The sequence below is a fragment of the Alkalibacillus almallahensis genome (assembly GCF_011761495.1).
Classification (GTDB): domain Bacteria; phylum Bacillota; class Bacilli; order Bacillales; family Alkalibacillaceae; genus Alkalibacillus; species Alkalibacillus almallahensis.
The window spans coordinates 1-57,671 of record NZ_JAASRU010000002.1; the positions used below are offsets into that span (position 1 = coordinate 1).

Sequence of the window (57,671 nt, forward strand, 5' to 3'; positions counted from 1 at the left end):
ATTGCATCATAAATATAAGGATATACAAGGCCAAATGGCATAAGTAAGGAGTGCTCTTAAGAGAGCACCCCAACATTTGACTTAGAACCTTTTTTTATGTTTAATTAAGGATTGATACTAGAAGGAGTGTTTAGATGACAGTACAACAAATCACAGAAGAAGCTCAATTAAATCAAGCTTTAAATCAAAATGAAGCTATTTTATTAAAACATAGTTTAACATGTCCAATTAGTGCTGAGGCCAAAGGTCATGTTGAATCATTTGCTACTAATCATGAGATTCCAGCTTACATTATTCATATTCAAGAAAATCGAGATTTATCTAATCAAGTTGCTGAGGAACTTAATATAAAACATCAATCACCACAAGTATTTTATATTAAACAAGGCAATGTTGAATATCATACCTCTCACTTTGAGATTAAGGAAGACCAACTAGAGAATGTTGTACAAACATAATAAAGAGGCTCTCACAAAATGAGAGCCTCTTTATTATTCTTTGTTACTATTTCGTTTTTGGATGTCTTCTAATTGTTTTAAGCGTTCAGGGTCTTCTTGAAAGTATTCCAATAAATCCCCAATTCGGAAGATACTATTCCAGCTTAAATGATGTTCTATTCCTTCCACTTCCTCGTAAATCTCGCCTTCTTCAACGCCAATTAGTTCAAGGAATTGTTCCAGTAATTCATGGCGATAGACAAGCCGTTTACCGATTTTATTTCCTTTATCCGTCAAAACTAAGCCACGGTATTTCTCATAATGGATATAATCCTTCTCATCTAGTTTTTTAACCATTTTGGTAACAGATGACGGGTGGACAGATAGTCGTTCAGCTATATCGGAAGCCCGAGCATATCCTTTTTGATCGATTAGTAAATAGATTTGTTCAATGTAATCTTCCATACTTGGAGTAGGCATGTTGAACCTCCATGATTATTAATTAACTTCTATTTTAGCAAACAAAAGCCGTTTGCAAAAGGTATATTGTCAGGTGCAATCGGTTTTTTTAGTTAATCTGCAACGGTTTAATACAGCTCACGAACAGAATCAAACCATTCAATTGATAGTTGATCACCATCTTGAATCGGCTCCGAGAATCCTACTGGCTCTTGATTACGGTAGAGTTTGAAGCGTTTCCCTGAGATCTCAGAAACATTCAACTCTATAAAGCGGAATAAATCTTGAAAAATGAATGATTGTTGAACAGGTTCGTCTATCGTGATGATATCATTTGGATGAACCAATGTTTGTCGATCACACGCGACTCCGTTTGTTGTCATATTAAACGATGTAGGTTGTAATTCTACAGGTTTGTTTTCGTAAAAGACAGTTATACCAGTTTTTGGTCCTTGATCTAAATGGGTTAATACATCATCAATCTGAATTGATTCATTGAGGGTATAAGTTAGACGATCATGATGTTGGACCAGATTAGACAGCATCGTTTTTTGGTCGTTTTGAAAGACTGTCACCTGTTCGGGAAATATTTGCACAGTTTCGCCGTTAATATTGATATCGAAAGATTGGTTAATTTTTGATAAGTCTAGCTGTGTATGTTGTTCTAAAATATCATAAACTGTATGACGTGATTGATAAATGACATGATCACCATCATTTAATGGACTCGTTATATGAGCGTTCTCTTCATTCAATTGAATCGTCGGCTGAACTTGAATAGGTTGGTCGTGAATAGACACTGTTAGATGCTCAATTGGACCAGTTAATGTTTCAATGGTGTATTGTGGGGTTTTACCATCTTCTCCAGGGAATACTTCAATCTCATCACCGTGTTGAATGTGATCTTGTAATGAAGCTACTTCTCCGTTAATTTTTATAGTTGGTGCTTCTCCATAAGTTCCTGGAAGAGTGACAGGCTTGTCATTAAATGTTATGAATAAGCCCATGCCAGGTTTGCCGTATAGTTTTTTGATTTCTAGGCCGGCCGCTAATAAGCAATCCCCAATCGTCAGTTGTTTCACATCGAATAAACGTACCATCCGTTGATTGACAGTGACACTAATATAATGGACAGGACTTTGCTTTGCTGCGATTGCTATTCCAATTGGCGTGACAAATTCAGGACTATGAGGAAGCTGTTCTTGTCCTTTAAGATTCTTGATTGCTTCAATATCTCTTACAGCTACTCGATTAGCAGGTAACTGTAATGTTTCAGCAATATGATCCGTCAGAGAAGGGGTTAAGCTACCACCACCGACTAACATGACAGCTTGTGGCGATTCTTTATTTAAACTGATAATTTGTTCGCAAATAGATCGAGATAAATTGCCGATGCTTGAGCTGATTTGTTTGGTAACGTCATCAACTGAAACACTAGTTGTAAATCCTAGAATATCTTCTACTTCCATCATATTTTGATCAATTAATTGGCGTTTGGCTTGTTCAGCTTGGTGAAAGTCCAAAAGATATTCTTGACTGATCGCTTCGGTAATCTCATCACCAGCTTTTGGAACCATTCCATAAGCGAACACGGTACCGTCTTTAGTAATCGCAATATCGCTAGTACCAGCGCCAACATCAACTAAAGCGACATTGAGTTTTCTCATGGATTGAGGAATTAGCACTTGAATCGCTGCGATAGGCTCTAAAGTCAAGGCTTCCATCTCTAAGTCAGCACGCTGTAAAGCTGCTAATAGAGATTCTACAACGACTTTAGGTAGAAAGGTAGCAATAATATCAACTGTTGCTTCTTCGCCTTGTTGGTCGATTAAAGAGCCAATGTTTTGATCATCTAAATAATAATGCGTGACCGAGTAACCGACACAATAATACTGAGCGCTGTAGTTATCAGCTTGTTTTTCAGCAAGTTGATATTGGGCTTGTTGAACAGCTGCCAACTCTAAATGAAATATGTCTTCATTCGACATAATTGGTTGTTCAGCAATACTGACACTAACGCGACTTTGTTCTGTTTTAAGCGCACGTCCAGCTGCAGCCACACAAACATGAGTCAAAGGACCATGTTTAGCTTCAAGCTCTTCTTTGACTGTTTTAATAACGTCTGAAACAGCCATTACATTATGTATTTGTCCATCCACCATGGATCGTTCCTTATGTTCATGCGATACCATATCGACTACATGATAAACATCTTCTTCTTTTTCAAGAATAATACCGACGACACTACGTGTTCCAATATCTAAAGCAAATAATCGACTCATACAGGTCACCTCCTTAAGTCTTTATAAGATCTATTCAAAAAATGTATGAAGTATTGTCTAGTATAAGACGACCTTTAATGACATTTAGGCCGTGGTTCGATATAATGTGACTAGAAAACGACAAAGATTATAAATATAAAACAATGAGATTAATTAAGGATAATGTACCATAAATATCACTTAATATAAACTGAAGCTGGAGGCAAGAACAATGAATAATCAATTAGATTCACTAAGAGAAGAACTTGATCAAGTTAATATACAATTGCTCGAACTCATTAATAAACGTGGTCAACTCGTCAAAGAACTCGGCGATATTAAGAAAGCTCAAGGGATGAAAGCTTATGACCCTGAACGAGAACGTGATATGTTAAACCACATCGTCGAGCAACATCAAGGGCCATTTGAGTATTCAACTATTGAACATTTATTTAAGGAAATCTTTAAAGCGGCAAAAGAATTACAGGAAGATGATTATCATAAGACATTACTCGTATCACGAGAGAAGCAGCCGACAGATACGATTGTAGCCGTTGATGATCTTCACATTGGAAATAGCGAACAACAATTTGTGATGGGGCCTTGTTCAGTTGAATCGTTTGAGCAAGTTGACCAAGTAGCTGAAGTGGTGAAACAGCAAGGTATCCGTATATTAAGAGGAGGTGCTTTTAAGCCTCGTACATCACCTTATGATTTTCAAGGTTTAGGTGAAGAAGGTCTGAAAATCTTACGTGATGTGGGTGATCGCCACGGTTTAAAAGTTGTGAGTGAAATTACGCACCCTAATGATATCGCTTTAGGTGAGAAATATTTAGATATTATTCAAATTGGTGCCCGTAATATGCAGAATTTCGATTTATTAAAAGAAGCTGGGAAAGCTAATGTTCCGATTATCTTAAAGCGTGGTTTAGCAGCAACGATTAATGAATTTTTAAATGCTGCTGAATACATTGTCTCGCAAGGGAACCCTAATATTATCTTGTGTGAACGTGGTATTAGAACTTATGAAACAGCTACACGCAACACACTCGATATTACCGCTGTGCCAGTACTTAAACGTGAAACGCACTTACCAGTGATGGTAGATGTCACGCATTCGACGGGTAGACGTGATTTATTATTACCAGCAGCCAAAGCAGCATTAGCAATTGGTGCTGACGGGATTATGGCAGAGGTACATCCTGATCCAGCTGTCGCATTATCTGATTCACAACAACAGATGGACTTGCCAACATTCGAGCATTTTATCCAGAACCTAAGACAGCCAACCCTGCTAACTCATGACTAAATTGTAAAATCTTTAGCATGCTGTTGCGATAGAGCGAAATTTGTCTTATGCTTAAAATTATTATTGAAATAATTTAAATATTTTCTTGATTTGCGCTTTATATTGCAATTCAAGTGTTGTCGATTATGATAAATCTCACATGCCTATTAGTTATTGAGACTAATAATGTGGGCTTAGAAGGAAAGTAACCTGTAATAAGGAGTCGTTGACTATGGGTGTAACTATTTATGATGTAGCAAAAGAAGCAAATGTCTCAATGGCGACCGTTTCTCGTGTGATTAACGGGAATACCAATGTAAAACCAGCTACGAGACAAAAAGTATTGAATGCAATCGAGGAATTAGGTTTTAGGCCAAATGCGGTTGCGCGAGGTTTAGCTAGCCGAAAAACAACATCAGTAGGTGTCATTATCCCAGACATTTCGAATTTGTTTTTTGCAGAACTAGCAAGAGGTATTGAGGATATTGCCTCAATGTATAAATATCATATTATTTTGAGTAGCTCTGATCAGCAACAAAATAAAGAGCTAGACTTGTTAGATAATATGTTAGAAAAACAAGTAGACGGAGTCATTTTTATGGGCTCTTCAGTAACAAGTGAGCATATTGAAGCGTTTAGCCAAGCTAATGTCCCGGTGATCCTAGCAGCCACAGTAGATGATAGCCACACGTTACCTTCTGTTAATATTGATTATTATGAAGCGATGAAAGATGCCGTTATTCACTTAAGTCAACAAATTGATAAAGAAGCGATTGGGTTTGTTACGTCTCCTTTAAACGCTAAGATTAATGAAATGAAACGTCAAGGCTATTTAGATGCTATTAAAGAAAGTGGTTTACCATTCAATGAAGAATACGTCTATCCAGGAGATGACAGTTACCAGTCTGGTATTGATGCCGCGAATTATTTCTTAAATCAATCGAATCCCCCTAAGGCAATTATTACATCTTCAGATGAAATGGCACTAGGGGTCGTTCACGGTGCACAGGATTACGGCATAAAAGTGCCAGATGATTTAAATGTTGTTGGTTTTGATAATACGCGTTTAGCTAATATGGTCAGACCAACCTTAACCAGTGTATTACAACCGATGTATGATATCGGGGCCGTCTCAATGCGTTTATTAACGAAATTACTTCGCGGGGAAGAAATTGAAGAAGAACAAGTCACTTTACCTCATCGAATTGTTGTTAGAGACTCAACAAAAAACTAAACCTGACGATATAGTTCATAGGTAGGCTTATATAGAAGTAGGGTGAGAGAGAGATGAAAAAAAGTGACATACTAACACCAGTCGGCATTGGTCTTGGTGCGACAATGCTTTTGCTAGGCATTTATTTTAATGATGGCTTCGGTGGTGTAACATCATTTATTCAAATTAGCTCCATGATTGTTGTGATTGGTGGTTTAACAGGTGCATTATTTGTTAACTTTAACTTAGCAGAAATGAAATTAAGTTTAAGGGTTTTTAAAGAATCGTTTCGAGACGATGATTATAATTTAAGAGAACTAATACAATTATTTATATCATTATCAGAAAAAGCGAGACGTGAAGGACTCCTGGCATTAGAGAGTGAAGTTGAAGAATTGAATGATCCCTTTATTAAAAAGGGGATTTATCTAGCTATTGATGGCATTGAACCTGAAGTCATTAATGATATTATGAATGCTGAAATTGCTGCGACTGAAGAACGTCATAGCAAGGGACGTTCGATTATAGAAAAAGCTGGTGAATATGCGCCTGCTTGGGGAATGATTGGTACACTAATTGGTTTAATCTTGATGTTAAATCAACTGAATAATCCAGAAACACTTGGACCAAGTATGGCAGTGGCATTATTAACGACTTTCTATGGCATGGTTCTTGCGAATCTTGTGTTCTTACCTATAGCAGGTAAATTAGTTTCACGAACGGAAGAAGAAATTTTTATGAAACAAGTCGTTGTTGAAGGTGTGATCGGCGTTCAGTCTGGTCAGAATCCGAAAATTCTTGAGGAGAAACTAAGTGCTTTCTTACCTGCTGAAACAACGAAAGATGATCAAGAGGAGGAAGACCAGAAAGAGGAGGTAACATGAAGCCAAAAAATAAAAAGCAGCCAAAACGTAGTGCTCCGCTTTGGATGGTTACATATTCAGATATGATGACATTGATTCTCGTATTCTTTATTTTGTTGTTTTCGATGTCTCAGATTGATGCAACGAAGTTTAATGCAGTCGCTGAATCATATCGCCAAAATGTTATTTTCGACTTTATGCCTTCACCGATTGAAGAAGAGAACCCAACTGATTTTGAGGAAGAAAGTGAAACGGACGGGGAGAATGATTCTGAAGATGAATCTCAACCAAATCAGGAACCCAGTCAAGATATAACAGCCGAGGAAGATCAGCAGAATCTAGATGAAATATATGAAGAAATTCAGGCCTACCTAGATGAGAATGAGTTAAATGATATGATTTCCGCTAATCAAACGGATCAAGGCGTTGTGCTTGTCTTACAAGAACGTGTGTTATTTGAAACGGGTGAAGCGGAGTTAATCGAGGATTTCCAACCATTTTTAGATCAATTAGCTTTACTGTTAGGGAATATGCCTAATAATGTTGAAGTTGAGGGCCATACGGATGATCGCCCGATTAATACATACCGATATCCTTCCAACTGGGAATTATCGACGGCAAGAGCTAGTAGTGTGATTCGATATTTTATTGAAGAACATTCATTAGATCCAACACGCTTTGAAGCGACGGGATATGCTGAATATCGTCCTGTTTCAGATAATAATTCCGAAGACAATTTACAACGCAATCGTCGGGTAGAAATGGTGATCCTAGAATTAGATCAAGGTTCATCCTAATAAAAAGCCTAATGGAGACTAATAATAGTTATCTCCATTAGGCTTTTTTCACATCATATAATTACGGTCGTTGAGGATTGGTTGTAATAATTTTTGTACGAGAATGCTATTTTTCTCGGTTATTTCTTCTTTTCTTGGGATTGGTTTATAAATATCATCTTTGTCATGCCATGTTGTAGGAAGTGTAACTGGACTTTCTGATTGAAAGCGCTCAAGCCATGAAGCTGGTATGTCGCCTTCAAATGGTTCTCCTTGACTAGCAACAGCCCATAACTGTGACCAAGCACGAGGCACCACACGCCAAATATCATAGCCACCACCACCTAAAGCAACCCATTTACCCTGACAATAAGTATCTGCAACAGATTGGGCTAATTTAGGGATCTCCTCATAAATCTTCATCGTACAGGCCAAATGGGATAATGGATCAAGAACATGCGCATCAGCTCCATTTTGAGTCACGATAATATCTGGATTAAAATGCTCTGCGACATTGAATAAAGTCTTTTGATAAGCATCTAAAAATGACTCATCTTCCGTAAAAGCATCAATCGGAACATTAAACGAAGTGCCATAACCATCATTGTGCCCACGTTCGTTTATATTACCTGTGCCCGGAAATAAATAACGACCTGTTTCATGGATCGAAAGGGTACAAACATTAGGGTCATCGTAAAATATCCATTGGACACCATCGCCATGATGTGCATCTGTATCAACATATAATACATTATAATCATAATGCTTTCTAATATACTGAATGGCTATCGCTGCATCATTATAAATACAAAAGCCAGATGCTTTACGGCGAAAACCATGGTGTAATCCTCCACCGAGATTAACGACAGTATTGTAAGAACCATTTAAGACATGATCGACGGCACTTAATGTACCACCAACTAATTGGCTCGCTGCAAGATGCATGTCTTGAAAGGCAGGTGTATCCTCAGTCCCAATTCCAAACTCAATTGTTTCCTCTTCTTTTAATTCATTTCGACCTGCTCGTTTAACCGCATCAATATATTTAGGGTCATGAACTAAAGCGATTTCAGAATCAGTTGCAATACGAGGTGTGATAATTTGATCATCACTAATTGCTTTCATGTCTTTAAGTAATTCGTAAGTTAATTCAACACGTTTTTGATTAAAGGGATGTTGTTCACCAAAATTGTAGTTTTGAAACGTATCTGTATAGATGAATCCTGCTTGTCGTCGTGTCATTTTGATAACCCCGGAATATTAGGCCAAATAACTTCATAACCGTGTTGTTTTAGTTCATCAATTAATGGCATCGGATTCATCGTTTGAATTCTTAAGACAATAATTTTCTGAGTATAGCTATCTTGATAAGGATAGACATAGACAGAAGAAATATTTGTATTTCGATCACTAACAATCTTGGTGACTTGTGGTAAAACACCTACTTTGTTCGGCACTTTTATTTCAATCTGAGAACTTTGTTCATGAATGCCTGTAAGCTGAATTAAGCGATATAGTAAGTCCTTCTCTGTTACAATTCCGACCAGTTGGTTATTTTTCGTCACTGGGACACAAGCAATCTCATGATCATAAAAAATTGATGCAATATCTTCGATGAAATCTAGCGGATGAACGGTAATGACAGGGGAAGTCATGATAGACGATATATCATGTTTTAAGATTTGATAATTTTGTTCAGGTTCTAAGATAGATGGTGTTGCATCTCGAACATCTCTGTCCGATAAAATACCAACGACTTGGTCATTTTCGTCCACAATTGGGATATGTCGGATGGTATGTTCATTTAATAGTGCTAAGGCCTCTTCAATTAAGTCACTAGGGCTTAATTTGACCGTGGGTTTTGACATAATTTCTTCTACTAACATCGTCTCACCTCATTTTTACATCCAATCATGACGCTTACCCATAAAGCGTAATGAATCGAATGTTTCAATTGATTCTTTTGGCACATCTTCACCAATTCTAACGAGTAAACAATTAGCGGGGTGGGACATAATTTCTGGGTCGTCTGTTGACATAGGTGTCAGTCCACCATGGCCCATCATTCTCTCCATAATTTCGCGGTATTGCCAAATGTTAAGCCGTGTCGAATCCATATCCCAATGCCAATAATATTCAGTTGTAATGACAATATAATTCTCCATTTGGTGATCTAACATCGCCACTTCTAGCAAAGTGGATCCAATACTAAGACCACGATAGTCATTAGATACTTCGATAGCACCTAATTCAATCAAATCTTCCATTTTGATTTCAGACCAACGCTCTAATGGATCAGGATGCAAAAAGGTTGCATAACCAACGATTTTATCACCATCACGCGCAATAATAATACGCCCTTCTTCAAAATCAGCAATAGACTTTACCGCTTCAAATTGCTTCTTAGCTGGACGAAATGCTGTTAACCCTTCATCGAAGTAATAATCAGCTAAAAAAGTTGAAGATAGAGGTCCTTCTACAATAATGACTTGATCGCCATTCTGAATTGTTTTGTGATGATAGGTTTTTGGATGCTTCAAAGTGACACCACCTAAATCAAATGATAAGTCTATTATAACATGTTTAGTCATCATTCTTATAGAAAAATCCCACTGAATTGAGTCAGTGGGATTTGAATAATTTAGGGTTGATTTAGTTTGAACTGTCACCGGAACCGTCGGTGGAACCATCGTCAGAACCACCATCGGAACCGTCGGTGGAACCATCGTCAGAACCACCACCGGAACCGCCGTTGGAACCATCGTCAGAACCACCACCGGAACCGCCGCTGGAACCATCGTCAGAACCACCACCGGAACCGCCGCTGGAACCATCGTCAGAACCACCACCGGAACCGCCGTTAGAACCATCGTCAGAACCACCATCGGAACCGTCGGTGGAACCATCGTCAGAACCACCACCGGAACCGCCGTTGGAACCATCGTCAGAACCACCATCGGAACCGTCGGTGGAACCATCGTCAGAACCACCACCGGAACCGCCGCTGGAACCATCGTCAGAACCACCATCGGAACCGCCACTGGAACCATCGTCAGATCCTTCACTGGAGTCATTATTATCTCCTGATCCAGAATCTCCTTCAGAACCAGACTCTTCACTTTCTTCTTCCTCTTCTTCAAGTGAACCATAAATTACTGATTCAGATAGGTTTGATTCATGGCCATACAGACTTACAGCTCTCACTGCATAGACAGAATCACTTGATGGAAGAGAAATTTCTGTTGACGTTGTATTTCCAATTTCACTAAATGAGCTATCTTCATCTGCAGCACGGTAAACTCTATAACCAACAACTTGACCGTCTGCTCCAGACCAATTAAGTGTACCGCCTGAAATAGATACATTGGATGGTGCGCTAGGTGCGCCTTCATCATCTAATTCGTCTTCAACGTTGACCAAGTCTGGGATATCACCATCCTCGATGATTTGGTCCATATCAACTGGGTCAGACCAACCAGAACCAACTCGATAAGTTGTGCCCCAGCCAAATTCATCGATAAAGTCGTTTTCCATTGTAAAGCCTTCTTCGGTAAATTCACTAGGTGTTGCATCAACAGCTGGATAACGATCGCCATCTATTTCGACATAGTCACTAGTTGAGAAGATGTCGTTATCGCTTGAAGACGGTGCATAGTCAGTGTTAAATAGATCAGTACTAACTAAACCGAGTTCAGCGCACATATCACTTGGGGCGTTACCTGTTAATCCACAGTAACTGCGTGAAACAATGCCCCCAGGACTTGAAAAGCTTTCACTTGGTGTTACAAGGTCAGAATTTATCTCAGCAGAAGAATTAACGAGTTCCGACCAAAACTGTAGGTTACGTCTACTATACTGATCATGGTTTAGCTCTAGAGCAGATGGATTTACGGCTTCATCATGATTGTAATACCCCATCCATGTTCCGACTGTGACATTTGGGTTAGTACCTACAAACCAAGCATCTTTATAGTCTCCAGATGTACCTGTTTTACCAGCCCAGTCAACACCAGGATTATTCAATGTGTAATTTAAGGATGCTGCCGTACCATTGTTGACGACATCACGCATCATATCGATCGTTAAATAAGCAGTTTGAGGCGAGAAGACTTCCTCAGATTCGGATTCATGTTCATAAATAATATTGCCTTCATCATCTTCAATGCGCTCAACCATGTACGGACTCTTATGGTTACCTTGATTAGCGAAAGTCGTATAAGCAGAGACATTTTCTTCAATGGTCATAGGAGGTGATGGACCTAGAACGTTTGATGGAACGTTTTGTCCACCATCAATCCCCATTTTGTCTAAAAATCGTTTTGGATTACCATCTTCTTCGATGATGTCAATCATCAAACGGGAAGCAGGGATGTTATCGGAATCCCGCAATGCTTCTCTTGCGCTAACAAATCCACCCGTATCATAGGAAATATAGTTACTTGGTGACCATGGTTCGCCAGGGTAGTAGTCAAATTTAACATTTAAAAGAGGTGATCCAGGTTGAATAATACCTAATTCCATTCCGACTGCATAACCAAACAACGGTTTCATCGTACTACCAGGAGGTCGAATATTATAGGTTGCATTATTGACTTGGCGTCTGTCGAAATCTCGACCACCCACAAAACTTAAAATGGCACCTGAACTATTCTCAATCATCATCGCGCCAGCTTCAACAGGAATTTCTTTTTGTGTTATTTCACCTGTATCAGGATTTTCTACTTGAACGGTTTTTGTTCTACCGTAATTGTCAAACTTATTCTTTCTAACTTGCCATTCGTCATAAATATCTTTCTTAATGGTTGTATGCACTTTTAGTCCGCTATGACGCAATTCATTCATGGCTAAATCACGGTAATGCTGACGTGTTGAGTCAACATTATTATATTCTTCTAATTCACCTTGTTCTTCAGCTAATTGTTCAGCTAAGACGTCGCGTGCACGTCTTTGAACTTCATCTGCAATAAACGGATAATCGTCGCGAATCGATTCTGTTTTTTGTGTGAAATCAGAGACAATGTCGTAATTTAAAGCCTCTTCATATTCTTGATCACTAATTTTCCCAGCGTCATGCATACGTTCCAGAACTGATTCCATTCGGTTTAAACCAGGTTGTAGTTGTTCTTCTGGTTTAAGTTCACCACCATTAGCATATGGTGTATAAACATATGGATTTTGTGGTAAACCAGCGATATAGGCAGCTTGAGGGATATTCAATTCTTCAGCATTTACATCAAAGATTCCTTGAGCTGCTGCTTGAATACCAGCAATATTACGCCCGGTTGAGTCTCGCCCAAATGGCACGACATTTAGATAAGCTTCTAATATATTTTCCTTATCAATAAATTGTTCTAAGCGTAAAGAAATAAATATTTCCTCAGCCTTACGTTCGAATGATACTTCATTAGACAAGATTTGGTTTTTAACGAGCTGCTGGGTCAATGTACTACCACCAGTTTGAGTAGGTGTTCCAGCAAATTGTTGGTATAGGGCACGCATGATGGCCTTTGGTACAATACCTTCGTGCTCATAGAAATTCTCGTCTTCAGTAGCAATCACAGCGTCTATGAAAGTTTGTGAGACTTGATCACTACTAATTTGTTCACGGTGTATATTACCACGAATTTCACCTAAGTATTTTTCGTCAGCGAAATAAACTTCAGATGTTTCTTCATAGTTATGGACCATTTCTGTCATTTCACTAGCTTCACTAACTTCTACGTCTTCAACTAAAGAAGCGAGATAGCCGAAACCTAATCCACCAATAAAAAAGGCGACGGTTACACCGATAATGATGAAGAATAGTAAGACATTCCAAGCAATATCGAGTGAAACACGTGTGTATTTCGGAAATTTCCCTTTTTGAAAAAATGAAAGAAATTTATTGTCAGATTTTTGATTACTCATCGACGAACCTCCTAAAATATCGATTATATTATAGCATATCTTGTCTAATCGTCATATCATCTATTAGAATGATTATGTTGCGTTTTTAGTAAGACTATGGTAAAAATATAATGATCAAATAAAAATAACAAGCGACGAATAGTTGAAGTAAGGACATAATGATGGTGTTACAGAGAGCTGATGGGTGGTGCAAATCAGTACACACTATGGACTGAATTACGGCTAGGAGCTTTTCTCGATTATGAGACGGTTAGTCCCGTTAACGAAAGAAGTGGTGTCTTGTATTTGAAGACACAAATAGGGTGGTAACGCGAGCCTCTCGTCCCTAAGCGGATGAGGGGCTTTTTTATATTTTAAAGGAGGTATACCATGAATATTATTGAAGATTTACATGCCAGAGGGCTCATTAATCAGATGACTGATGATGTGGGGTTAGAAAATCATTTAATTGAAGATAGAGTGTCATTATATTGTGGATTTGACCCTACAGCTGATAGCCTTCATATTGGTCATTTATTACCTATTTTAATGCTGAAACGTTTCCAAGAAGCGGGTCATCGACCGATTGCATTAGTTGGTGGTGGCACTGGTTTAATTGGTGATCCGAGTGGACGTAGTGAAGAACGTCAATTGAATGAGGAATCAATTGTTCAAGATTGGGTGGCTAATATTGAGAGTCAATTGTCTCGTTTAATTGATTTTTCTGATGAGAAAACAGGAGCTAAAGTCGTGAATAACTATGATTGGCTTTCAGAGATGTCAGTGATCGATTTATTGCGTGATGTAGGTAAGCATTTCAGTGTTAATTATATGTTAGCGAAGGATTCTGTTGAAACAAGAATCGAAAACGGGATTTCTTTTACAGAATTCACTTATATGTTGCTTCAGTCACTTGATTTCCAACGATTAAATCAACAAGAAAATGTGACCTTACAAATTGGTGGTAGTGACCAGTGGGGTAATATTACAGCTGGATTAGAATTTATTCGTCGTAAAAGTGATGAAGGCGAAGACGTTGAGGCATACGGTCTGACAGTACCATTAATCACTAAGGCTGATGGTTCAAAGTTTGGTAAAACAGCGGGCGGAGCTATTTGGCTTGATGAGAAGAAGACGAGTCCTTATGAATTTTACCAATTCTGGATTAATACCGACGATCGTGATGTCGTGAAGTTCTTGAAATCTTTCACCTTCTTATCATTAGAGGAGATTGCTGAATTAGAAAAAGAACTATCAGAACGTCCAGAACAAAGAATAGCTCAGCGTCGATTAGCTGAAGAAATGACGAAAATGGTTCATAGTGAAGCAGCCCTCAATCAAGCACAACGTATTACAGCTGCACTCTTTGGTGGAGATATCAATGATTTAACTAAAGAAGAGGTTGAGGTCGGTTTTAAAGATATTCCGACCTATGAACTAATTGATTCCGAAAAAGGTTTAATTGATTTACTTGTTGAAGCAAAAATTTCTTCATCTAAACGTCAAGCACGCGAAGATATTCAAAATGGTGCGATTTATATTAATGATCAACGCCAGCAAGATTTGGGTTATGTTGTGAATCATGAAGATCGAATTGATAATGCATTTACTGTCATTCGCCGTGGTAAGAAGAAATACTTTTTAGTACGTCATAGCTCATAAATTCATAAACAGCCAACTTTATTTAAGGTTGGCTGTTTATTTTTATAAAAACCAGACTAAATGGATGAGCTTTATTTGAATTATGATGTTTATAAGGGTATAATCATTTTGTTGTATGATGTCATAAACTAATTTTGATACAACATGAATTGATTAAGGGGGATTATCATGTTAAACATCATGAAGAAATTATCGTTACTATTAGTTGTGTTAGTTGCATTAGCAGCTTGTGCAAGTGAAGGTAGCAGCGATTCAGAAGAAGGGGAAGAGAACCAATCAGAAGAATCTGCAGAAGGTAAAACGCAAGAGCAAGAATCTGATGGTAATAATGAAGAACTCGTGGTTGATCTGGATTCAACACCATCATCACTTGATCCACATGCAGCAAATGATGGGATCTCGTTATATGTGATGACTAATATTTATGATACATTAGTTCGGATGAATCAAGATCTTGAGCTTGAACCGAGTTTAGCTAAAAGTTATGAACAAGTGAATGAAACGACTTGGGAGTTTAAGTTAAGGGAAGATGTCACATTTCATGATGGTGAACCATTTAATGCAGAAGTGGTCAAGATGAATCTTGATCGTGTTTTAGATCCAGAAGTTGGGGCGACCTTAAGCTTCTTATTTGATATGATTGATGAGGTAGAAGTCGTTGATAATTATACAGTTCAAATTCATACAGAATACCCATTCTCAGCACTGCCAGCTCATTTAGCTCACCCTGGTGGTCACATGATTAGTCCGAAATCAATAGAAGCGGATTACGAAGGGATGGAGAATGGAGAAAACCCACTTACAGCTGTTAATGAAAATCCTGTAGGTACAGGGTATTATGAATTAGAGGAACATAATTCAGGCGAAAATGTAATCTTAACGAAAAATGAAGATTACTGGGGAGAAAAACCTAACTTTGAACGCATTGTTTTCAAAGCAGTTCCTGAAGAAAGTTCACGTGTTTCAGAATTACTGACTGATGAAGCTGATATCATTTATCCGGTCAATACCGATAAAGTGTCTAGTATTAATGAGTCAGAAGAAGGTCGTGTGAAAGAATCAGAAAGTGCTAGTATGTCTTACTTAGGTTTTAATGTTGAAAAAGAGCCGTTAGATAATCGTGGGGTACGCCGAGCTATTAATATGGCTATTGATAAAGAAGCTTTAGTAGAAGGCTTGATGAGTGGCGTTCCTTTACCAGCGGCTGGTCCATTAGCGCCAACAGTGAATGGATACAGTGATGAATTAGAGTTGATTGAACATGACGTGGAAGAAGCAAAAGAAATATTAAAAGAAGAGGGTTATGAGGAAGGCTTTAGTCTAGATGTTTATGTCTATGATAAAACGACGGCTGATACAGCTGTTTATATTCAGTCTGAATTAGAAGAACTCAACATTGAACTGAATATTGAACAATTGGATATAGGTGCTTACTTAGATTTAACAGCACAAGGAGAGCATGATATGTTAGTCGGTAGTTGGGGCACTGTCACTCTAGATGCTGATTATGGTTTATATCCAATGTTCCATTCTGAAAACGCAGGGTCGGCAGGTAATCGTTCATTCTTTAGTCATGATAAGGTTGATCAACTATTAGAAGAAGCTAGACGATCTAATGATGAAGAGAAACGTTTAGAATTATACGAGGAAGCACAGCAAATTATTATTGATGAATCACCTATCGTACCATTATATCATTCTGTCCTACTAGCAGGGTTAAGTGAAGATATAGAAGGATTCTACCAGTATCCAAGTAGTTTCCCTTATTTAAAAGACGTTAAAAAATCGGAATAAGCTTGTAAATTAAAAGGAGAGCTCAACATAATTGAGCTCTCCTTTTTCTTATTGATTTAATAAGTTTTCAATATCATTCATAATCTGACCAGCTTCTTCCCAATTACCATTTGATAGAGCATTTTGGTACTCATCAAATAGTTCAGAAACGTTATTCAGACGTTCTTGAGCGTCTTCGCTAATTGGAGGTGTTTGCTGTTCGTTATCCTCTTGATCAGTTTCGCCAGTTCCAGTACCTTCGCCATCTGGATTTTCAGCATCTTCAGGCATGTTTGTAGGAGCACCACGTTCAATTCGATCAACTAATTCTTCTAAGGCGTCATCGAATGTAGGTTCCATGACAATATAATCACCATAAGCGACGACAACTTGCTTCACTTCAGGTAATGATGTTTCATTAGAAGATTCGATATAAATCGGCTCAACGTACATGACAGTGTCTTCGATTGGAATCGTTAATAAGTTACCTCGAATGACACTTGAACCACCTTGTGACCATAAATTCAGTTCTTGTGAAATAACACTATCTTGGTTAATACGGTTTTCAATTTGTTGAGTTCCGTAAATGTTGCGTTGTTTCGGAAACTCATAAACCACTAGTTCACCATAGTTGTCACCATCATTTCTAGCACCCATCCAAGCAATCATATTTTGCCGGTTTTTAGGAGTGTAAGGTGACATGAGCACAAATTCTTCCTCATCATTTCCTGGTAGTGCCATTGTGATATAATAAGGTTCCATCGTAATATCCTGATCAAAATACCGTTCAGTTGAGAATTCCCAGCGGTCTTCACGGTTATAAAATACTTCTAAGTTACCCATATGATAAGTTCCATAAATGTCCGATTGAATTTCAAATAAATCAACTGGGTAACGGAAATGTTTTTCAATATCTTCTGGTATTTCTCGAGTGAATAATTGCGGGAACATATTTTCATATGTCTTCAGCAATGGATCTTCCTCATCAACAACATAGAAATCGACTTCCCCAGAGTAGGCGTCAACAGTTACTTTAACAGAGTTACGAATATAGTTATCTTCACCATTATGTCTCTCAGAATATGGGTGATTTCCTGACTTCAAGTATGCATCAATTACCCAAACAAGTGAACCATCATCACGGACCACGATATATGGATCTTGATCATAGTCTATAAATGGTGCAATGCGCTCAACACGATCTTCAATATTTCGAGTTGCTAGTAGTTGACTGTCGTCAGTGATTTGATCAGACGTGAACATTCTAAATGAACCTTCACTGATTGAGAATAAGGTGCGATTAATACCTGCTAATGAAATACCAGTATCTTCACTAAAACGGTAAGATTGGTTGCTATCTCCCATTGGGTAATCAAATTCATCTACTTGGGTATTAACCATCACGTTCTGTGCTTGTTCTTCACCGAAATAAATCTGTGGTCGTGTAATCTCGACTTCACCTTCTGCAGGTATATCTTGGACTAAGTATTCTGGTTGTCCTTGAGAGTCTATCTCATTAACTTGGCTCATCGTTACCCCGTAACCATGTGTATACCGTAACTTTTCATTTCGCCAAGTTCTTGCTTGGTCCGGTAAGTCTGATGTATTTAATTCACGGGTGCCGACAAATACCTGTTGATAGTCACCATTAATTTCATAACGATCAATATCGACATCATTAAATTCATAGTAATTTCGGAATGTCTGTAATTGGTTATAAACGTCTAGTAAAGGGCGTGAATCATTGATACGTACATTTTCGATTGTATCTTGATTTCGATCAATCATCTCCTGATCTAAGCTGCGAGAGCCTGGGTGATCTTCTACAGTAATATCGTTTAAATCGTAAGCATCAAGCGTTAAATCAAGATTATGCTGTAAATAAGGTTCCTCACGATTAAATTCATTTGGAGAAACCACATAACTTTGAACAACAGCCGAGACAATTTGGCCGGTTAATGCCACGGTAATGTACAGTGCAATAGGGATAACCATCCATGTTAAATTACCTTTAATTAAGGCAGCAATTAAAATTCCTACACCTAATATCGCGATACCGGCCAAGATATAAGCCTTAGGTATGTTAATCACATCATCTGTATAACTTAAGCCATAAACAACACTTTCTTGAAACCAGTTTACTTGATTGGTTAGAAGGGTATTGTATGGTTCAAGTAGATGATTGAGAGCTATAAATATCCCGATTAACGCAACGCTAACACCTAGATGCCATTGAGCTACTCGACTTTCTCGGTACATGTTGAAAACTGAGTAAGCTAGCCCAATTATAACGGTCATAAAGACTGTTAAGCCCAATAGTAAATTAATAACTAACTCGAAAATCGGTAATAAATAAATGTAAAAGGAAAAATCTAAATTAAAATGTGGATCTGTTTGACCAAATGTTTCATAATTTAATGCTTTTAAAGCAGGTTCCCAACCGATCCCTTGTACCATAACTGTGCCTACAGCACCAAAAATTAGAGCGATAAGAAATATAATCGTATACGCAGATTTTTTCTTTAACAAAATTGGTGGGATCGTTTCTTTGTTTAAGAATTTTATGTAAGCCCGGTGTATCCAAAAGAATGTAACATAGGCTACTACAAAATAAAGTATAAAACCAATTAAGCCCAGCGAAACTCGACTCATTAATATAGTTGTGAATACTTGCTCGTAACCAACGGAATCCATCCAAATGTATTCAATAATCCAGTTAAAACTTAATAAACCGATTATAATGAATGGAATCAGAATAATACTTAACCATTTTATAAGTTTCAACCATTTTGAACCCGATTCTTTCTTTTGATTCGGGTGTTGAAACACATTATCGTCACTCATGCAATCTCCCTCTCCGTGTATAGTCCAATGACTATTATACCAAAATACAGTCGCTAGATATAGTTATAAGGTAACATTGTGAGATGGTTTTTATGACTTATTTTTAATTGAAACACATAAATTAGTCGAAAAATGTTTTTTGGAATCAGAAGTATTTAGTATAATCATAAAACACGACAACAATTTAGGAGACTAGCTCATGCGACAACTACATGATTTAATAAAAGAAATTAAACAACCTGAACTTATAGATGCTATGGATGATCCAAGAATCGGAGGCCTTGTCGATCACTCCCAAAAAGTCAAAAGTGGAGATTTATTCATAGCAGTTCAAGGATATGAAGCAGATGGTCATCAATATATTCAAGATGCGATTGATCGTGGAGCAGTTGCTGTAATTGGAGAGAAGGATTTAACAGGTTATGATGTACCTTATATAAAAGTTGACAATAGTAGACATATATTAGGGGAACTGGCTAAAGTATTTTATGATTACCCGTTCGAAGATAAATTGGTTATTGGTGTTACTGGCACGAATGGTAAGACAACGACAAGCCATATGTTGCATCACTTGTTGGTTGAATCGAATTACCAAACAGGGTTAATCGGAACGGTTAAATGTGTCATTAATGGTCAGACCTTTACACAAAAGCAAACAACGCCGAGTGTCTTAGACTTATATCAACACGTTTATGATAGTCAAGATGACGTTATGGTAATTGAAGTGTCGTCACATGCTCTTGATCAGAACCGATTAGCAGGCGTCACATTTGATTATGGCATTTTTACGAATTTGAGCTATGAACATTTAGACTATCACGCTGACATGTGGGCTTATTTTAAAGCGAAAAGACAACTCTTTTCACAATTAAAGCCTTACGGACAAGCATTGGTCAATGTCGATAATGACTGGGGAAAACAGCTTTATGAATGGCTAGAGTCCCATCAATACCATGTTAAACGTATTGGGCAGTCATTTGATGCTGATGTAAGATTAATGGACATGGATTGCAATGAAGGTTGTAACATGACATTAAAGATTGACGAAGATTCTTTTTCAATTCATTCACCACAGTTAGGTTTGTATAATTTATATAACTTGGCCTTGGCTTTTTCTGTAGCAAATGATTTAGTTGAAAAACCTCAATTATTAGTGGATAAGGTTAAAACCTTCTCAGGAGTGCCTGGAAGATTTGATTTATTTGAAATGAGTAATGGGGTGAAAGTTGTTGTTGATTATGCACACACATCAGATGCTATTCAACAATTATTGGCTACTGTTTATACGATAAAGTCTGGTCGCTTATTCCATATTTTTGGTTTTAAGGGGAACCGTGATAAGAGTAAAAGAGGCGATATGGTTCGTCAATCCTTAAAATATAGTGATCAAACCACTTTAACAATCGGAGAATTAAATGGTGAAACAGTAGAAGGTATGTTTGATGAAATGAGTCATTTAGTCAGTGTGTGGAATGATCAGCGCTTAACAGTCGAGAAACCACGTCACCGATTAATTGAACAGATCATAAAAAGTGCAAAACCGGAAGACTGGGTGGTTATAAGTGGACAAGGTCATGAACTTTATGATTATGAGAATGAGTGGGGGACGAAAACAGACGGGGAAACCGTTAATTATGTCGATCGATTATTAGCAACTGAAGTATCAAAAGAATAATATAAAAAACTCAAGCCAAAATTTTGGCTTGAGTTTTTTATTAGGCAACTTAACGTGAATACCACTCAACGATAAGCGCTTCATTAATTTCTGAAGAAAGCTCAGAACGTTCAGGGTAACGGTTGAAAGTAGCTTCTTTCTTGTCCGCATCTGTTGTAACGTATTCTGGAATTACGTTAGCAGCTTCTAGAGCTTCATTAATTGCATCAAGGTTTTGTGATTTCTCACGTACACCAACAACTGTACCAGGTAGCACACGGTAAGATGGGATGTCAACGCGACCACCATCTAATGTGATATGACCATGTGTCACTAATTGACGAGCTTGTGCGCGTGTACGAGCGAATCCAGCACGATAAACTAAGTTATCTAGGCGAGATTCAAGGATTTGCATGAAGTTCTCACCATGAACACCACGCATTTTAGCAGCATCGTCAAAGATACGACGGAATTGACGTTCAGTTAATCCGTACATATAACGAAGTTTTTGTTTTTCCTGTAGTTGTAGTCCATATTCAGTAAGTTTTTTACGTTGAGATGGACCATGTTGACCTGGCGCATATGGGCGCTTCTCTAATTCTTTACCTGTACCAGTTAGAGAAATACCATAGCGACGTGATTTCTTCCATAGAGAGCCTGTGAAACGTGCCACGAGCGTCTCCTCCTTTTTATTTTATTTTGCATAAAATAAAAACAGTGAGCTTCCTGATCTATGCGCATTTTGCTTTCATGTACCTTCGCTCCAGCAGCAGAGAGTTACGCGATACACCTCAATTTGAGGTACAAAATGCAGACCACAGTCATTCCACCGAGGCTGCCTTTTATTTTACACAAAAGATATTATAGGATGTGTAGTGAATAAAGTCAAGCCCTATCGTGATTTTATTCTATAAATGCTTTTTAAGTGTTTCGACAAACTTTTCTAAGTAATGCTGATCTGTTTCATCAAAACGTTCTTTAATAGGAGCATCAATATCTAAAACGCCAAAAATTTCGTCATTTACTATGATAGGAACGACAATTTCAGATTGGCTTTGAGCATCACATGCAATGTGACCAGGAAATTGATGGACATCAGGCACTAATTGGGTCGCCCGTTCTTGGGTAGCTGTTCCACAAACGCCTTTACCATTAGGGATTTTCACACATGCAGGTAAACCTTGGAATGGTCCAAGAACGAGTTCGCCATGATTCATCGTGTAAAATCCAACCCAGTTCACGTTGTCGAGAAACTGGTTTAATAAGGCGCTAGCATTTGCTAAGTTTGCTGTTACGCTAACTTCTCCTTCAAGTAGACTGTCTAGTTGTTTTAATAATTGTTCATAGCTTTGTGATTTAGTTCCAGTGTAAGATTGGACTTCAAACATTTTGTGAATCTCCTTTAAAAAATATTATTAATCATCTATATTAGACAGGATAACAGCTAACATTGTCGAAATTAATAAGTATGGTATAGTCGATTAGTTACAGGTGGAGGTGGTTTCGTGTCTAAACAATCTAGTCGTGAAAAAATAATGAATGCTGCCAAAGAGTTGTTTTATTACAACGGATTTAATGGTACATCTATAAGAGCAATCACTGATCAAGCAAATGTTAATGTGTCATTGATCAGTTATTATTTTAAAAATAAACAAGGTTTACTCGAGCAAGCGACTACCGATTATTATGAATATTATTTAGAAATGCTTGAATCATTAATAGACGAACACCCTATTTCGACAAAAGATGATTTCTTGAATGTGATAAAGGAAATTATACATTATAAAGAGAAGCATTTTCAATTTACATGTTTCATTCAGCGTGAGTTAACTTTAGATAATCAATTTATCCGCGAATTATTCTCAACTTATGTCGCGAAGGAAACATATTACTTCAAAACGCTTGTCGAGAAAATAACGGAGCGAGTAAAGGCAAATAAGATGGAACAAGAGGCGTTTTATTTACAGTTTAAGAGTTTGATTAATGGTCCATTTATTTACGGTAATGAGTGGAAACGCGAATATGAGTGGGATGATAGTAGAGGTGTGTTTATCCAATCGTATATTAATTTATTAAATCAATGGTTTTCACCGTTATTAGCAGAATAAATGTTATATAAAGAAATTTTTATAAATTGACATTTTTTTAGCCAAATCGGGTTAAATCGTGATATGATTGGGTATATAAGTATATGATCGGAAAAGTGTTAGGGGGCTTTTGATGGAATACATAATCGGAATAATCATACTCATAATTGCCTTTATTTTAGTAGGAGTCGTAGCACGTAAAAAAGTTTATAACAAAGTCGACACACTTGAAACATGGAAAGTAAAACTCATGAATCGTCAAGTAGCAGATGAACTCGGTAAGGTTGGCCATCTAAATTTAACAGGCGAAACAGAAGAGCTATTTGAAACGTGGCGAAATGAATGGGACGACATTAATGATCACGTGTTTACTGAAGTGGAAGAATATTTATTAGATGCAGAAGAAGCTGCAGAAAAATACAAATTCGGCAAGGCCTCACGTAGTTTGAAAGCAGTGGAGCAAAAGCTCTCTAGGGTCGAAAAGACCATTGATGACATTTTTGATGAAGTTGACCGATTATTACATTCTGAGCAGGATAGTCGAGAAGAAGCTGAGAAGTTGCAACCCATGATCTCTGAGACTCGAAAAAAAGTATTACAAAATGGCTATCAACTTGGTAAAGCTGAAGTTGTATTTGAGGTTGAGCTCGATGAATTGCAACAAGAAATGGCGAGGTATGAGGAATTAACAACAGAAGGAAATTATTCCGATGCCTTAGAGTTGATACATAATGTGAAAGCGCGGTTGAATGAATTAAACCGCAAAATCGAAACATTTCCTGAATGGTACCGTTTATGTAAACACACTTTACCTGAAGAATTGGATCAGTTACATAACGGATTGAAGGAAATGAAAGATGATGGTTATCGTGTACAACACTTAGGTATCGAAAAAGAGATTCAAACGCACCATGAAACCTTATTAGCTGTTGTGGAGCAATTAAATAAAGGTAAGGACGATGATGTTCAAGAGAAGATCGAACAAATTCAATCAAGAATGGTAGAAATTTATGACCAATTAGAAAAAGAAGCGTTTGATAAGAATTTCGTCATGCAGCGTTATGATCTGCTGGACAATAAAGTGGAACAAGCTCGTGAAGCATTTAATGAAACTAAAGAAAACGTGATGATTGTTAAGGAAAATTATCATCTTAAAGACGAAAAGTACGAAAAGCAGTATGAATTAGAAAAATCGCTAGATCAACTTGAGAAAAAAGCAACACGTATTAAAGCCATGATTGAGCATGAAGAACAACCATATTCAACAATTCGTGCCGATTTAGAAGGTTGGATGTCTGATTTTGAAGAATGGGAAGTAGCTCATCAACAATTCTCAGATCATCTTTATAATTTACGCAAGGACGAGTTAAGTGCTCGTGAAAAAATTGATCAATTAAAACAGCGAATTAGTCATGTACGGCAAAGATTATACAAAAGTAATTTACCTGGTGTTCCTAACTATATTGTTGACTTAATTAATCAGGCAACAGATTTAGTTGAAAAAGCCAATCAATCCTTGAATGTACAACCATTAGATGTTGATGAAGTTTCAAATACATTAGAAGAAGCAGATAAAAATGTGGAAAGAGCGGTTGAGCAAACGGATTTATTAATTGAGCAAGCGCAGTTAGCGGAATACGTCATTCAATATGCGAACCGATACCGTAGCAGTTATCCTGTTTTAGCAGCCAAAATAGCAGAAGCAGAAGAGCAGTTCAGACATAATGATTATGAATTAGCATTAGAACAAGTAGGAACTGCCTTAGAAGAAATAGAGCCTGGTGCTGTTAAGAGAATTGAGGAACAATTAAAGGTAACTGCATCATAGGGGGAGTGGTGTAGTATGGATCGATTCATCATCATTTTAAGTTCAGTCTTGTTTGTTGCCACATGGACAGTTGTAATTGTTTTGTTTATTCAAGAATCAAAAACGACTTATGTTGCACAAGATCATTTTATTTCCGAGGAAATATCTTTATCCGACAAATCATTTGATTCATTGTGGGCTTTACATAGTCAGCAATTGCAACTGGTACAGGAGGAAACCAATTCATCAAATGAATTAGTTGCAGATGGAACGTCTTTTAATGCAAAACAATTGAAAGACGAATTTCAATCCATTGATGATTCATCCTTGGATTCTTGGCGTGAATATTTCAATGATGAAGAAGATCAAAAAACGATTTCAATCAATGAATTGTTAAATATGTTTGGTCAAACTAATGAAGCTGTCTCCGAATCATAAAGGGAGAGAGCTTCTTTTATATTTGCTGTCACATTATACATTGTGGTAATATGATTTGATGGAATGAGGACGACTAAAGGAGATAAGAAACTATGATATATTTAGACAATAGTGCCACAACAAAACCATACGATGAAGTCGTAGACACGTTTCAAAAAGTAGCAACGACTTATTTTGCAAATCCATCTTCGATTCATGCATTAGGTGGTGAAGTTGAAGCACTTTTGACTAAATCCAAAGAACAAATAGCTTCATTATTAGAGATTAAACCACATGAAGTGATTTACACATCAGGTGGTACAGAAAGTAATAATTTGGCGATTAAAGGTACAGCTCATGGTTACCAAAATCGCGGGAACCATTTAATCACATCAAAAGTTGAACACCCATCCGTCCTAGAAACATTTCGTTATTTAGAAACACAAGGTTATTCAGTCACTTATTTATCAGTAGATGAGTCGGGACATATTTCATTAGAGGAATTAAAAGAATCCATTACGGATCAAACCATTTTAGTAAGCCTTATGCATGTGAATAATGAAATCGGCACTATTCAACCGATTGAACAGGTGGCAGATTTATTAGCTGATTACCCGAAAACTGTGTTTCATGTTGATCATGTACAAGGGTTTGGTAAGCTTTCACTACCTTATCACCATCCTCATCTTGATTTAGTGACGATATCAGGACATAAAATTCATGGATTAAAAGGTTCAGGTTGTCTAATTAAAAAAGACCATATTCATTTAACGCCACTTCAACACGGCGGTGGTCAAGAACATGGCGTGCGACCAGGAACGGAAAATATAGCAAGTGCTGTTTCTTTTGCAAAGGCGATGCGTATTGCTAAAGAGAACGAAAAATCATATCAGAAACTCGAACCATTACGTGAGACTTTGGTGGATGATTTATCGAAATATGATAATGTGAAGATTAATTCTCCCAGAAATGGCGCATCTCATATTTTGAACTTTTCTGTCCAAAACTTTAAACCAGAAGTGTTGATCCATGCATTGAAAGAAGAAGGTGTGATTGTCTCTACTAAATCTGCCTGTTCTTCTAAAGACAATGAAGTCAGTCATGTATTAGAAGCATGTGGTTTAAGTGATGTCTCTGCAAGCAGTGCCATTCGAGTTAGCCTGACAACAGAACAAACTATCGAAGAAGTACAATCATTTTTACAAGCTTTTCAAAATGTAATGAATAAATATGAAAAAATAATGGGGTCATAATATGAACTACGATCATATATTAATTCGCTATGGCGAATTAGCATTAAAAGGTAAAAATCAAAAATTCTTTATTAGAACGTTGCGCTCCAATGTACAACAAGCACTAAGTGATTATAAGGGTTTGTCGATTAAAGGTCAGCGCGATCACATGTATATTTTGTTAAATGGTGAAGATCCTTATCCAATCATTGAACGTTGTAAAGATATCTTTGGCATTCAATCTTTCAGTATGGCAATGAAAGTGAATAATGATGAAGAATCAATTAAAGATGGGACACTTGAAGCAATCAAGAAAGAAGAGGGGCAAACTTTCAAAGTGACTTGTAAACGCCCCAACAAAGAGTTTCCAAAATCATCTCAAGAAATGAACCGTTTATTAGGTGGTCATATTTTACGCAATACTGAAGGTTGGGAAGTAGATGTTCATCAACCAGATGCTGCGATACGCGTTGAAATTCGTCATGATGCAACGTATATAACGTCAGGACGAACTGAAGGGAAAGGTGGTCTGCCTGTCGGATCAACTGGTAAGTCATTATTGATGATGTCAGGTGGAATTGATAGCCCTGTTGCAGGTTATTTAACAATGAAGCGCGGTGTAAAACTAGAAGCAATTCATTTTCATTCACCACCTTTCACATCAGAACGTGCTAAGCAAAAAGTTGAGGATTTAGCGCAAACACTGACAAAATTCGGTGGAGATGTGACCGTTCACTATGTGCCGTTTACAGAACTACAACAAAAGATCTTTAAAAATGTTCCTGAGTACTATGGTATGACTGTGATGCGTCGAGTGATGATGCGTGTGAGCGAACAACTCGCAAAGCAACATAACATCTTATCACTGGCAACAGGTGAAAGCTTAGGGCAAGTAGCGAGTCAAACAATGGAGAGTATGAATGCGATTAATGAGGTAACGAATTACCCGATTATACGACCATTAGTCGCAATGGATAAAAATGAAATTATCAATATCGCAAAAGAGATTGATACTTATGACATTTCAATCCGACCTTATGAAGATTGTTGTACGATCTTTGTTCCGAAACAACCAAAAACACGACCGAAAAGAGAAAAGATTCTCGAATTAGAAGCGTCAGTTGATTTCACACAAGAAATTAATGAAGCTGTTGATCAAGTTGAAACAGTCGTTTATAAAAATAATGCAAATCAAAAACAGGATTCATTCGACGATTTGTTGTAAGTTATGGTCTTCCATCATTTGCATAGTATGATTGCCCTCTTGTTATCTCACAATAGGTAACGAGGAGGTGAAAGACATGGCTCAAAACAACTCAAATAGCTCAAACAACTTAGTTGTACCTGGTGTAGAAGCAGCTTTAGGCCAAATGAAAACAGAAATTGCACAAGAATTTGGCGTACAATTAGGTCCAGATTCAACATCTCGCTCGAACGGCTCTGTTGGTGGCGAAATTACTAAACGCCTAGTTCAACAGGCACAATCACAAATGAATCAACAATAGTGGGCAACAATACAATTGAAGCAACGTTTCATATCCAATGTTTCATTGGATCGTGAAATGGAAGAGGTAGTTACTTAGATGTAACTACCTCTTTTCTATAGAATGAATGAAAGCAAAAATAATTTGCGCTAGGACAGGTGTTTTCGGTAAAGTATAAGTAGCAATATTTTAATGCGTTAATATGAAGGAGAAAAGCGAAATGGGAACATTATGGACGGCAAATAAAATCTATACTATGAAACATGAAAATCATACAGTCGAGGCGATCTATACGAAAGATGGAATAATTGTTGATACGGGTGATTATCATCAATTGAAGTCACATTATCAAGAAGAAATCGATGAAGAGCATCATTCAAAAGGCACAATCTTGCCAGGTTTTATCGATAGTCATCTACATATTATTGGTCACGGTGAGCGATTACTGCGATTAGATGTGACTTATATTGACTCAAGACAGGAGCTTTTGCGACAAGTAGAAGAGGCACTTCAAACCGTGGAACCTGGCGAATGGCTAATTGCTGAAGGGTTTAATGAAAATAATTGGGATGAACCTTATGTGATTCATCGTAAAGAATTAGACGCGATCTCAACGGAATATCCGATTATCTTGACGCGTGTATGTCGGCACGCGATGGTTGCTAATTCAAAGGCAATGGAAATCGCGGGGGTTCATCATGATATAGCAGAACCAGATGGTGGTGTCATAGAACGAAATGAATCAGGGGAATTGACGGGTTATTTCCTGGATCAAGGTCAGGAATTATTGAAACAAGCAATGCCTGAGCCTGACCAAATTTATTTAAAAAAAGCCATTAATCAATCAGTAAATGATTTGTTGTCGAATGGTATTGTCAGTGGACATAGTGAAGATCTGAGCTATTACGGTGATTATTCTAAAACGATTAATGCTTTCCGTGAAACCATTGGAGTCGATCAACGTTTTCGCGCACATCTACTTGTGCATCATGAGATTGTTGATGATTATATTGAAGAGCAAGGTGTCGGACAAGAACAAGATGATTGGCTAGAATTCGGCGCTATGAAACTGTTTGCTGATGGAGCTCTTGGAGGCCGAACAGCTTTAATATCACAACCATATGCGGATGATCCTGAGACAAATGGTGTTGCCATCCATTCTGATCAAGGATTAAAAGAGCTCATTTTAAAAGCTAGAAGCTATAGAATGGCAGTTGCTGTCCACACAATTGGAGATTTAGCAGCTGAGAAAGTCTTAGATGTTATTGAAGCTTACCCGCCAGAACAAGGTCAAAAGGATCGCATTATTCATGGCCAAATTATGCGACCAGATTTGATTCAACGCATGGCTAAACTTCCAGTTATTATTGATATTCAACCAACATTTGTGTCTTCAGACTTTCCATGGGCGATAGATCGAGTTGGTCATCCACTAATCGACTCTTCATATCCTTGGAAAGATTACTTAGATGCTGGGATTTTATGTGGGGGCAGTTCAGATGCACCGATTGAAGAAATAAACCCATTAAACGGTATAGCCGCAGCCGTTGATCGTCGGTCACAGTTTGATGGTCAATCGTATTTGACCAGTCAATGTTTATCGATTTTTGAAGCAGCTGAGCTGTATACAGTCAATGCAGCAAAAATTGTTCAAAAAGAAAATGAACAAGGCTTGATTCTCCCAAGCTATAAGGCAGACTTTGTAGTGTTAGACCATGATATCTTCCAGAGTTCTCCGGACAGTATTCGTCAAACTAACGTAAAGGAAACAATCGTTGGAGGTCACGTTGTTTATCAATCAGAACAATAAAATTAGAGCAACTAAACGTTTCATGACCTGATTAATCTGGTTATGAAACGTTTTTTGTATAAATATTCCTATTTGAGACACCTTATAAGTGTCAGGAGTTGATTAGGTTGACGGTATTACTCATCGTAATAGGTTTATTAGTACTCATTTGTTGTTTCGTTATCTTAACGAAATTAACGTTTCATCTAACGGTTACATATGCCCATAAACAACAAGATATTTTTATGAAAATGACGTGGATGAATCAGCCGATTTTTAAGCGAACGATTCCACTCATTCAACTAGATGATCATTTGTCGCTTAACGTAGAAGAAAAGGATCAGATGTGGCATCAACCAACCAAAGAAAAGAAAAAGCATTACTCAACCGATGATGTTAAAGAACAAGTCAGCCTTGTTAATCGAGTGGTGGATATCACTCAAGATGTGTTACCTAGGATTAGGCGATTGTTGAAGGATATGACGTTACACCATTTCTCCTGGTCTAGCGAAATTGGGATGAAAGCAGCTGATCACACAGCTGTGCTCGTCAGTGTCACGAATGTCTTAAAAAGTGTTGGGTGTCGGACTTTAGCCCAATTGTTACAAAGTCAAGAACATTTGGAGTATCACGTCACACCTAACTATCAAACGGCTTTGTTTAAAACCCATTTTGAATGCATAATTTCAATTCGAATCAGCCATATTATTCGTAATGCGTTTTCGATAGTGTGGCAATATTATAAATTAAAGAGGTGGAATTCTAATGAGCGAACATCCTATTCATAATATGATGGAAACGGCTATGGACAGTTTAAAAGACATGATTGATGTAAATACGATTGTCGGTGATCCGATTGAAACGCCTGATAAGTCAACGGTTATTCTTACTGTATCAAGAGTTGGCTTTGGGTTTGCTTCAGGAGGTAGCGAATTTCAAACATCATCTTCACAACAAGACTCTCAATCCCAGCAAGAATTACCTTATGGTGGCGGTGCTGGTGGAGGTGTCTCCATTACACCGATCGCATTTTTGATTGTAAGAGCACATGATGTCCAAATGGTTCATTTAGATGAGAATACACATATTGTTGAGAAATTGATTGATTTGGCACCACAGGCTGTGGAGAAAGTTCAATCTTTATTTAATGAATCGAGTCAAAATCAACAGTCACAATCAACCTCAACCCCTGAATAATTCTTTAACTGTCAAAGTCCTTTCATCTTTGCTAAAATAAGACTGTATTATGATTCACGGAGGGACTTTGATGCAAGAACAAATTGATACGCTGTTCACATGGTTAGACGAAACAACAACCATCATTGAACAGGAAGAAAATACACCCTATATTGAGGCGTTAATTGCTTCAAGTAATTTATTATTTGAACAACAGGTGCCTGAAGACCTAGAACCTAATTATCGCCAAAAATTGGTTGATCAAGTAAATAATGTTCAATTTGATCAATTCGATAAAGAAGCGCGACGTAAGGCTATGCAGTTAGCTATTTTGAAAGGGATGAAAGGTGCTACTCAACAGCATCATTACATCACTCCGGATACGATTGGTGTATTTATGGGTTATTTAATTAATAAATTTATGGATGATGAGACTTCTTATCGTCTATTTGATCCGGCGGCAGGTTCGAGTAATTTATTGTTAACCATTTTAAACCAACAGGATCACCTTAATGTTGAAACGTTCGGAAGTGAAGTGGATCCAACACTTATTCGCTTAGCTTTTAATAATACGAATTTACAAGAGCGTGAAATTGAGTATTTCCATCAAGACAGTTTAAAACCGATATTATTAGAACCTGTCGATGTGATTGCTTCAGATTTACCAGTCGGTTATTACCCTGATGACGATACTGCTAGCTCCTACGAATTAAAAGCGGAAGAAGGGGAGCATTCCTTTGCTCACCACTTATTTATCGAACAAAGTTTAAAATATGTGAAAGAAGCAGGCTATCTATTCTTTGTTGTCCCTAGCTTCTTATTTGCTAGTGAACAGAAGGATGCTTTGCAGTCTTTCCTTAAAGAACATGCACATATTGTTGGCGCTTTAGAATTACCAGAATCCATGTTTAAAGACGAGAAGTTCAAGCGAAGTATTTTAGTTTTACAGAAAAAAGGGGAAGCAACACGGGATCCAAATAAAGTGATGTTAGCCCAGTTACCATCCTTTAAAGATGTAGAAGCAACCAATAATGTCATTCAACAGATTGATGAATGGTTCCAAAACGATCGATAAAAAGGAGCTGTGTTCATGGGAGAGGAACGCGTTTTAGTTGATTTGTCACGTTGGGAAGATGATCTAGACTCTTATGTTTCAAATGATTTTGAGAAAATGTATGAAATGTGGGTGCAAGATCAGTTTCAGAAACTACCTAAGCATGTCCAACAACGTTTTTTTAACAGTGTGGATCAATGGCTAATTTATACTTATACTTTCCTACAAGGAACGCAAATGCAACAGGATGCTTATGACCGATTATTGCAAATTGGCCGTACGTATGATGAAACAATCAATACGATTGAAGATTTGAGCCGATTATCAATTGAGAAACAAACCTATCTCGCTAACCAGCACGTTGCTAAAAATCGTTTATATTCCTTTGTCCAAGGTGGTATGGCTGGTTCTGGAGGATGGTTGTTATTAGGTGTTGATATCCCGTTAATGGTGGGGTTGAATTTACGAACCATTCAATTAATCGGTACGAGTTTCGGATATAATATGCATAACCCGATCGAAATGCTGTTAGCGCTTAAGGTATTTCATGCTGGGGCACTACCTAAACGATTGCGTTATGAGGCTTGGCAGGAATTAAAGGAAAATGTAAATGAGTATGATTCTTTCATGGGTAAACATGAGGAACTAACCAACCCGACATGGGCAGAACAACCGCTAAAGTCGATATTTAAAACGTTAGCGATCGTGTTATCTCGTAGGAAAATGATACAGGGTCTGCCAATTGTAAGCGTTGGAATTGGAGCAGCTGTGAATTATAAAACCGCTAAAGATGTCAGTGAATTTGCAACGCGATTTTATCAATATCGTTCCATTCAATCTTCTAATAAATAAAGGTGACCATTAGATGGTCACCTTTATTTATTCATCTTCAGGTCGTACAACCAAAACGTCAACTTTCGAATAACGGGTAATGTGTTCTGATACACTGCCGATAAAGAAACGTTCGACTGTGTTCATTCCTGTCGCTCCGCAGATAATTAAATCAGCATTGTATTTTGGTGCTACTTCTTTTGCGATTTTAACTTTAGGTGAACCGTGTTCGAGGTCAGTTACGACGTTTTCAATACCTTCATCTTCTGCACGATTTTGATAAGTTCTTAGCAATTCCCAAGCATCATTTTGTACCCGCTCTGATACGCTACGATCGTAAGCTTCAATTGTAGAATAGACACGTGTATCGACAACGTGTGAAATGATAAGTGTGGCATTATTTCGTTTAGCGATACTAATTGCTTTTTGAAAGGCAAAATCAGATGCTTTAGATCCATCTACAGCAATTACGACATCATGATATTCGAAAGCCATATGACCCCTCCTTATTTCTACTTATATTATACCATAAATATCAGAATATTCATACTCGTACAAAGGCGTTGTTTTATCGTTTGCTTTATTCATTTTATAGGTGAAACATGGTAAAATTGGATTAGAGATGATGTAATGATAGGAGTTCTAGATATGAAACATGTCATTGTAACAGCTGGAACAAAAGGTTTAGGACGAAAAATGACAGAGTATTTTCTCTCGCAAGGTTATAGTGTAACAGCGACTTATCGAACGGATACTGAAAGAGCAAACGAACTGATCGAAACTTTTCAAGAAAAACAAGATCGCTTACAGGTTGTTTATCTTGATACGATGAACGTCTCGTCCATTCGCTCAGCCGTTAATGAAGCTTATGAACGGTTTGGTCGTATTGATTGCTTAGTTAGTAACGCTGGGCCTTATATCTTCGAGCGTAAGAAATTGTTTGATTATACCGAGGATGAATGGCATGAGATGGTCCGTGGTAATTTAGATGCGTCTTTTTATTTACTAAAAAATGTACTGCCGATTATGCGAGAACAGAAATTTGGCAGAGTGATCTTTCTTGGATTTCAAGGTGTCGATTATAGTTCAGGATGGATTTATCGCTCAGCGTTTGCTTCAGCCAAGGTAGGACTAGCTTCATTAATGAAGACTGTTGCATTGGAAGAAGCGGAAAATCAAATTACAGCGAATATGATTGCACCTGGTAAAATAGTTGATGAAATGAAAGAAGCAGACATCATGACTAGTCGCGATATATTAGATACGGAAACACCAATAGGACGACCAGGAACTGGTGAGGATATTGCGAGGACTGTCGCTTATTTATGCGACGATCAATCAGATATGATTACTGGCACTGTAATCGAAGTAACAGGTGGATTAGATGTGATTCATAAGCATTTATCTTGATGATACTAAAAATATGTAATCCATGTTATAGTTAAATCGGTTACATAAATATAAGAACCAATATAGGAGGCTTAGTTATGAAAATTGGCGTACCAAAGGAGCTTAAAAACAATGAAAATCGAGTTGCGCTTACACCTGCAGGGGTTATGACGCTTCAAGAAGCGGGTCATGATTTATTTGTAGAAACACAAGCGGGAGAAGGATCGGGTTTCACAGATGATCAATATCGTGAAGCGGGTGCTACGGTTGTGGATTCCGCTAACGAAACTTGGAAGCAAGAAATGGTAATGAAGGTTAAGGAGCCGCTACCAGAAGAATATGATTATTTTTATGAAGGACTTATATTATTTACTTATTTACATTTAGCGGCAGAACCTGAATTAACTCAAGCTTTAATTGATCATAAAGTGACAAGCATTGCTTATGAAACAGTTGAATCAGATCAAGGCACACTACCATTATTGACGCCTATGAGCGAAGTGGCTGGTCGTATGGCTTCGCAAATCGGTGCTCAATTCTTAGAGAAAACACGTGGAGGAAAAGGTGTCTTATTAAGCGGTATTCCAGGTGTGGAACGTAGTAAAGTGACAGTTGTTGGTGGTGGTGTTGTTGGTACCAATGCTGCCAAAATAGCAGTTGGCTTAGGTGCTGATGTCACAATCGTCGATTTAAGCCCGAACCGTTTGCGTGAATTAGATGACTTATTTGGTAATCAGATTAATACGGTTATGTCTAATCCGTTAAATATCGAAGAACAAGTTAGACAATCTGATTTATTAATCGGTGCTGTACTGATTCCAGGTGCTAAAGCGCCTAAATTAGTGACAGAAGACATGGTTAAACAAATGACAGATGGTTCTGTAATTGTTGATGTGGCAGTTGACCAAGGTGGTATTGTTGAAACGGTTGATCATATTACGACGCATGATAACCCAACGTATGATCGTCATGGTGTGCAACATTATGCGGTTGCGAATATGCCAGGAGCTGTTCCTCGGACATCAACTATTGGATTAACCAATGTCACAGTGCCATATGCTATACAGCTTGCTAACAAAGGTTATCAAGAAGCAGTACAAGATAACCCTCAATTAGCAAAAGGTGTTAATACCTTAAAAGGGTATGTGACTTATAAAGCTGTAGCTGATGCACACGGAATGGACTTTTACGATTTAACTAGCTTAATTTAAAGCGCATTTCTTAAATTATTAATAGTCACGAAAAGCCCGGATGACTCCTGATCGTAATTGGAGCTCATCCGGGCTTTTAGTTGATTAATCTCATTTAAGTAATAATTTTCAATTCTTTAGGATATTGCGTTAATACTAGTGGGCCGTCTTCTGTCATATAAATATCATCCTCGATTCTGACACCACCAACATCAGGCTGATATATCCCTGGTTCGATCGTAAATGTCATTCCAGCTTGTAATGGATCTTGATTGTTCGATGCCATCGAAGGAAATTCGTGAACATCAATTCCCATGCCGTGACCAATTCGATGGGTAAAATAGTCGCCATATCCTGCATCATCAATAGTAGAACGTGCTGCTTGATCAATTTCACCTAATGGCGTCCCTAGTTGACATGCTTCAATCGCTCGTTTTTCCGCTTCTAAAACAGTTTGATACACAGCTTGTTGTTCAGCAGTTATATCCCCCACAGCCACTGTTCGGGTAATATCAGAGCAATAGCCATCATAAACAACCCCTAAGTCCATTAAAACGAAGTCTCCATTTTCGATTGGTTTAGTACTTGGGGTTCCATGAGGTGAAGCCGTTTTTTCTCCTGAAAGCACAAGTGTTGAAAATGACATATCACGAATTCCTTTTTGTTTTAAGGCATATTCAACTTCTGCAATAATATCTAATTCAGTTTTGCCAGGCCGAATATGCTTGACCGCCGTTTCAATAGCAAAATCAGCATAACGAGCAGCTTCTTGAAGTGCTTTTAGTTCTGAGTCATCTTTTATAACACGAATTTGATTGAGTAAATTTTGACCGTAATGAACGTCACTTGTTTGTGTAAGGTTAAGGATGTTTTGATAACGTGAAACATTTAGGTGATCTTCTTCAATAGCTAAATGCTTCGGTAAATCGCCTGTTGATGTGAGCCATGTCTTAATTTTGTCCCAAGGGTCTTCGTGATCGAAGTATGTAATAATATCGTCTTGCCAAGAAGTGCGACGAATATCTTCCATTTCTAATGCTGGTGCTACGATCACTTTACGTCCATAAGTATCAACATAAACAGCAATTAAGCGCTCGTGAGCTTCAGCGTAAAGGCCACTGTAATAAAATACATTGGCTTTAGACGTCATCAAAATACTATCTAAATCGTGTTTCTTTAAAGCTTCAGTTAATTGATCCAATCGTTGATTCAAGTTAATCACCTCTAAAAATTATAGTCTTTATGTGTTATCTTAACGGATAAAGGGTAATAAATGAATGGTGAAGTAATAATTTTAATTAAAATCAAAAAACATAGGAGGCATAACATATGAAAGTAAGTTATCATGGTCATTCTGTTGTAAAGGTTGTAACAGACGAGCACACCATTTTAATCGATCCATTTATTTCTGGAAATGACAATTGTGATTTAAACGCTGAAGGTCTAAAAGCTGATGTAATTTTACTAACACATGGTCACAATGATCACGTTGGTGACACAGAACAAATTGCCAAAGAAAATGATGCACAAATTGTTGCACCGTTTGAATTGGCAACTTATCTCGGGAATAAAGGGTTAAATGCGCACCCAATGCATATTGGTGGCGGTCATGAATTTGACTTCGGATATGTGAAATTAACACAAGCTTTCCATGGCTCTGCTTATACAGAAGAAGATGGCACCATTGTTTATACGGGAATGCCAGCTGGTTTATTATTAACGATTGATGGAAAAACAATCTATCATGCTGGTGATACAGGATTATTCTCAGACATGAAGTTAATTGGTGAGTTTAATGATATTGATTTAGCATTCTTACCAATTGGAGATAACTTTACAATGGGACCTGATGATGCACGATTAGCTGCTGAATGGATTAATGCAGCTCGTGTTGTACCTGTTCACTACAATACATTCCCATTAATTAATCAAGATGGAGAAGCATTTGCGAACTCCTTACCACAAAACGTTGGTTATGTCATGAAACCAGGCGACGCATTAGACTTATAAAGAAATGGTAAGCAGTCGATTAGATATCGGCTGCTTTTTTATATTTGTTATTTTAAAATTTATTGTTGTTTATAGCAGGTTCAGTACTTAGTTGTTGAATTGTGAGGAGCGAAGGTGGCGACTCCTGTGGGAATAGCACGAGTCTCGAGACCCCGCAGGAAGCGCTTTTTTTCCGAGGAGGCTCGAGCCGTGCCCACGGAAAGCGTCCACCGAAAGCGGATCACAATATCAACAACGAACTTTAACAGAGCATATAGTTGGTACCCTTAATTGCTGAATATCTGGCAAACAGGTATAATAAATCTATATGATCATAGAGAATTAGGTGAGTCGATGAGCACTAAACATGAACAGATATTAAATTACATAGAATCGTTGTCGGTCGGGTCGAAAATATCCGTCCGTGCCATTGCAAAGGAACTGGATGTCAGTGAAGGTACGGCTTACCGAGCGATTAAAGAAGCACAATCAACAGGGCTTGTCAGCACCATTGAACGTGTTGGGACCATCCGTATTGAACAGAAACGCAAAGAGAATATTGAAAAATTAACTTTTGCCGAAGTGGTTAATATTATTGATGGTCAAGTGTTAGGAGGGCGTACAGGTTTACACAAAACCTTGAATAAGTTTGTCATCGGTGCTATGAAACTTGAAGCCATGATGAAATACACTGAGAAAGGGAGTTTATTGATTGTCGGTAACCGTGTGAAAGCACAGGAAAAGGCTTTGAACGCGGGAGCTGCTATTTTAATTACAGGTGGCTTCGATACGACAGACTATGTTAAAAATTTAGCTGATCGCTATGAACTTCCAGTGATTTCGTGCTCTTATGATACGTTCACTGTGGCAGCTATGATTAATCGCGCCATATATGATCAACTCATTAAGAAGGAAATTGTCATTGTAGATGATATTTATACACCTGTTGAAGAAACACGGGTATTGTATGAAGATGACCTCGTGTCAGCGTGGCATGCTTTGTACGATCAAACGAAACACAGCAGATATCCTGTTTTAAATCGAAACAATCAAGTAGTAGGCGTCGTAACATCGAAAGATATTATTAATAAACGAATTGATTTAAAAATCGAAAAAGTAATGGCTAAAAAGCCGATTGTAGCAAAAGTTTCAACGTCTTTAGCTAGCGCTGCTCATACCATGGTATGGCAAGGGATCGAAATGATGCCTGTGGTTGATGACGCTGACACTTTTAAAGGGGTCATTAGTCGACAAGATGTCATTAAAGGATTACAAAGTAGTCAGAGACAACCACAAATTGGAGAAACCATTGATGATTTAATTCATAAACAAATGCAATCTGACGATGCGTCCAATCAATTTGTAACAGAAGTCACGCCGCAAATGACAAATCAAATTGGGACATTATCATATGGCGTATTTGCATCATTAGTTACGGAGGCTTGTAACCAATCCTTGAAAAAAGAAAAAACAGGAGACATGGTAATAGAAAATTTATCAATCTTCTTCATGAAACCTGTTCAGATTGGTGCTATATTAACTGTGACTCCTGAAATACTTGAGTTAGGTCGGAAGTTTGCCAAGATTGACGTGCAAATATTCTCTGATCAAGAATTAGTGAGTAAAGCCATGGTGATGACGCAATTAATCAATCGTTAGTCTAAGTCACCAGCTTCTTGTAACCTGATAATCTCACCTCGATAGTGCTTAAACACCTTGTAACCGTGAACGAATTGAGCACCACCAAGAACTAAGAAGAGAATACACACGAATAAGGCGAACTGCGTTTGATAAAAACCGTATGCATTAATGCCGAATGACGCAATAAATACACCTAGAGCTATTCGTGCTTTACCATTCGTATAGTGCATATATAAAGGATTTTTATAATTCAAGATTCTGACTTTAAAATACAAATAAAAAACAATTGAAACGACAAAGATTGTCACGAGAATAATCAAATTAAACGCTCCTTTTATGATCAAATCCGTATCTATTGTATCGATTTTTGGCTTGAAAGGCTAGTGACAATTATGAGAAAGGATGCCATTTATGCAACGTGAAATCATACAACAAATCAAACAACATAGTACGATTATCCTACACCGTCATGTTCGACCTGATCCTGATGCTTATGGGTCACAGGTCGGTTTAGCTAAAATAATCGAGGCTACTTATCCTGAGAAACAAGTATATGTTGTCGGTGAAGAAGACCCAAGTTTAGCGTATCTAGCTGAACTTGACGACATTAAGGATGAGACGTACGAAAATGCCTTAGTCATTGTTTGTGATACAGCTAATGAAGAACGTGTTTGTGATCAAAGATATCGCCAAGGAAATTATTTAATTAAAATTGATCATCATCCCAATCGTGATCCTTATGGTAATGTGATGTGGGTTGATCCTGATGCATCATCAACATGTGAAATGGTTTATGAATTATATGAAACAGCACAGGCAGATGGATGGGTAATGACAAAAGAAGCTGCTCGTTTAATCTATGCTGGTATTATTGCGGATACTGGACGATTCTTGTTTCCAAATACAACCGAAAGAACATTTGAAGCAGCGAAATCACTTATTCAGTATGACTTCGATCGTCAATCTTTACATGACAATTTATATCGTGTTTCGCTTAATACGGCTAAATTCAAAGGGGAGTTATTATCGAATTTAGAGCGTCGTGAAAGTGGATTAGTTGTTTTCAAACTAACACAAGAAATGCTAAACCATTATGGTGTAACTCCTGAAGAAACGCACGCTTTTGTGAGTGTGCCTTCAGATATTGAGGGCGTTTTAGCGTGGGTGTTTTTCGTAGAAGAAGAGGACGTTATTCGAATTCGTTTACGCTCGAAAGGTCCTGTGATTAATGGAGTGGCTGAACAGTTTGATGGTGGCGGGCATCCAATGGCATCAGGTGCTAAAATAACTTCCTGGGATCAAACTGACGACGTTATCGACGCATTAGATGCCGTTTGTTTAAATTATTAATCATAATTAAAAGAGCTCAGCGATTAGCTGGGCTCTTGTTTAACTCGTGCGATTTTCTGGGATGAACCATGAACCGATGTCAGTATGGTCTTCAAAAATTTCTAAGTTGTTAGCTTTTATTCTACGTTTCATTAGTCGGATGAGTTCTTCGGTTTCGGCATAAGCTGAATAACCATCCTTGAGACGGTTCACCTTTTCGTTTGCAAGTCTTTGTTTATACTGTACAAACATTGGACTCACCTCTTTCTATAAGTTGACCTTATACAATGATAAGATTCTAATTATATTATAACCATATTCAAACGTTTTATATCAGTTGATAATGAAAGTTTGCAAAACCGTCAATATTTTATGACAGTTTTATGACGGAGCGATTTTAACTTCTATGCTTAGGATTAAGGTAGGTCCAATGGTCATATGTCTGACCACTAATTGATAGTCGACATCTCGAATATTAAACGTTTTATTTTCTATTGTACGCAATAACAAGGTGCGCTGTTCAGACAAAGAGATAATATTCTGACCGACGACTGACTCGAGTTCATCTAATAAGTTTTCTTTTAATTCGTGAGTGGTGAAACGATCTAAATCTAATTGCTCCGCATTGGTCCATGTGAGTTCAATTTTTTGTACCGTAACACGTTGCTCAGCTTCTTCATTCAAGTCACTTTGATCACTTTTTAAAAGTTCATTTTCTTGTTTTACTTCATGTAATTCATTTCTAATGGATAGATTCTCTTCAATCCATCTTTCTGTATGTTGACCATATACAAATAAAAAAAAGATATAACCGATGACCACACCAGTTAAAACGCCGATTAGAAATGTTTGCCAAGATGCTTTCTTGTAATAAGGAGGGATGTGCATGTCACAAATCTCCCTGTGTTAACCAGTTGATTAACATAATGCCTGATTTGACTCCACTCATTGCTGAAATGATGAGCGCTATTTGCCTAATGACATCGATCGTCGATGCTTCGAAAATTCCTCTTTCAAATGATGATATGGCATCAAACGTGCCACCGATAGCTGCGACAATGGCCCATATTCTTAATTTCTTCGCAGCTAACATCATTTCAGACAAAGGGGGTTGTCCAGTTAAATAACCACCTAAACTACCAAATAATGCGCCTCCTGTTAACACACCAAACGCAATGAAAAAGCATTTTATAATTGAGATAACCATACGTTCTTCCATATTATCGACCTTCTAGCCTTTTTAGTCGTGTTAAACTACTTGCAGACAAGCAGTCTTAATTACTAAAATGTATGTTTTTCTTATTTGATTTATGTGATTGATTTCAACTTCGTCCTTTCTCCTATATAATAATAGTAGAGAGTATGAAGTCGAAGAGTAAGCAGGTGAATGATCCATGGATTTTGTGCAATTACAACTTTATAGTAGCTACACCCTTATGAAGAGTGCTATATCAATTGAAAAAGTCGTCCAAGAAGCAAAAGAAAAAGGGTTTAAAGCTCTAGCTTTGACGGATGAAGGTGTTTTACATGGATCGTATCATTTTGTACATGCATGTGAACGACATGGGATTAAACCCATTGTTGGTATGACAACTAATGTATACATAGCAGATGAACCACGTCCTGTTCGGATGATTTTATTAGCCCAATCAGAAACAGGATTTCAATCGTTAGTAACTTTATCGAATAAGGAACATATTCGTCAGGAATCAATCTATTTAGAGGATATCGAACACGCAGATGATTTGATTACAATCGCTTCATTTTATCAAACGGTATTTGAAGACCTGATTTATTTACAAGATTACGACCATTTAAATAAATTATTAGGCGTGTTAGATCATCAATTGAATGATTGGTATATTAATTTGCAGCCTCATGGAACGTCGTTAATTCAGTCATGGCTCTATAACCAAGGTCATTCTTATCGACATAAAGCTGTGGTAACAGATAATGTGCGTTATGTTCGTGAACGCGATTTGATCGGTTATCAAGCGTTACAGGCCATGCAGCATCAAGCAACGATTCATCAACAGTCATCGTTAAATGATAATGTCTCACATTTAAAATCATTAAATGAATATGATGAAACATTTGTGGAAGAGTGGCGAGATGCGTTTAATCGAACGACAGAGATTGCTGATCAATGCCATTTGACCATGTCGCAAAAGTGGTTCGATTTGCCGGAATTTCCAAAAGAACAGACAGATGAAACGTCTGAAGACATGTTACGCCGATTGTGTGAAGAATCGCTTCAATATAAATATGATTCCGCAAGTCAGTCTCAGGCAATGGAACGATTAGACCATGAACTTAATACGATTAATCAAATGGCATTTGCTGATTATTTCTTAATTGTATGGGACCTTGTAAAATATGCGAAAAAGGAAGGCATATTGGTGGGGCCAGGACGTGGTTCGGCTGCAGGGTCGATTGTTGCTTATTTATTAAATATTACGGATGTAGACCCGATTAAACATCAACTATTATTTGAAAGGTTTTTAAACCCTGAACGACAGTCAATGCCAGATATTGATATTGATTTTTCGGATTATCGACGAGATGATGTGCTCCACTATGTGAAAAATAGATACGGTGATGATCGAGTCGCACAAATCATTACGTTTGGAACATTTCAAGCGCGTTCAACTATTAGAGAGTTAGCGAAAGTTTTCCAAATTAGTCGTGAACAACAAACGTACTTACTTAATGCGATTCCACAACAAACGAATTCCTTAAAGCAAGCGATCAAGCAGAATGAAACATTGAAAGATTATATTACTCAAACAGATCAATTGAAGAAAATGTTCCAAGCCGCATTTGTGATAGAAGGATTACCACGACATCACTCTGTTCACGCTGCAGGTGTTGTGATCAGTGACCGTCCACTGACGGGGAGAATTCCAATGTTTCCAGGCGCTGAGGGTGTCTTGTTAACTCAGCTCCCAATGGAAGAGCTTGAATCATTAGGATTATTGAAGATGGATTTCCTTGGATTGAGGAATTTAACATTAATTGAACGGATGTTGAAACAAATTCGAGAGCGTGAGGGGAAGACTTTAACGCTTGAACAAATCCCAGAGCATGATTCTAAAACGTTTAAATTATTGCAAAATGGCTTAACAACAGGTGTGTTCCAATTAGAATCATCAGGTATGAAGAAGGCATTACGGACTATTAAACCAACATCTTTTGAAGATATAGTGGCCGTTATTTCCTTATATAGACCCGGGCCTATGCAATTCATTGATACCTTCTCAAAACGAAAACATGGCTTTGAAAAGGTGGAATATGTTCATGACGATTTAAAATCAATATTACAACAAACGTACGGTGTATTGATTTATCAAGAACAGATCATGCAAATTGCCAGTGAATTAGCTAACTTCACGATGAGCCAAGCCGATTTATTGAGAAGGGCGATAAGCAAGAAAGATCGGGAAGCTATTGAACAATTACGTCGTGAATTTCTGATTGGTGTAGAAGAAAAGGGTTATGAGTCTTCATTGGGTGAGCAAGTATTTTCATGGATTGAACGATTCGCAGATTACGGTTTCAATAAAAGCCACGCAGTAGCTTACTCGATGATCGCTTATCAATTAGCTTATTTTAAAGCGCATTATCCAGCCTATTTTTACGCTGAATTGTTAACTTCAATGATGCATGATGCTAACAAATTAGAAATGTATGTAAAAGAAGCAAGGCAAGTTGGCGTTAAAGTTTTACCACCTTCGATTAATGCGAGTTTTGGCAAGTTTACTGTTAAGGACCATCAGACAATTCGCTTTGGATTATTAGCTATAAAAGGTTTAGGGAAACAAGTCTATGAGGAGATTATTCGAGCGCGTGGTCAGACACCCTTCCAGGGGTTATTTGATTTTTGCCAACGTGTATCGTTAAATATCGTGACACGTCCAATCCTTGAATCGATTATTATTGTAGGTGGATTTGATGATATACACCCGCATCGTGCACAGTTATTAGCTTCTGTGGTGCAAGCGATTGACCAAGGGGAGCTATTTTCTGGCATGGATGAGTCGTTTAATATGAATGTTCAATATACTAATGTTCCTGACTTTTCCATTTTGAAGGCGATTAATATGGAACAGGAAGTGATGGGGTTTCGAATTAGTGAACATCCATTTCATCGTATGAGACGTGGTTTAACCCGGGAAGGATACTTAACAACGAAACAATTTAAAGAACTTCCTTTGAAAAAAAGGGGTAAGCTGACCTTAACTGTGAATCAAGTGAAAACGATACGGACAAAACGTGGTGAACAGATGGCCTTTGTCACATTGGAAGACGAATATGGCGAAATTGATGGTGTTATTTTTCCGAAACTGTACCGTGAAATTGGGCGAGATCTTGATGAGGAAAAAACGGTGCAAGCATCAGGTGACTTGGATGAACGAAACGGTCAGAAGCAACTCATATTACAAAAGGTTGATTTTATTGATTTAGATAAATTAGAAGTTGATGATCATCGAAAAGTGTTTATTAAGTTACTTCATCAGGATGAACAAGCACAATTAGATTATATTAAACAGATACACACTCATTTTCCTGGTAAAACACCTATTACGATTTATTCTCCTCAACAGAATCAGGTGTATCAATTAGCACCAGCATTTGATATTCATGTTCACGATGAAAGTATCCAGGCTTTAAAAGATTATTTCACAGAGGGCCATGTTGTTGTAAAATCGTAGTTGTGATGTGAGGATGCACATCACGACTTACGACTTTACATGTTGGTTTGATTTGTTATAATTAATTGCGTTAGTGGTCTGACCATTTATGAAAAGGAGCGGTATAAGTGGCGAATTTAAAAGCAGAAGCATTACAAATGCACAAGGCAAATCAAGGGAAATTAGCAACTCATTCGAAAGTGCCAATCCGCAATGCAAGAGATTTAAGTTTAGCTTACTCTCCAGGTGTTGCTGAGCCTTGTAAAGCGATCTATGATAATAAAGAATCTGTTTTTGATTATACAATGAAGGGTAATATGGTAGGGGTTGTGACGAATGGTTCAGCAGTTCTCGGACTTGGGAATATAGGTGCTGATGCATCTCTTCCAGTAATGGAAGGTAAATCAGCTTTATTCAAAGGGTTTGCAGGAGTCGATTCCTTCCCGATTGCTTTAAATACAGAAGATGTTGATGAATTCGTTCAAACTGTGAAGTTAATGGAGCCAACATTTGGTGGTATTAATTTAGAAGATATCGCAGCTCCTAAATGTTTTGTTATAGAAGAACGTCTTAAGAAAGAAACAAATATTCCAATCTTTCATGATGACCAGCATGGCACTGCTATTGTTACGGCGGCAGGGCTTATTAATGCCCTGAAATTATCTGGTAAATCATTCTCAGATATTAAAGTTGTTGCTAACGGTGCTGGCGCAGCGGGTATTGCTATTATTAAATTACTTTATAATTTCGGTGTACGTGATATGATCATGTGCGATTCACGTGGAGCTATTTATGATGGTCGTGATGAAGGTATGAATGATGTAAAAGATGAAGTAGCTAGATTTACAAACAAAGATAAAGAAGCAGGAACATTAGAAGAAGTGATGGAAGGTGCCGATGTGTTTATTGGTGTATCAGTTGGTGGCTTACTATCAAAAGAAATGGTCGAGTCAATGAATGATGACCCGATTATCTTTGCGATGGCGAATCCAGATCCTGAGATCGTTCCAGATGACGCGAAAGAAGCAGGGGCTAAAGTAATTGGTACAGGTCGTTCAGATTTTCCGAACCAAGTGAACAATGTTTTAGCTTTTCCAGGTATTTTCCGAGGCGCATTAGATGTACGAGCAACCCGGATTAATGAACGAATGAAGGTAGCTGCAGCTGAAGCGATTGCCGAATTAGTCGGTGATCAATTATCAGCAGATTACGTCATTCCTGAACCTTTTGATTCTCGTGTGGCACCAGCTGTTGCAGGCGCAGTAGCACGTGCAGCTATGGAGTCAGGTGTGGCTCGAGTTGACGTTGACCCAGAGGATGTCGTGAAGCGGACACAAGAATTAACAGATATTGGTTAAGGAATAATAGGGTTTGAGGTGTGTCGCATGTCTAATCCATCAAAAATGAAAGTTTATCAAGAAGTTTTAAATGAAATTAGGCGTTTTATTCAAGAACGCGAATTAGAAGATGGAGATCGAATTCCTTCTGAACGAGAGTTATCAGATCAATTAAATGCTAGTCGGGCATCTGTTCGTGAAGCTTTACGCGCGATTGAATTATTAGGGTTAATTGAAACTCGTCACGGTGAAGGTACATTTTTACGCACTTACAAACCTTTTCACTCTGTGGAATTGTTATCAACCTTTGTTTTAACTGAAGCACAAACCAAAGATGAGTTAAAAGAAGTGCAATATATGCTTGAACAATTATGCTTACAAGAGTTGAAGCGACTGAATGTAAGAGAAATTGAGGAATTAGAATCACTTGATGGTGCAAGTGAACAAATCCATAATGAGTTGTTTATTCTATTGTTTAATCAACTGGGGAATCAATTACTATTGAAGATATGGCATCTTGTAGCTGGCTTTCAACAAATGACGGAACAAGAGCAGCTTGATGCTTCTGATGTTCAGTCTATAATTGACCGAATTAAACGCCAAGAATATGACCAAGCAATCGATACCCATTCGAGATTGTATACTTAAATTCTGTTAGAGTTTGATGTTATTATTCGATTTAGTTATTACTAAGTTGTTGAATTGTGAGAAGCGAAGGTGGCGACTCCTGCGGAAACAGCACGAGTCTCGAGACCCCGCAGGCCGCGTTTTTGGCCGAGGAGGCTCGAGCCGTGCCCGCGGAAAGCGTCCACCGAAAGCGGATCACAATATCAACAACGGACTTTATCAAAGCTTATACTTAATATAAATTATGACAGTTTTTGCATGATAGAGAACGTATGATGTGATTGAGTGATTGGTGAAGGAGGAATCGGCTTGATAAAAGACATGTTTAATCGAAAACGTAAATATGCCACTGTCTCAAAACAAGAAGAACATGGGGACTTACCAGAAGGATTAATGATTAAGTGTCCTTCTTGTCGAAAAATATTTTATAGAAAAGAAATTGAGAAGAATTTACTAACGTGCCCACATTGTGAACATCACCATCAAATGTCAGCACCTGAACGTCTTGACGCTTTACTAGATCAAGGATCGTTTGAAGAATGGGATGCGGATTTAACATCTGAAAATCCATTAGAATTTCCGGATTATTTGGAGAAGATCGAAAAAGACCAACGCAAAACAGGCATTAATGAAGCAGTGGTCACAGGACAAGGTACGATTAACGGAAATCCAACAGCTATTGGTGTAATGGATTCGCGTTTTCGTATGGGGAGTATGGGTTCTGTTGTAGGCGAGAAAATTGCCCGAGCTATTGAAAAGGCCAATGAACTCGGCGTACCTTTCATTTTATTTACTGCTTCAGGCGGTGCACGTATGCAAGAAGGTGTATTAAGTCTCATGCAAATGACAAAAACATCTGTTGCCTTGGAACGTTTTGATCGAAATGGTGGTTTATTCATCTCCTATATGACAAATCCAACGACAGGCGGTGTATCAGCAAGTTTCGCTTCATTAGGTGATTATAATTTTGCAGAACCAGAAGCTTTGATTGGCTTTGCTGGACGCCGAATTATTGAGCAAACGATTCGTGAGAAGTTACCTGATGATTTCCAAACAGCTGAATTTCTATACAAACACGGACAACTTGATCGTGTGGTTCCGAGGTACGAAATGAAAGAAACATTGACTACTATTCTTGAACTCCACCAAGCAGGGGGTGGGCAATCATGAAAAACGTATTACCATTTGAAAAACCAGTCGTAGAACTGCGTGAGAAAATTGCAGAGTTGAAGAGCTTTACGAGTGAAAGTGATGTTGATCTCAGCGGTGAGATTGAAACTTTAGAAAATCGATTAGAGCAATTGGAAAAAGAAGTGTATGGAAACATGACACCGTGGGATCGAGTCCAGATGGCACGCCACGCTGAGCGCCCGACGACTTTAGACTATATTGAATATGTCTTCACTGATTTCCTTGAAATGCATGGAGACCGTTACTTTGGTGATGATGAGGCGATTGTCGGTGGTATTGCCAAATTTAAAGGACAACCCGTTACTGTAATTGGTCACCAACGAGGTAAAGATACAAAAGAAAACTTACGTCGTAATTTTGGTATGCCACATCCTGAAGGGTACCGTAAAGCGTTACGTCTAATGAAACAAGCTGAAAAGTTCAATCGCCCAGTTATTACTTTTATTGATACAAAAGGCGCTTATCCTGGTCGAGCAGCAGAAGAACGTGGACAAAGTGAAGCTATAGCCAAGAATTTGCGTGAAATGGCAGGTCTGACTGTTCCTGTTATTTGTATTGTGATAGGTGAAGGAGGAAGTGGTGGTGCACTAGGAATTAGTGTTGGAGACCGCTTATACATGTTAGAGAATTCCACGTATTCGGTTATTTCACCAGAAGGTGCTGCTGCCTTGCTTTGGAAGGATTCGAATTTAGCACAACAAGCGGCAGAGAAAATGCGGATTACATCTTATGATTTAAAAGAGTTAAATGTCATTGATGATGTCATTGAAGAAATTCAAGGTGGGGCTCATCGTGATTTAGAGACTCAGGCTAAATGGATCACCGATCGACTTGAATCAGATTTAAATGAACTCAACCATTTATCTCATGACGACTTGCTAGATCGTCGATGGGAAAAGTATAATCAAATTGGTGCTGTTGCATCAGTCATTCAATCCTAAAGGGGCTGTTCAAACAGTTCCCTTTTTTATTTCAATTTGCAACAATTATTAAGAAAATTGATGATCATCTCGTCGTATAAATAGCATTTTGCGACAATTTATCTTAAAATATAGAGTACAATGATAGACAAATGAATGAGGTGTTAACGATGAAAGCAGTCGGCGTATTAACTAGCGGTGGCGATGCTCCTGGTATGAATGCAGCTATTCGTTCGGTTGTCAGAAGCTGTGTTTATCATGGAATTAAAGTATATGGCATTTATTATGGTTATCAAGGTCTTATTAATGGTAATATTGAAGAGTTGTCTATTGGTTCAGTTGGTGACATTATTCAAAGAGGTGGTACAGTTTTATATTCTTCTCGTTCAGAAGAATTTAAAACACCAGAAGGTCAAAAGAAAGCCATTGATCAGTTAAATGCTTTCGGTATAGAAGGACTCGTTGTGATTGGTGGTGACGGGTCATTTAAAGGGGGAACTAAATTAACAGAGCAAGGTTTCCCTTGTATTGGTGTTCCAGGTACGATTGACAATGATATTCCTGGAACTGACTTCACAATCGGTTTTGATACAGCGCTGAATACAGTTATAGAGGCAGTGGATAAGATTCGAGATACAGCAACTTCTCATGAACGTGTATATGCGATTGAAGTCATGGGACGTGATGCTGGTGATCTAGCTCTTTGGTCTGGATTAGCAGCTGGAGCGGAAAGTATTCTCGTGCCTGAACGAGATACAAGTATGGAAGCTGTCGTTAATAAAGTGAAACGCGGTCATGACCGTGGAAAACGCCACAGTATTATTATGGTTGCTGAAGGTGTTGGAAGTGCTGTTGATTATGCTAAACAAATTGAAGACCAGTTAGACTTATCAACCCGCGTTACAGTATTAGGACATACACAAAGAGGTGGTTCGCCAACTGCTTATGATCGAGTTTTAGCAAGTCGTTTAGCAGCCTATGCTGTTGATTTGTTAATGGAAGGACAAGCAGGTCGTATGGTAGGGATTGAAAAGAACCAACTCGTCCATGATGATATTATGCATGTGTTAAATCAATCACACGCGATCGACCGTGATTTATATGAACTATCAAATCGACTATCCATTTAACCTTGTTATAAAGAGGAGGACATAACATATGAAAAAAACAAAAATTGTTAGTACAATCGGCCCCGCTTCCGAATCAGTTGAGACGTTAAAAAAGCTCATGAATACTGGAATGAATGTTGCGCGTCTTAACTTTTCTCACGGTGACCATGATGAACATCGTGCCCGTATCGAAAATATTCGCCAAGCAGCGCAAGAAAGTGATTCAACCATTGGCGTACTATTAGATACCAAAGGTCCTGAGATTCGAACAGGAACATTTAAAGAAGACGAAGTGGAGCTCGTAGAGGGATCGACAGTCTATGTCACGATGGATGAAGTTGACGGAACTGCTGAGCGTTTTTCAGTCAGTTATCCAGGACTAATTGATGATGTAGAACCAGGTGGAAAGATCTTATTAGATGATGGTTTGATTGGTTTAGAAATTGTTTCTGTCAATCATAATGACCGTGAAATTGAAACGAAGGTTATGAATACAGGGATCATTAAAGATAAAAAGGGCGTAAACGTACCTAATGTAAGCGTCAACCTTCCTGGTATTACAGATAAAGATGCGAATGACATTATCTTTGGAATCGAACAAGGGATTGATTTCATTGCGGCGTCATTCGTCCGCCGTTCGTCAGATGTGTTAGAAATCCGAGAACTATTAGAAGACCATAATGCCGAACATATTAAAATCATTCCAAAAATCGAAAACCGTGAAGGTGTCGATAACATTGAACAGATCATTAATGTGAGTGACGGCATAATGGTGGCACGTGGTGATTTAGGTGTTGAAATTCCTGCTGAAGAAGTACCGCTTGTTCAGAAAAACTTAATTGAACAATGTAATGTAGCTGGAAAGCCAGTTATTACTGCGACGCAGATGCTGGATTCTATGCAACGAAATCCACGTCCGACACGAGCAGAAGCAAGTGATGTTGCGAACGCTATTTTTGATGGAACCGATGCGATTATGCTATCAGGTGAAACAGCTGCAGGTGATTATCCAGTAGAAGCAGTTGAAACAATGAACAATATTGCCATTTATTCCGAAAAATCATTCGATAAAATCGCTACGGTGGGTAACAACAATGAACGGTTAGACACGACTATTACAGATGCTATTAGTCACTCAGTAGCAAACCTAGCTGCAGATTTAAAAGTTGAAGCAATTGTAACGCCAACCGAAAGTGGAAATACGGCTCGCAATGTTTCGAAATATCGTCCAAAGGCTAATATCGTTGCCGTGACTTCGAAAGAACATGTCAGTCGTCAACTAAGTCTTGTATGGGGGGTTCACGCTATTCATGGACAGCCTGTTAAATCAACAGATGAAATGTTAGCTTTAGCTGTTGAGCAAGGTCTAGAATCTAATCTGTTTAGTCAAGGTGACCGTATTGTGATTACAGCTGGCGTACCTGTCGGTGAAAGTGGCACAACTAACTTAATCAAAGTACATGTTGTTGGCAATGTCGTTGTTAAAGGTCAAGGTATTGGTAAATTAGGAGCTGTGGGCAAAGCTGTCATCGCTAATTCAAGCGAAGAACTAGCACAGAGTTTTGAAGATGGCGATATCATTGTGACGCGAGGAACTGACAAAGATATGATGCCTTATGTTGAACGTGCTAAGGCTGTTATAGCTGAAGAAGGTGGCCTAACAAGTCATGCTGCTGTCGTAGGACTAAACGTCAACATCCCAGTGGTTGTGGGAGCTGATAACGCAACAGATATCATTCGTGATGGAGAAGAAATTACGGTTGATCCGACTAATGGCCATGTTTATCAAGGACGCACAACGGTCTTATAAGAAATCAAGAGCAACTAGCTTGCTTGAAAGGAGCATCATGTGATGTTTCGTATATTATTTATTTTAATAGTCGTTGTTTCAGCAATTGAAATTGCTTTATTCGTATGGCTAAGTAATTTATTAAACGTTTGGTTTGTATTATTTGGTATTATTCTGACTGGCGTTTTAGGAGCTTGGTTAGCCAAATATCAAGGAACTGAAACGTTAATGAGAGCAAGAAGAGAGATGTCAACAGGAAGAGCTCCTACTGAAGAGATTTTTGATGGTATTGCAATCTTAGTCGGGGCAGTTGTGCTATTTACACCAGGTTTCTTAACCGATGTATTCGGTTTTATTTTGCTGATTCCAGTGACAAGACGTCCGTTTAAACGTTGGGGACAAGCTTTAGTCCTTGCAATGATCAAGAAAGGGACAGTAACAGTTATTAGACGGTGATTTTGGGAGGTGCGGGTTAGTCCTGCCCTCTTTTTTTGCTATAAGTGTATTCTGACTGGAACAAAATGTGTTAAATTTGTATTTTAATTTTCGAATGGTAGAAAGTATTATGTATTAATTCTTTAATGTAAAGGCGGTATATAACGTGTTTTCGTCTTCAACAGTTTTTCTATTAATTTTGTTAGCATTAGGATTTATTGCTAAGAACCAGCCAATCTTAATCGCTGTATACATCTTACTTGGCGTTAAACTTTTTAATCTTGAAGATCGTTTATTACCTTTTATCGAATCAAAAGGAATCTTCATTGGGGTAGTGGTGATTACAGTAGCAGTCCTTGTCCCAATCGCGACGGGAGAAATAGGTTTCTCTGATTTATATCAGAGCATTAAGTCATACTATGCATGGATCGCGATTGCTGCTGGTGCTTTTGTTGCTTATGTGGCACGAGATGGTTTAGATTTAATGGCAAATGAACCCCATCTGACTGCAGCTTTAGTCTTAGGGACAATCTTAGGTGTTGTCTTTTTACAAGGAGTAGCAGTAGGGCCTTTAATTGGCGCAGGTATTGCTTATCTTGTCATGCAAGGTGTCGATGGTGTATTGAAACTGATTTCATAATGGCAATTGTGTTTAAAGATGCACAGGAAGGGTATAGATAATAAGAGTTATGCAGTCTTGTTAATTATTATGAAATTTATATAGTAAATAGTTTCACTTCGAAACAATTTTGTTTATAATGGTGATTGGGATGTATCATAGCTTTGTAAATTGAGGTGTATACATACACGCCATTTGTTTCATTATTCTTTAAAGAAGGAGAGATTCTATGTCTGGCACTAAAGGTCTTGAAGGAATCGTCGCAACAGAGTCAAAGATTAGTTCAATCATCGACGATAAACTGACATATGTTGGTTATGATATCGATGATTTAACCGAAAATTGTAGTTTTGAAGAAGTAGTTTATTTATTATGGAATCTTAAATTACCAAATCAAGAGGAATTAGCTTCCTTTAAAGCAGATCTTGCAAAAGAAATGGAAGTTCCTCAAGGCATTATCGATCATTTGAAATCTTATGATTTATCAACTGTTCATCCAATGGCGGCTGTTCGTACAGCTGTATCGATGCTCGGTTTATATGACAATGAAGCAGATGAAATGACGGAAGAAGCAAACCGTCGTAAAGCACTTCGTTTACAAGCTAAAATCTCAACAATCGTTACGGCTTTTGCTCGTATTCGTAAAGGTCAAGAACCAGTAGCACCTAAGAAAGACTTAAACTTTGCTGCGAACTTCTTGTACATGTTAAATGGCAAAGAACCAGAAGATATTGAAGAAGAAGCGTTCAACAAAGCACTTGTCCTGCATGCTGACCATGAGTTAAATGCTTCAACATTCACTTCTCGTGTTTGTGTTGCAACCTTATCAGATGTCTATTCAGGTGTTACAGCAGCTATTGGCGCGTTAAAAGGACCGCTTCATGGTGGCGCAAACGAACGTGTTATGCAAATGTTAAGTGAGATTGGTACTGTAGATAATGCCATTCCTCATATTAAAGAGAAATTTGCAAACAAAGAAAAAGTTATGGGAATGGGACACCGTGTCTATGAAAATGGTGACCCACGCGCGAAACACTTACGTGATATGTCTTACCAATTAACAAACATTACTGGTGAAACGAAATGGTACGACATGTCGGTTAAAATTGAAGAGTTTATTAAAGAAGAAAAAGGTTTACCAGCGAACGTTGACTTTTATTCCGCTTCGGTGTACCACAGTTTAGGTATTGATCACGATTTATTCACACCGATTTTTGCGGTTAGTCGTATCTCAGGGTGGTTAGCTCATATTCTTGAACAATATTCTGATAACCGACTCATTCGTCCACGTGCTGACTACGTTGGACCTGATAAGCAGAAATTCGTTCCATTAAGCGAACGATCATAAAACATTTAAAAGCCGGGAAACCGGCTTTTGTGATGTTGGTTCTTCATAAAACAAGTTATTTATAGGAGGTCATGACATTGACACAAGGTGAAAAAATTACAGTAGAAAATGGACAAATGAACGTACCAAATCAAGCGGTTATTCCGTTTATCGAAGGTGACGGAACTGGACCTGACATTTGGGCGGCAGCATCACGCGTGCTAGAAGCAGCTGTTGAGAAAGCTTATAATGGCGAGAAAGGCATTGAGTGGAAAGAAGTTCTTGCTGGACAAAAAGCCAAAGATAACACAGGTGAATGGTTACCAGAAGAAACTCTAGATACGATTCGTGACTATAAAGTGGCTATTAAAGGCCCATTAACAACACCAGTTGGTGGCGGTATTCGTTCATTAAACGTGGCGCTACGTCAAGAATTAGACTTATTTACTTGTCTTCGTCCTGTACGTCATTTCACAGGTGTTCCATCCCCTGTTAAAAAGCCAGAAGATGTTGACATGCAAATCTTCCGTGAGAACACAGAAGATATTTATGCAGGTATTGAATGGGAAGAAGGAACAGACGATGTGAAGAAAGTGGTCGATTTCGTCCGTAATGAAATGGGCGTTGATAAGATCCGTTTCCCTGAAACATCAGGAATTGGTATTAAGCCTGTATCAAAAGAAGGTACTGAGCGTTTAGTACGTTCTGCTATTGATTATGCCTTAAATGAAGGTAAACAAAGTGTGACACTCGTTCATAAAGGTAACATCATGAAGTTCACAGAAGGTTCTTTCAAAGCCTGGGGTTATGATCTTGCTGAGCGTGAATATGGTGACAAAGTATTCACTTGGAGAGAATATGACAAGATCACAGACGAAAAAGGTCGTGACGCTGCCGATCAAGCAGAGAAAGAAGCTGTAGATGCAGGTAAGATTGTGGTTAAAGATGCGATCGCTGATATCTTCTTACAACAAATTCTAACTCGTCCGAAAGAGTTTGATGTTGTTGCGACAATGAACTTAAATGGTGACTATATTTCTGATGCGCTAGCTGCGCAAGTTGGCGGTATTGGTATTGCACCAGGTGCGAATATTAATTACGAATCAGGTCATGCAATTTTTGAAGCAACACATGGTACAGCTCCTAAATATGCTGGTCAAGATAAGGTGAACCCATCTTCTGTTATCCTATCAGGTACATTAATGCTTGATCATTTAGGTTGGCGTGAAGCTAGTGAATTAATTCATAAAGCAATGGATAAAACTATTGGTAGCAAAGTGGTCACTTATGACTTCGCTCGTCTTATGGACGGTGCAACAGAAGTGAAATGCTCTGAATTTGCTGATGAATTAATTAAAAACATGGACTAATTACGTTCACTAAGGAGGAGTTCAATGCCTATTAAACGTCGAAAAGTATCGGTTATTGGAGCAGGATTTACCGGAGCGACAACTGCGCTCATGACAGCTCAAAAAGAATTAGCTGATGTCGTCTTAGTTGATATCCCTGATATGGAAGACCCAACTAAAGGAAAAGCTTTAGATATGTTAGAAGCTAGCCCTGTCCAAGGGTTTGATGCCAATGTAGTGGGAACGTCAAACTATGAAGATACAGCTGGTTCGGATGTTGTTGTTATTACGGCTGGTATTGCACGTAAGCCAGGCATGAGTCGTGATGATTTAGTTGCAACGAATGCGAAAATCATGCAACAAGTTACTGAACAAGTAGTTAAACATTCACCCGATTGTTATATTCTTGTTTTAACTAACCCAGTTGATGCGATGACATATGCTGTTTATAAACAGTCTGGCTTTCCAAAAAATCGTGTGATTGGGCAATCAGGTGTCCTTGATACAGCCCGCTTTAGAACGTTTATCGCGCAAGAATTAAATGTGTCTGTTAAAGATGTGACAGGCTTTGTTTTAGGTGGTCATGGTGATGATATGGTTCCTATGCTACGTTACTCATCGGTAGGTGGAGTACCTGTCGAATCCCTAATTTCTAAAGAACGCCTTGATGAAATTGTTGATCGAACACGTAAAGGTGGAGGAGAAATCGTTGGCTTACTCGGCAATGGTTCAGCTTACTATGCACCTGCAGCATCTATTACTGAAATGGTAGAAGCTGTATTAAAAGATCAACGCCGAATTTTACCTGCAATTGCTTATCTTGAAGGTGAATATGGTTATCAAGATATGTATTTAGGTGTTCCAACCATCCTTGGTGGCGACGGTATTGAACAAGTCATTGAACTTGAATTAACTCAAGATGAACAATCACAATTAGATCAATCGGCTGAATCCGTACGACATGTGATGAATGTTTTAGATGAACAAGAATAGTCAAAAGCTCGGGATAATATTATCCCGAGCTTTTTATATTTTATATCCGTAAAAGTTTAATATTGAATGACAATACTAACAACGTGCATCAATAAAGCTAACTTTTTAAGCCAGCCTACTGTTATAATGTTATATTTTTTTATAAGATAGAGGTAGGTTATTAAGAGAATGGGGATAAGGAGCTGGATTGTTAATGAGTAAAAGCATCTTAATTGTGGATGATGAACTATCGATCACAACTTTAATAGACCATCATTTAAGTGAAGAAGGGTTTAACACAACTGTTGTACATGACGGACAGTCGGCATTAGAACAATTACATCATCATACTTATGAATTAGTTGTTTTAGACTTAATGCTCCCAGAAATGGATGGTGTGGATGTCTGTCAGCAGATGCGTGATCAGCAAAATTACACACCCGTTATCATGTTAACAGCAAAAGGTGAAGAAGAAGATAAAATTGCAGGCTTAAATGTTGGGGCTGATGATTACATGACTAAACCATTCAGTCCTAAAGAGTTAATCGCAAGAATTCATGCCGTGTTAAGACGTTTTGAAACACCTACGACAAATCAAAATGGACCTATACGAATCCATGACTTTTCGATTTATGAAGATTATTATGAAGTATATAAACAAGACGAACTGGTCAATTTTACACAGAAGGAATTTGAACTCTTATTATATTTGGCTAAGCAACCAGGGAAACCGGTAAGTCGAGATGTGTTATTGAAAGATATCTGGGACTTTGA

The 57,671-nt window shown here is 38.0% G+C and carries 52 protein-coding genes and 1 other annotated feature (1 of these 53 running past the window's edge); of the genes, 37 read left to right on the forward strand and 15 right to left on the reverse strand.

Annotation, left to right across the window (positions count from 1 at the left end):
• The first annotated feature begins 134 nt into the window (after positions 1 to 134).
• Complete coding sequence (gene ytxJ / locus FHR85_RS01975) at positions 135 to 458, forward strand: bacillithiol system redox-active protein YtxJ (protein ID WP_167260539.1); 324 nt, start codon at positions 135 to 137, stop codon at positions 456 to 458.
• Positions 459 to 491: 33 nt separating this feature from the next.
• On the opposite strand, the gene mntR is transcribed toward ytxJ, so the two are convergent.
• Positions 492 to 917, reverse strand: coding sequence for a transcriptional regulator MntR (mntR, locus tag FHR85_RS01980; protein WP_167260541.1), 426 nt, complete (start codon positions 915 to 917; stop codon positions 492 to 494).
• A 107-nt stretch (positions 918 to 1,024) separates the two neighbouring features.
• Entirely contained in the window at positions 1,025 to 3,178 is a 2,154-nt protein-coding gene (locus FHR85_RS01985) for a cell division protein FtsA (RefSeq protein ID WP_167260543.1), read from the reverse strand.
• 211 nt (positions 3,179 to 3,389) lie between these two features.
• Here FHR85_RS01985 and FHR85_RS01990 point away from each other — a divergent pair, with 211 nt between their 5' ends.
• From FHR85_RS01990 to motS, 4 genes are all read left to right on the forward strand, one after another.
• The gene (locus tag FHR85_RS01990) at positions 3,390 to 4,466 is read left to right on the forward strand and encodes a bifunctional 3-deoxy-7-phosphoheptulonate synthase/chorismate mutase (protein WP_167260545.1); all 1,077 of its coding nucleotides are present in this window, start codon (positions 3,390 to 3,392) and stop codon (positions 4,464 to 4,466) included.
• A gap of 211 nt (positions 4,467 to 4,677) precedes the next feature.
• Entirely contained in the window at positions 4,678 to 5,679 is a 1,002-nt protein-coding gene (ccpA, locus tag FHR85_RS01995) for a catabolite control protein A (RefSeq protein WP_167260548.1), read from the forward strand.
• 53 nt (positions 5,680 to 5,732) lie between these two features.
• A complete protein-coding gene (motP, locus tag FHR85_RS02000; protein WP_167260550.1) occupies positions 5,733 to 6,542 on the forward strand; it encodes a flagellar motor protein MotP in 810 nt (269 codons plus the stop codon).
• Positions 6,539 to 7,318, forward strand: a complete 780-nt coding sequence (gene motS, locus FHR85_RS02005; protein ID WP_167260552.1) for a flagellar motor protein MotS — start codon at positions 6,539 to 6,541, stop codon at positions 7,316 to 7,318. Before motP ends, motS begins: the two co-directional genes overlap by 4 nt.
• Positions 7,319 to 7,366: 48 nt before the next feature.
• Here the strand turns inward: motS and FHR85_RS02010 are convergent, their stop codons facing one another.
• From FHR85_RS02010 to FHR85_RS02025, 4 genes are all read right to left on the reverse strand, one after another.
• A complete protein-coding gene (locus FHR85_RS02010) occupies positions 7,367 to 8,539 on the reverse strand; it encodes an acetoin utilization protein AcuC (protein ID WP_167260554.1) in 1,173 nt (390 codons plus the stop codon).
• The gene (locus FHR85_RS02015) at positions 8,536 to 9,183 is read right to left on the reverse strand and encodes an acetoin utilization AcuB family protein (protein WP_167260556.1); all 648 of its coding nucleotides are present in this window, start codon (positions 9,181 to 9,183) and stop codon (positions 8,536 to 8,538) included. Before FHR85_RS02015 ends, FHR85_RS02010 begins: the two co-directional genes overlap by 4 nt.
• 15 nt (positions 9,184 to 9,198) lie before the next feature.
• Positions 9,199 to 9,837 (reverse strand): GNAT family N-acetyltransferase, encoded by a 639-nt coding sequence (locus FHR85_RS02020; protein ID WP_167260558.1) that lies wholly within the window; start codon positions 9,835 to 9,837, stop codon positions 9,199 to 9,201.
• A gap of 112 nt (positions 9,838 to 9,949) precedes the next feature.
• Entirely contained in the window at positions 9,950 to 13,204 is a 3,255-nt protein-coding gene (locus FHR85_RS02025; RefSeq protein ID WP_167260560.1) for a transglycosylase domain-containing protein, read from the reverse strand.
• 125 nt (positions 13,205 to 13,329) lie between these two features.
• Positions 13,330 to 13,534, forward strand: a binding site (T-box leader).
• A gap of 39 nt (positions 13,535 to 13,573) precedes the next feature.
• Between FHR85_RS02025 and tyrS the strand changes: the two genes are divergently transcribed.
• Both tyrS and FHR85_RS02035 read left to right on the forward strand, forming a co-directional pair.
• Positions 13,574 to 14,845: a tyrosine--tRNA ligase gene (tyrS, locus tag FHR85_RS02030; protein ID WP_167260562.1), complete on the forward strand. Its 1,272-nt coding sequence runs from the start codon at positions 13,574 to 13,576 to the stop codon at positions 14,843 to 14,845.
• Between the two features lie 168 nt (positions 14,846 to 15,013).
• Positions 15,014 to 16,639 carry a glutathione ABC transporter substrate-binding protein gene (locus FHR85_RS02035; protein ID WP_243864130.1) on the forward strand — a complete coding sequence of 542 codons (1,626 nt, stop codon included), beginning with the start codon at positions 15,014 to 15,016 and terminating at the stop codon, positions 16,637 to 16,639.
• Between the two features lie 48 nt (positions 16,640 to 16,687).
• Here FHR85_RS02035 and FHR85_RS02040 read toward each other — a convergent pair whose 3' ends face one another.
• Positions 16,688 to 19,462: a UPF0182 family membrane protein gene (locus tag FHR85_RS02040; protein ID WP_167260564.1), complete on the reverse strand. Its 2,775-nt coding sequence runs from the start codon at positions 19,460 to 19,462 to the stop codon at positions 16,688 to 16,690.
• 199 nt (positions 19,463 to 19,661) lie between these two features.
• Here FHR85_RS02040 and FHR85_RS02045 point away from each other — a divergent pair, with 199 nt between their 5' ends.
• Positions 19,662 to 21,137 (forward strand): UDP-N-acetylmuramoyl-L-alanyl-D-glutamate--2,6-diaminopimelate ligase, encoded by a 1,476-nt coding sequence (locus FHR85_RS02045; RefSeq protein WP_167260566.1) that lies wholly within the window; start codon positions 19,662 to 19,664, stop codon positions 21,135 to 21,137.
• Between the two features lie 49 nt (positions 21,138 to 21,186).
• Here the strand turns inward: FHR85_RS02045 and rpsD are convergent, their stop codons facing one another.
• Positions 21,187 to 21,789 carry a 30S ribosomal protein S4 gene (rpsD, locus tag FHR85_RS02050; RefSeq protein WP_167260568.1) on the reverse strand — a complete coding sequence of 201 codons (603 nt, stop codon included), beginning with the start codon at positions 21,787 to 21,789 and terminating at the stop codon, positions 21,187 to 21,189.
• Positions 21,790 to 22,024: 235 nt separating this feature from the next.
• A complete protein-coding gene (locus FHR85_RS02055) occupies positions 22,025 to 22,504 on the reverse strand; it encodes a GAF domain-containing protein (RefSeq protein ID WP_167260570.1) in 480 nt (159 codons plus the stop codon).
• A 117-nt stretch (positions 22,505 to 22,621) separates the two neighbouring features.
• Between FHR85_RS02055 and refZ the strand changes: the two genes are divergently transcribed.
• From refZ to FHR85_RS02110, 11 genes are all read left to right on the forward strand, one after another.
• Positions 22,622 to 23,224 (forward strand): forespore capture DNA-binding protein RefZ, encoded by a 603-nt coding sequence (refZ, locus tag FHR85_RS02060; RefSeq protein ID WP_167260572.1) that lies wholly within the window; start codon positions 22,622 to 22,624, stop codon positions 23,222 to 23,224.
• Positions 23,225 to 23,336: 112 nt separating this feature from the next.
• Positions 23,337 to 25,031, forward strand: a complete 1,695-nt coding sequence (gene ezrA / locus FHR85_RS02065; protein WP_167260574.1) for a septation ring formation regulator EzrA — start codon at positions 23,337 to 23,339, stop codon at positions 25,029 to 25,031.
• 15 nt (positions 25,032 to 25,046) lie between these two features.
• Positions 25,047 to 25,448: a hypothetical protein gene (locus tag FHR85_RS02070; protein ID WP_167260576.1), complete on the forward strand. Its 402-nt coding sequence runs from the start codon at positions 25,047 to 25,049 to the stop codon at positions 25,446 to 25,448.
• Positions 25,449 to 25,540: 92 nt separating this feature from the next.
• The gene (locus tag FHR85_RS02075; RefSeq protein ID WP_167260578.1) at positions 25,541 to 26,680 is read left to right on the forward strand and encodes a cysteine desulfurase family protein; all 1,140 of its coding nucleotides are present in this window, start codon (positions 25,541 to 25,543) and stop codon (positions 26,678 to 26,680) included.
• Position 26,681: 1 nt separating this feature from the next.
• A complete protein-coding gene (gene thiI / locus FHR85_RS02080; protein ID WP_167260580.1) occupies positions 26,682 to 27,884 on the forward strand; it encodes a tRNA uracil 4-sulfurtransferase ThiI in 1,203 nt (400 codons plus the stop codon).
• A 76-nt stretch (positions 27,885 to 27,960) separates the two neighbouring features.
• A complete protein-coding gene (locus tag FHR85_RS02085; RefSeq protein ID WP_167260582.1) occupies positions 27,961 to 28,164 on the forward strand; it encodes an alpha/beta-type small acid-soluble spore protein in 204 nt (67 codons plus the stop codon).
• A 199-nt stretch (positions 28,165 to 28,363) separates the two neighbouring features.
• Positions 28,364 to 29,953 carry an amidohydrolase gene (locus tag FHR85_RS02090; RefSeq protein WP_167260584.1) on the forward strand — a complete coding sequence of 530 codons (1,590 nt, stop codon included), beginning with the start codon at positions 28,364 to 28,366 and terminating at the stop codon, positions 29,951 to 29,953.
• Positions 29,954 to 30,060: 107 nt separating this feature from the next.
• On the forward strand, positions 30,061 to 30,720 hold the full coding sequence (locus tag FHR85_RS02095) for a hypothetical protein (RefSeq protein WP_167260586.1): 660 nt from the start codon (positions 30,061 to 30,063) through the stop codon (positions 30,718 to 30,720).
• Positions 30,698 to 31,129 (forward strand): GerW family sporulation protein, encoded by a 432-nt coding sequence (gene ytfJ / locus FHR85_RS02100; protein WP_167260588.1) that lies wholly within the window; start codon positions 30,698 to 30,700, stop codon positions 31,127 to 31,129. Before FHR85_RS02095 ends, ytfJ begins: the two co-directional genes overlap by 23 nt.
• A 70-nt stretch (positions 31,130 to 31,199) precedes the next feature.
• The gene (locus FHR85_RS02105; protein WP_208379579.1) at positions 31,200 to 32,183 is read left to right on the forward strand and encodes a class I SAM-dependent methyltransferase; all 984 of its coding nucleotides are present in this window, start codon (positions 31,200 to 31,202) and stop codon (positions 32,181 to 32,183) included.
• Between the two features lie 15 nt (positions 32,184 to 32,198).
• A complete protein-coding gene (locus FHR85_RS02110; protein ID WP_167260591.1) occupies positions 32,199 to 33,014 on the forward strand; it encodes an EcsC family protein in 816 nt (271 codons plus the stop codon).
• A 27-nt stretch (positions 33,015 to 33,041) separates the two neighbouring features.
• On the opposite strand, the gene FHR85_RS02115 is transcribed toward FHR85_RS02110, so the two are convergent.
• The gene (locus FHR85_RS02115; protein ID WP_167260593.1) at positions 33,042 to 33,488 is read right to left on the reverse strand and encodes a universal stress protein; all 447 of its coding nucleotides are present in this window, start codon (positions 33,486 to 33,488) and stop codon (positions 33,042 to 33,044) included.
• 153 nt (positions 33,489 to 33,641) lie between these two features.
• Between FHR85_RS02115 and FHR85_RS02120 the strand changes: the two genes are divergently transcribed.
• Positions 33,642 to 34,403 carry an SDR family oxidoreductase gene (locus tag FHR85_RS02120; protein WP_167260595.1) on the forward strand — a complete coding sequence of 254 codons (762 nt, stop codon included), beginning with the start codon at positions 33,642 to 33,644 and terminating at the stop codon, positions 34,401 to 34,403.
• A 77-nt stretch (positions 34,404 to 34,480) separates the two neighbouring features.
• Positions 34,481 to 35,593, forward strand: coding sequence for an alanine dehydrogenase (ald, locus tag FHR85_RS02125; RefSeq protein ID WP_167260597.1), 1,113 nt, complete (start codon positions 34,481 to 34,483; stop codon positions 35,591 to 35,593).
• Between the two features lie 94 nt (positions 35,594 to 35,687).
• On the opposite strand, the gene FHR85_RS02130 is transcribed toward ald, so the two are convergent.
• Positions 35,688 to 36,785 (reverse strand): M24 family metallopeptidase, encoded by a 1,098-nt coding sequence (locus FHR85_RS02130; protein ID WP_167260599.1) that lies wholly within the window; start codon positions 36,783 to 36,785, stop codon positions 35,688 to 35,690.
• Positions 36,786 to 36,901: 116 nt separating this feature from the next.
• Between FHR85_RS02130 and FHR85_RS02135 the strand changes: the two genes are divergently transcribed.
• Together FHR85_RS02135 and FHR85_RS02140 are read left to right on the forward strand one after the other, a co-directional pair.
• On the forward strand, positions 36,902 to 37,582 hold the full coding sequence (locus tag FHR85_RS02135; protein ID WP_167260601.1) for a metal-dependent hydrolase: 681 nt from the start codon (positions 36,902 to 36,904) through the stop codon (positions 37,580 to 37,582).
• Between the two features lie 333 nt (positions 37,583 to 37,915).
• Entirely contained in the window at positions 37,916 to 39,220 is a 1,305-nt protein-coding gene (locus FHR85_RS02140; protein ID WP_167260603.1) for a DRTGG domain-containing protein, read from the forward strand.
• Here the strand turns inward: FHR85_RS02140 and FHR85_RS02145 are convergent.
• On the reverse strand, positions 39,217 to 39,522 hold the full coding sequence (locus FHR85_RS02145; protein ID WP_167260605.1) for a YtpI family protein: 306 nt from the start codon (positions 39,520 to 39,522) through the stop codon (positions 39,217 to 39,219). The genes FHR85_RS02140 and FHR85_RS02145 overlap by 4 nt on opposite strands.
• 82 nt (positions 39,523 to 39,604) lie before the next feature.
• Here FHR85_RS02145 and FHR85_RS02150 point away from each other — a divergent pair, with 82 nt between their 5' ends.
• Positions 39,605 to 40,552 carry a DHH family phosphoesterase gene (locus tag FHR85_RS02150; RefSeq protein ID WP_167260607.1) on the forward strand — a complete coding sequence of 316 codons (948 nt, stop codon included), beginning with the start codon at positions 39,605 to 39,607 and terminating at the stop codon, positions 40,550 to 40,552.
• Positions 40,553 to 40,591: 39 nt separating this feature from the next.
• On the opposite strand, the gene FHR85_RS02155 is transcribed toward FHR85_RS02150, so the two are convergent.
• From FHR85_RS02155 to FHR85_RS02165, 3 genes are all read right to left on the reverse strand, one after another.
• Complete coding sequence (locus tag FHR85_RS02155; RefSeq protein WP_167260609.1) at positions 40,592 to 40,783, reverse strand: YtzJ family protein; 192 nt, start codon at positions 40,781 to 40,783, stop codon at positions 40,592 to 40,594.
• A 129-nt stretch (positions 40,784 to 40,912) separates the two neighbouring features.
• A complete protein-coding gene (gene ytrI / locus FHR85_RS02160; RefSeq protein WP_167260611.1) occupies positions 40,913 to 41,419 on the reverse strand; it encodes a sporulation membrane protein YtrI in 507 nt (168 codons plus the stop codon).
• A gap of 1 nt (position 41,420) precedes the next feature.
• On the reverse strand, positions 41,421 to 41,750 hold the full coding sequence (locus FHR85_RS02165; RefSeq protein ID WP_167260613.1) for a YtrH family sporulation protein: 330 nt from the start codon (positions 41,748 to 41,750) through the stop codon (positions 41,421 to 41,423).
• A gap of 175 nt (positions 41,751 to 41,925) precedes the next feature.
• Between FHR85_RS02165 and dnaE the strand changes: the two genes are divergently transcribed.
• The 13 genes from dnaE to FHR85_RS02230 form a co-directional block, all read left to right on the forward strand.
• Positions 41,926 to 45,243, forward strand: a complete 3,318-nt coding sequence (gene dnaE / locus FHR85_RS02170) for a DNA polymerase III subunit alpha (RefSeq protein WP_167260614.1) — start codon at positions 41,926 to 41,928, stop codon at positions 45,241 to 45,243.
• A 137-nt stretch (positions 45,244 to 45,380) separates the two neighbouring features.
• On the forward strand, positions 45,381 to 46,580 hold the full coding sequence (gene ystJ, locus FHR85_RS02175) for an NADP-dependent malic enzyme (protein ID WP_167261102.1): 1,200 nt from the start codon (positions 45,381 to 45,383) through the stop codon (positions 46,578 to 46,580).
• A 27-nt stretch (positions 46,581 to 46,607) separates the two neighbouring features.
• A complete protein-coding gene (locus FHR85_RS02180) occupies positions 46,608 to 47,207 on the forward strand; it encodes a FadR/GntR family transcriptional regulator (protein ID WP_167260616.1) in 600 nt (199 codons plus the stop codon).
• Between the two features lie 288 nt (positions 47,208 to 47,495).
• The gene (gene accD, locus FHR85_RS02185; RefSeq protein ID WP_167260618.1) at positions 47,496 to 48,356 is read left to right on the forward strand and encodes an acetyl-CoA carboxylase, carboxyltransferase subunit beta; all 861 of its coding nucleotides are present in this window, start codon (positions 47,496 to 47,498) and stop codon (positions 48,354 to 48,356) included.
• Positions 48,353 to 49,318: an acetyl-CoA carboxylase carboxyl transferase subunit alpha gene (gene accA / locus FHR85_RS02190; RefSeq protein ID WP_167260620.1), complete on the forward strand. Its 966-nt coding sequence runs from the start codon at positions 48,353 to 48,355 to the stop codon at positions 49,316 to 49,318. The genes accD and accA overlap by 4 nt, the downstream gene beginning before the upstream one ends.
• A gap of 149 nt (positions 49,319 to 49,467) precedes the next feature.
• Positions 49,468 to 50,427, forward strand: coding sequence for a 6-phosphofructokinase (gene pfkA, locus FHR85_RS02195; protein WP_167260622.1), 960 nt, complete (start codon positions 49,468 to 49,470; stop codon positions 50,425 to 50,427).
• Between the two features lie 28 nt (positions 50,428 to 50,455).
• Positions 50,456 to 52,216 carry a pyruvate kinase gene (gene pyk / locus FHR85_RS02200; protein WP_167260624.1) on the forward strand — a complete coding sequence of 587 codons (1,761 nt, stop codon included), beginning with the start codon at positions 50,456 to 50,458 and terminating at the stop codon, positions 52,214 to 52,216.
• Between the two features lie 42 nt (positions 52,217 to 52,258).
• Positions 52,259 to 52,651, forward strand: a complete 393-nt coding sequence (locus tag FHR85_RS02205; protein WP_167260626.1) for an FxsA family protein — start codon at positions 52,259 to 52,261, stop codon at positions 52,649 to 52,651.
• 145 nt (positions 52,652 to 52,796) lie between these two features.
• Entirely contained in the window at positions 52,797 to 53,270 is a 474-nt protein-coding gene (locus tag FHR85_RS02210) for a DUF441 family protein (protein ID WP_167260628.1), read from the forward strand.
• A 208-nt stretch (positions 53,271 to 53,478) separates the two neighbouring features.
• Positions 53,479 to 54,597 (forward strand): citrate synthase, encoded by a 1,119-nt coding sequence (gene citZ / locus FHR85_RS02215; protein ID WP_167260630.1) that lies wholly within the window; start codon positions 53,479 to 53,481, stop codon positions 54,595 to 54,597.
• A 77-nt stretch (positions 54,598 to 54,674) separates the two neighbouring features.
• A complete protein-coding gene (gene icd, locus FHR85_RS02220) occupies positions 54,675 to 55,946 on the forward strand; it encodes an NADP-dependent isocitrate dehydrogenase (RefSeq protein ID WP_167260632.1) in 1,272 nt (423 codons plus the stop codon).
• Positions 55,947 to 55,970: 24 nt separating this feature from the next.
• Positions 55,971 to 56,918, forward strand: a complete 948-nt coding sequence (gene mdh, locus FHR85_RS02225) for a malate dehydrogenase (protein ID WP_167260634.1) — start codon at positions 55,971 to 55,973, stop codon at positions 56,916 to 56,918.
• Between the two features lie 193 nt (positions 56,919 to 57,111).
• Positions 57,112 to 57,671, forward strand: the 5' portion of a protein-coding gene (locus FHR85_RS02230; RefSeq protein WP_167260636.1) for a response regulator transcription factor. Its footprint extends 127 nt past the window's final position; 560 of the gene's 687 nt are visible here — the first part of the coding sequence; the start codon lies at positions 57,112 to 57,114; its stop codon lies beyond the right edge, outside the window.

Excerpts from the sequence above, each read along its gene's own strand:
- citZ (WP_167260630.1), top strand. The coding sequence starts at position 53,479 with ATGTCTGGCACTAAAGGTCTTGAAGGAATCGTCGCAACAGAGTCAAAG.
- ezrA (WP_167260574.1), top strand. The coding sequence starts at position 23,337 with ATGGAATACATAATCGGAATAATCATACTCATAATTGCCTTTATTTTA.
- FHR85_RS02150 (WP_167260607.1), top strand. The coding sequence starts at position 39,605 with ATGCCATTTATGCAACGTGAAATCATACAACAAATCAAACAACATAGT.
- dnaE (WP_167260614.1), top strand. The coding sequence starts at position 41,926 with ATGGATTTTGTGCAATTACAACTTTATAGTAGCTACACCCTTATGAAG.
- motP (WP_167260550.1), top strand. The coding sequence starts at position 5,733 with ATGAAAAAAAGTGACATACTAACACCAGTCGGCATTGGTCTTGGTGCG.
- FHR85_RS02015 (WP_167260556.1), bottom strand. The coding sequence starts at position 9,183 with ATGTTAGTAGAAGAAATTATGTCAAAACCCACGGTCAAATTAAGCCCT.
- ytfJ (WP_167260588.1), top strand. The coding sequence starts at position 30,698 with ATGAGCGAACATCCTATTCATAATATGATGGAAACGGCTATGGACAGT.
- ald (WP_167260597.1), top strand. The coding sequence starts at position 34,481 with ATGAAAATTGGCGTACCAAAGGAGCTTAAAAACAATGAAAATCGAGTT.
- FHR85_RS02135 (WP_167260601.1), top strand. The coding sequence starts at position 36,902 with ATGAAAGTAAGTTATCATGGTCATTCTGTTGTAAAGGTTGTAACAGAC.
- FHR85_RS02180 (WP_167260616.1), top strand. The coding sequence starts at position 46,608 with ATGTCTAATCCATCAAAAATGAAAGTTTATCAAGAAGTTTTAAATGAA.
- FHR85_RS02115 (WP_167260593.1), bottom strand. The coding sequence starts at position 33,488 with ATGGCTTTCGAATATCATGATGTCGTAATTGCTGTAGATGGATCTAAA.
- FHR85_RS02090 (WP_167260584.1), top strand. The coding sequence starts at position 28,364 with ATGGGAACATTATGGACGGCAAATAAAATCTATACTATGAAACATGAA.
- FHR85_RS02085 (WP_167260582.1), top strand. The coding sequence starts at position 27,961 with ATGGCTCAAAACAACTCAAATAGCTCAAACAACTTAGTTGTACCTGGT.
- FHR85_RS02035 (WP_243864130.1), top strand. The coding sequence starts at position 15,014 with ATGTTAAACATCATGAAGAAATTATCGTTACTATTAGTTGTGTTAGTT.
- FHR85_RS02075 (WP_167260578.1), top strand. The coding sequence starts at position 25,541 with ATGATATATTTAGACAATAGTGCCACAACAAAACCATACGATGAAGTC.
- mdh (WP_167260634.1), top strand. The coding sequence starts at position 55,971 with ATGCCTATTAAACGTCGAAAAGTATCGGTTATTGGAGCAGGATTTACC.
- accA (WP_167260620.1), top strand. The coding sequence starts at position 48,353 with ATGAAAAACGTATTACCATTTGAAAAACCAGTCGTAGAACTGCGTGAG.
- FHR85_RS02025 (WP_167260560.1), bottom strand. The coding sequence starts at position 13,204 with ATGAGTAATCAAAAATCTGACAATAAATTTCTTTCATTTTTTCAAAAA.
- pyk (WP_167260624.1), top strand. The coding sequence starts at position 50,456 with ATGAAAAAAACAAAAATTGTTAGTACAATCGGCCCCGCTTCCGAATCA.
- FHR85_RS02045 (WP_167260566.1), top strand. The coding sequence starts at position 19,662 with ATGCGACAACTACATGATTTAATAAAAGAAATTAAACAACCTGAACTT.
- motS (WP_167260552.1), top strand. The coding sequence starts at position 6,539 with ATGAAGCCAAAAAATAAAAAGCAGCCAAAACGTAGTGCTCCGCTTTGG.
- ystJ (WP_167261102.1), top strand. The coding sequence starts at position 45,381 with ATGCACAAGGCAAATCAAGGGAAATTAGCAACTCATTCGAAAGTGCCA.
- FHR85_RS02040 (WP_167260564.1), bottom strand. The coding sequence starts at position 19,462 with ATGAGTGACGATAATGTGTTTCAACACCCGAATCAAAAGAAAGAATCG.
- FHR85_RS02110 (WP_167260591.1), top strand. The coding sequence starts at position 32,199 with ATGGGAGAGGAACGCGTTTTAGTTGATTTGTCACGTTGGGAAGATGAT.
- FHR85_RS01990 (WP_167260545.1), top strand. The coding sequence starts at position 3,390 with ATGAATAATCAATTAGATTCACTAAGAGAAGAACTTGATCAAGTTAAT.
- FHR85_RS02165 (WP_167260613.1), bottom strand. The coding sequence starts at position 41,750 with ATGGAAGAACGTATGGTTATCTCAATTATAAAATGCTTTTTCATTGCG.
- ytxJ (WP_167260539.1), top strand. The coding sequence starts at position 135 with ATGACAGTACAACAAATCACAGAAGAAGCTCAATTAAATCAAGCTTTA.
- ccpA (WP_167260548.1), top strand. The coding sequence starts at position 4,678 with ATGGGTGTAACTATTTATGATGTAGCAAAAGAAGCAAATGTCTCAATG.
- FHR85_RS02070 (WP_167260576.1), top strand. The coding sequence starts at position 25,047 with ATGGATCGATTCATCATCATTTTAAGTTCAGTCTTGTTTGTTGCCACA.
- FHR85_RS02155 (WP_167260609.1), bottom strand. The coding sequence starts at position 40,783 with ATGTTTGTACAGTATAAACAAAGACTTGCAAACGAAAAGGTGAACCGT.
- FHR85_RS01985 (WP_167260543.1), bottom strand. The coding sequence starts at position 3,178 with ATGAGTCGATTATTTGCTTTAGATATTGGAACACGTAGTGTCGTCGGT.
- tyrS (WP_167260562.1), top strand. The coding sequence starts at position 13,574 with ATGAATATTATTGAAGATTTACATGCCAGAGGGCTCATTAATCAGATG.
- FHR85_RS02105 (WP_208379579.1), top strand. The coding sequence starts at position 31,200 with ATGCAAGAACAAATTGATACGCTGTTCACATGGTTAGACGAAACAACA.
- FHR85_RS02140 (WP_167260603.1), top strand. The coding sequence starts at position 37,916 with ATGAGCACTAAACATGAACAGATATTAAATTACATAGAATCGTTGTCG.
- pfkA (WP_167260622.1), top strand. The coding sequence starts at position 49,468 with ATGAAAGCAGTCGGCGTATTAACTAGCGGTGGCGATGCTCCTGGTATG.
- ytrI (WP_167260611.1), bottom strand. The coding sequence starts at position 41,419 with ATGCACATCCCTCCTTATTACAAGAAAGCATCTTGGCAAACATTTCTA.
- FHR85_RS02055 (WP_167260570.1), bottom strand. The coding sequence starts at position 22,504 with ATGTTTGAAGTCCAATCTTACACTGGAACTAAATCACAAAGCTATGAA.
- FHR85_RS02010 (WP_167260554.1), bottom strand. The coding sequence starts at position 8,539 with ATGACACGACGACAAGCAGGATTCATCTATACAGATACGTTTCAAAAC.
- FHR85_RS02120 (WP_167260595.1), top strand. The coding sequence starts at position 33,642 with ATGAAACATGTCATTGTAACAGCTGGAACAAAAGGTTTAGGACGAAAA.
- FHR85_RS02205 (WP_167260626.1), top strand. The coding sequence starts at position 52,259 with ATGTTTCGTATATTATTTATTTTAATAGTCGTTGTTTCAGCAATTGAA.
- mntR (WP_167260541.1), bottom strand. The coding sequence starts at position 917 with ATGCCTACTCCAAGTATGGAAGATTACATTGAACAAATCTATTTACTA.
- thiI (WP_167260580.1), top strand. The coding sequence starts at position 26,682 with ATGAACTACGATCATATATTAATTCGCTATGGCGAATTAGCATTAAAA.